At 69.6% G+C, this 56807-nt stretch carries 56 protein-coding genes and 2 pseudogenes (1 of these 58 running past the window's edge); 47 read left to right on the top strand and 11 right to left on the bottom strand.

Going from position 1 to position 56807, the window contains the following annotated elements:
• The 16 genes and pseudogenes from ABGB16_RS12460 to ABGB16_RS12385 all read left to right on the top strand — a co-directional run.
• Positions 1-21 carry the 3' portion of an ABC transporter permease subunit gene (locus ABGB16_RS12460; RefSeq protein ID WP_347668167.1) on the top strand. The gene continues 819 nt to the left of window position 1, outside the view, so the window shows 21 of its 840 coding nt (coding positions 820-840); its start codon lies off the left edge, out of view; the stop codon is at positions 19-21.
• A 38-nt stretch (positions 22-59) separates the two neighbouring features.
• Positions 60-851, top strand: a complete 792-nt coding sequence (locus tag ABGB16_RS12455) for an ABC transporter ATP-binding protein (protein ID WP_347668166.1) — start codon at positions 60-62, stop codon at positions 849-851.
• On the top strand, positions 848-1663 hold the full coding sequence (locus tag ABGB16_RS12450; RefSeq protein WP_347668165.1) for an ABC transporter permease: 816 nt from the start codon (positions 848-850) through the stop codon (positions 1661-1663). Before ABGB16_RS12455 ends, ABGB16_RS12450 begins: the two co-directional genes overlap by 4 nt.
• A 32-nt stretch (positions 1664-1695) precedes the next feature.
• Positions 1696-2859: an ABC transporter substrate-binding protein gene (locus ABGB16_RS12445; protein ID WP_347668164.1), complete on the top strand. Its 1164-nt coding sequence runs from the start codon at positions 1696-1698 to the stop codon at positions 2857-2859.
• 112 nt (positions 2860-2971) lie between these two features.
• Positions 2972-3763, top strand: coding sequence for an IclR family transcriptional regulator (locus ABGB16_RS12440; protein WP_347668163.1), 792 nt, complete (start codon positions 2972-2974; stop codon positions 3761-3763).
• A gap of 58 nt (positions 3764-3821) precedes the next feature.
• Complete coding sequence (locus ABGB16_RS12435; protein ID WP_347668162.1) at positions 3822-5306, top strand: NAD-dependent succinate-semialdehyde dehydrogenase; 1485 nt, start codon at positions 3822-3824, stop codon at positions 5304-5306.
• Entirely contained in the window at positions 5300-6148 is an 849-nt protein-coding gene (locus tag ABGB16_RS12430) for a nitrilase family protein (RefSeq protein WP_347668161.1), read from the top strand. Before ABGB16_RS12435 ends, ABGB16_RS12430 begins: the two co-directional genes overlap by 7 nt.
• Before the next feature lie 170 nt (positions 6149-6318).
• Positions 6319-6882, top strand: coding sequence for an amino acid synthesis family protein (locus ABGB16_RS12425; protein WP_347668160.1), 564 nt, complete (start codon positions 6319-6321; stop codon positions 6880-6882).
• 28 nt (positions 6883-6910) lie between these two features.
• Positions 6911-8266, top strand: a complete 1356-nt coding sequence (locus ABGB16_RS12420) for an aminotransferase class III-fold pyridoxal phosphate-dependent enzyme (protein ID WP_347668159.1) — start codon at positions 6911-6913, stop codon at positions 8264-8266.
• 45 nt (positions 8267-8311) lie between these two features.
• Positions 8312-9727 carry a dihydropyrimidinase gene (hydA, locus tag ABGB16_RS12415; RefSeq protein ID WP_347668158.1) on the top strand — a complete coding sequence of 472 codons (1416 nt, stop codon included), beginning with the start codon at positions 8312-8314 and terminating at the stop codon, positions 9725-9727.
• A 52-nt stretch (positions 9728-9779) separates the two neighbouring features.
• Positions 9780-10787 carry an LLM class flavin-dependent oxidoreductase gene (locus ABGB16_RS12410; RefSeq protein WP_347668157.1) on the top strand — a complete coding sequence of 336 codons (1008 nt, stop codon included), beginning with the start codon at positions 9780-9782 and terminating at the stop codon, positions 10785-10787.
• A gap of 4 nt (positions 10788-10791) precedes the next feature.
• Positions 10792-11487: an NADPH-dependent F420 reductase gene (npdG, locus tag ABGB16_RS12405; RefSeq protein ID WP_347668156.1), complete on the top strand. Its 696-nt coding sequence runs from the start codon at positions 10792-10794 to the stop codon at positions 11485-11487.
• Positions 11484-12314: a nitrilase-related carbon-nitrogen hydrolase gene (locus tag ABGB16_RS12400; protein ID WP_347668155.1), complete on the top strand. Its 831-nt coding sequence runs from the start codon at positions 11484-11486 to the stop codon at positions 12312-12314. Before npdG ends, ABGB16_RS12400 begins: the two co-directional genes overlap by 4 nt.
• A 142-nt stretch (positions 12315-12456) precedes the next feature.
• Entirely contained in the window at positions 12457-12606 is a 150-nt protein-coding gene (locus ABGB16_RS12395) for a hypothetical protein (RefSeq protein ID WP_347668154.1), read from the top strand.
• A 34-nt stretch (positions 12607-12640) separates the two neighbouring features.
• Positions 12641-13315, top strand: a pseudogene (locus tag ABGB16_RS12390) (EamA family transporter); the annotation flags it as partial.
• A gap of 135 nt (positions 13316-13450) precedes the next feature.
• The gene (locus ABGB16_RS12385; protein ID WP_347668153.1) at positions 13451-14368 is read left to right on the top strand and encodes an aldo/keto reductase; all 918 of its coding nucleotides are present in this window, start codon (positions 13451-13453) and stop codon (positions 14366-14368) included.
• Here ABGB16_RS12385 and ABGB16_RS12380 read toward each other — a convergent pair.
• Entirely contained in the window at positions 14348-15184 is an 837-nt protein-coding gene (locus tag ABGB16_RS12380) for a DeoR/GlpR family DNA-binding transcription regulator (protein WP_347668152.1), read from the bottom strand. The genes ABGB16_RS12385 and ABGB16_RS12380 overlap by 21 nt on opposite strands.
• Positions 15185-15480: 296 nt before the next feature.
• Here ABGB16_RS12380 and ABGB16_RS12375 point away from each other — a divergent pair, with 296 nt between their 5' ends.
• Genes ABGB16_RS12375 through ABGB16_RS12350 form a run of 6 tightly spaced genes read left to right on the top strand, consistent with a single transcriptional unit; the run spans position 15481 to position 21660 of the window.
• Positions 15481-16770, top strand: coding sequence for a sugar ABC transporter substrate-binding protein (locus ABGB16_RS12375; RefSeq protein ID WP_347668151.1), 1290 nt, complete (start codon positions 15481-15483; stop codon positions 16768-16770).
• A gap of 55 nt (positions 16771-16825) precedes the next feature.
• Positions 16826-17767 carry a sugar ABC transporter permease gene (locus ABGB16_RS12370; protein ID WP_347668150.1) on the top strand — a complete coding sequence of 314 codons (942 nt, stop codon included), beginning with the start codon at positions 16826-16828 and terminating at the stop codon, positions 17765-17767.
• A 5-nt stretch (positions 17768-17772) separates the two neighbouring features.
• Entirely contained in the window at positions 17773-18618 is an 846-nt protein-coding gene (locus ABGB16_RS12365) for a carbohydrate ABC transporter permease (RefSeq protein WP_347668149.1), read from the top strand.
• A gap of 33 nt (positions 18619-18651) precedes the next feature.
• A complete protein-coding gene (locus tag ABGB16_RS12360; RefSeq protein ID WP_347668148.1) occupies positions 18652-19515 on the top strand; it encodes a ketose-bisphosphate aldolase in 864 nt (287 codons plus the stop codon).
• Between the two features lies 1 nt (position 19516).
• Complete coding sequence (locus tag ABGB16_RS12355) at positions 19517-20713, top strand: ADP-dependent glucokinase/phosphofructokinase (RefSeq protein WP_347668147.1); 1197 nt, start codon at positions 19517-19519, stop codon at positions 20711-20713.
• Positions 20710-21660 (top strand): class I mannose-6-phosphate isomerase, encoded by a 951-nt coding sequence (locus tag ABGB16_RS12350; protein ID WP_347668146.1) that lies wholly within the window; start codon positions 20710-20712, stop codon positions 21658-21660. The genes ABGB16_RS12355 and ABGB16_RS12350 overlap by 4 nt, the downstream gene beginning before the upstream one ends.
• 117 nt (positions 21661-21777) lie before the next feature.
• Here the strand turns inward: ABGB16_RS12350 and ABGB16_RS12345 are convergent, their stop codons facing one another.
• On the bottom strand, positions 21778-22431 hold the full coding sequence (locus tag ABGB16_RS12345) for a TrkA family potassium uptake protein (RefSeq protein ID WP_347668145.1): 654 nt from the start codon (positions 22429-22431) through the stop codon (positions 21778-21780).
• A 182-nt stretch (positions 22432-22613) separates the two neighbouring features.
• Between ABGB16_RS12345 and ABGB16_RS12340 the strand changes: the two are divergent.
• From ABGB16_RS12340 to ABGB16_RS12325, 4 genes and pseudogenes are all read left to right on the top strand, one after another.
• A pseudogene (locus tag ABGB16_RS12340) lies at positions 22614-23522 on the top strand (cation:proton antiporter); the annotation flags it as partial.
• Positions 23523-23619: 97 nt separating this feature from the next.
• Complete coding sequence (locus ABGB16_RS12335; RefSeq protein WP_347668144.1) at positions 23620-24546, top strand: ABC transporter ATP-binding protein; 927 nt, start codon at positions 23620-23622, stop codon at positions 24544-24546.
• Positions 24524-25312, top strand: a complete 789-nt coding sequence (locus ABGB16_RS12330) for an ABC transporter permease subunit (protein WP_347668143.1) — start codon at positions 24524-24526, stop codon at positions 25310-25312. Before ABGB16_RS12335 ends, ABGB16_RS12330 begins: the two co-directional genes overlap by 23 nt.
• 22 nt (positions 25313-25334) lie before the next feature.
• On the top strand, positions 25335-26441 hold the full coding sequence (locus tag ABGB16_RS12325) for a helix-turn-helix domain-containing protein (protein ID WP_347668142.1): 1107 nt from the start codon (positions 25335-25337) through the stop codon (positions 26439-26441).
• A gap of 604 nt (positions 26442-27045) precedes the next feature.
• On the opposite strand, the gene ABGB16_RS12320 is transcribed toward ABGB16_RS12325, so the two are convergent.
• The 3 genes from ABGB16_RS12320 to ABGB16_RS12310 are packed head-to-tail and all read right to left on the bottom strand — an operon-like array spanning position 27046 to position 28724.
• On the bottom strand, positions 27046-27630 hold the full coding sequence (locus tag ABGB16_RS12320; RefSeq protein ID WP_347668141.1) for a DUF3618 domain-containing protein: 585 nt from the start codon (positions 27628-27630) through the stop codon (positions 27046-27048).
• A gap of 21 nt (positions 27631-27651) precedes the next feature.
• Positions 27652-28044, bottom strand: a complete 393-nt coding sequence (locus tag ABGB16_RS12315; protein WP_347668140.1) for a phage holin family protein — start codon at positions 28042-28044, stop codon at positions 27652-27654.
• Positions 28041-28724 carry a hypothetical protein gene (locus ABGB16_RS12310; protein ID WP_347668139.1) on the bottom strand — a complete coding sequence of 228 codons (684 nt, stop codon included), beginning with the start codon at positions 28722-28724 and terminating at the stop codon, positions 28041-28043. The genes ABGB16_RS12315 and ABGB16_RS12310 overlap by 4 nt, the downstream gene beginning before the upstream one ends.
• 341 nt (positions 28725-29065) lie before the next feature.
• On the opposite strand from ABGB16_RS12310, the gene ABGB16_RS12305 reads away from it, so the two are divergent.
• From ABGB16_RS12305 to ABGB16_RS12250, 12 genes are all read left to right on the top strand, one after another.
• Entirely contained in the window at positions 29066-29845 is a 780-nt protein-coding gene (locus ABGB16_RS12305; protein ID WP_347668138.1) for an ABC transporter substrate-binding protein, read from the top strand.
• Positions 29846-29855: 10 nt separating this feature from the next.
• Entirely contained in the window at positions 29856-31325 is a 1470-nt protein-coding gene (locus ABGB16_RS12300; protein ID WP_347668137.1) for an asparaginase domain-containing protein, read from the top strand.
• 15 nt (positions 31326-31340) lie between these two features.
• Complete coding sequence (locus ABGB16_RS12295) at positions 31341-31730, top strand: cupin domain-containing protein (RefSeq protein ID WP_145776959.1); 390 nt, start codon at positions 31341-31343, stop codon at positions 31728-31730.
• A complete protein-coding gene (locus ABGB16_RS12290; protein WP_347668136.1) occupies positions 31723-32661 on the top strand; it encodes an amino acid ABC transporter permease in 939 nt (312 codons plus the stop codon). Before ABGB16_RS12295 ends, ABGB16_RS12290 begins: the two co-directional genes overlap by 8 nt.
• Positions 32658-33428 (top strand): amino acid ABC transporter ATP-binding protein, encoded by a 771-nt coding sequence (locus ABGB16_RS12285; RefSeq protein WP_347668135.1) that lies wholly within the window; start codon positions 32658-32660, stop codon positions 33426-33428. Before ABGB16_RS12290 ends, ABGB16_RS12285 begins: the two co-directional genes overlap by 4 nt.
• Positions 33429-33493: 65 nt before the next feature.
• Positions 33494-35137: an NAD(P)/FAD-dependent oxidoreductase gene (locus tag ABGB16_RS12280; protein ID WP_347668134.1), complete on the top strand. Its 1644-nt coding sequence runs from the start codon at positions 33494-33496 to the stop codon at positions 35135-35137.
• Positions 35138-35141: 4 nt separating this feature from the next.
• Positions 35142-36248 carry an aminotransferase class I/II-fold pyridoxal phosphate-dependent enzyme gene (locus ABGB16_RS12275; RefSeq protein ID WP_347668133.1) on the top strand — a complete coding sequence of 369 codons (1107 nt, stop codon included), beginning with the start codon at positions 35142-35144 and terminating at the stop codon, positions 36246-36248.
• 23 nt (positions 36249-36271) lie between these two features.
• On the top strand, positions 36272-37420 hold the full coding sequence (locus tag ABGB16_RS12270; RefSeq protein ID WP_347668132.1) for a Xaa-Pro peptidase family protein: 1149 nt from the start codon (positions 36272-36274) through the stop codon (positions 37418-37420).
• Positions 37421-37461: 41 nt separating this feature from the next.
• Positions 37462-38148: a GntR family transcriptional regulator gene (locus ABGB16_RS12265; protein ID WP_347668131.1), complete on the top strand. Its 687-nt coding sequence runs from the start codon at positions 37462-37464 to the stop codon at positions 38146-38148.
• On the top strand, positions 38141-39592 hold the full coding sequence (locus tag ABGB16_RS12260) for an aldehyde dehydrogenase family protein (RefSeq protein ID WP_347668130.1): 1452 nt from the start codon (positions 38141-38143) through the stop codon (positions 39590-39592). The genes ABGB16_RS12265 and ABGB16_RS12260 overlap by 8 nt, the downstream gene beginning before the upstream one ends.
• Before the next feature lie 191 nt (positions 39593-39783).
• Positions 39784-40521, top strand: coding sequence for a metal-dependent hydrolase (locus ABGB16_RS12255; protein ID WP_347668205.1), 738 nt, complete (start codon positions 39784-39786; stop codon positions 40519-40521).
• 178 nt (positions 40522-40699) lie between these two features.
• Positions 40700-41041 carry a YciI family protein gene (locus tag ABGB16_RS12250; protein ID WP_347668129.1) on the top strand — a complete coding sequence of 114 codons (342 nt, stop codon included), beginning with the start codon at positions 40700-40702 and terminating at the stop codon, positions 41039-41041.
• 361 nt (positions 41042-41402) lie between these two features.
• On the opposite strand, the gene ABGB16_RS12245 is transcribed toward ABGB16_RS12250, so the two are convergent.
• Together ABGB16_RS12245 and ABGB16_RS12240 are read right to left on the bottom strand one after the other, a co-directional pair.
• A complete protein-coding gene (locus tag ABGB16_RS12245; protein WP_347668128.1) occupies positions 41403-41936 on the bottom strand; it encodes a hypothetical protein in 534 nt (177 codons plus the stop codon).
• A 43-nt stretch (positions 41937-41979) separates the two neighbouring features.
• Positions 41980-42555 carry a DM13 domain-containing protein gene (locus ABGB16_RS12240; RefSeq protein WP_347668127.1) on the bottom strand — a complete coding sequence of 192 codons (576 nt, stop codon included), beginning with the start codon at positions 42553-42555 and terminating at the stop codon, positions 41980-41982.
• Positions 42556-42668: 113 nt separating this feature from the next.
• On the opposite strand from ABGB16_RS12240, the gene ABGB16_RS12235 reads away from it, so the two are divergent.
• From ABGB16_RS12235 to ABGB16_RS12215, 5 genes are all read left to right on the top strand, one after another.
• On the top strand, positions 42669-43367 hold the full coding sequence (locus ABGB16_RS12235; protein ID WP_347668126.1) for a response regulator transcription factor: 699 nt from the start codon (positions 42669-42671) through the stop codon (positions 43365-43367).
• Positions 43364-44401 carry an ATP-binding protein gene (locus ABGB16_RS12230; protein ID WP_347668125.1) on the top strand — a complete coding sequence of 346 codons (1038 nt, stop codon included), beginning with the start codon at positions 43364-43366 and terminating at the stop codon, positions 44399-44401. The genes ABGB16_RS12235 and ABGB16_RS12230 overlap by 4 nt, the downstream gene beginning before the upstream one ends.
• Positions 44402-44517: 116 nt before the next feature.
• Positions 44518-45021, top strand: a complete 504-nt coding sequence (locus tag ABGB16_RS12225) for a thioesterase domain-containing protein (protein ID WP_347668124.1) — start codon at positions 44518-44520, stop codon at positions 45019-45021.
• Between the two features lie 197 nt (positions 45022-45218).
• On the top strand, positions 45219-45698 hold the full coding sequence (locus tag ABGB16_RS12220; RefSeq protein WP_347668123.1) for a DUF2809 domain-containing protein: 480 nt from the start codon (positions 45219-45221) through the stop codon (positions 45696-45698).
• The gene (locus ABGB16_RS12215) at positions 45634-46140 is read left to right on the top strand and encodes a hypothetical protein (RefSeq protein WP_347668122.1); all 507 of its coding nucleotides are present in this window, start codon (positions 45634-45636) and stop codon (positions 46138-46140) included. The genes ABGB16_RS12220 and ABGB16_RS12215 overlap by 65 nt, the downstream gene beginning before the upstream one ends.
• Before the next feature lie 175 nt (positions 46141-46315).
• On the opposite strand, the gene ABGB16_RS12210 is transcribed toward ABGB16_RS12215, so the two are convergent.
• The 4 genes from ABGB16_RS12210 to ABGB16_RS12195 form a co-directional block, all read right to left on the bottom strand.
• Positions 46316-47023 (bottom strand): GntR family transcriptional regulator, encoded by a 708-nt coding sequence (locus ABGB16_RS12210; RefSeq protein ID WP_347668121.1) that lies wholly within the window; start codon positions 47021-47023, stop codon positions 46316-46318.
• A gap of 102 nt (positions 47024-47125) precedes the next feature.
• Positions 47126-48820 carry a dihydroxy-acid dehydratase gene (locus ABGB16_RS12205; protein WP_347668120.1) on the bottom strand — a complete coding sequence of 565 codons (1695 nt, stop codon included), beginning with the start codon at positions 48818-48820 and terminating at the stop codon, positions 47126-47128.
• A gap of 54 nt (positions 48821-48874) precedes the next feature.
• Positions 48875-49738 carry a cyclase family protein gene (locus ABGB16_RS12200; RefSeq protein WP_347668119.1) on the bottom strand — a complete coding sequence of 288 codons (864 nt, stop codon included), beginning with the start codon at positions 49736-49738 and terminating at the stop codon, positions 48875-48877.
• 145 nt (positions 49739-49883) lie between these two features.
• A complete protein-coding gene (locus tag ABGB16_RS12195) occupies positions 49884-50735 on the bottom strand; it encodes a carbon-nitrogen hydrolase family protein (protein ID WP_347668118.1) in 852 nt (283 codons plus the stop codon).
• A 359-nt stretch (positions 50736-51094) separates the two neighbouring features.
• Here ABGB16_RS12195 and ABGB16_RS12190 point away from each other — a divergent pair, with 359 nt between their 5' ends.
• The 4 genes from ABGB16_RS12190 to ABGB16_RS12175 all read left to right on the top strand — a co-directional run bounded on the left by ABGB16_RS12190 (position 51095) and on the right by ABGB16_RS12175 (position 56672).
• Entirely contained in the window at positions 51095-51850 is a 756-nt protein-coding gene (locus ABGB16_RS12190; RefSeq protein ID WP_347668117.1) for an SDR family oxidoreductase, read from the top strand.
• Positions 51851-51983: 133 nt separating this feature from the next.
• Entirely contained in the window at positions 51984-52904 is a 921-nt protein-coding gene (locus ABGB16_RS12185) for an ABC transporter permease (RefSeq protein ID WP_347668116.1), read from the top strand.
• A gap of 61 nt (positions 52905-52965) precedes the next feature.
• Positions 52966-54126: a substrate-binding domain-containing protein gene (locus ABGB16_RS12180; RefSeq protein ID WP_347668115.1), complete on the top strand. Its 1161-nt coding sequence runs from the start codon at positions 52966-52968 to the stop codon at positions 54124-54126.
• A 62-nt stretch (positions 54127-54188) separates the two neighbouring features.
• Entirely contained in the window at positions 54189-56672 is a 2484-nt protein-coding gene (locus ABGB16_RS12175) for an ATP-binding cassette domain-containing protein (RefSeq protein ID WP_347668114.1), read from the top strand.
• Positions 56673-56807: the final 135 nt, after the last annotated feature.

Here is a 56807-nt window from a genome sequence, read left to right as displayed (position 1 = left end):
CGGCACCGGCACACCCCGTGAACATCCCTTCCGCCTCAACAACACCTGGAGAGATGCTGATGTCTGAGGCCGAGATCATTTCCGTGCGAGGAGTCACCAAGCAGTTCGCCGGCGGAAACCGTACGGTGACGGCACTTGAGGACATCGACCTGTCGATCCGCCGAGGCGAGTTCGTGTCCCTGCTGGGCCCGAGCGGCTGCGGCAAGAGCACCCTGCTGCGGATCCTGGCGGACCTGACCGAGCCGACCAGCGGCACGGTGTCGCTGAATGGCAAGACGCCGGCCGCGGCCCGGACGGACCGGGACTACGGAATGGTCTTCCAGCAGGCCGGCCTCTTCGAGTGGCGTACCGTGCAACGCAACATCGAGCTGCCGTTGCAGGTGGCCGGGGTGGACAAGCGGCGCCGGCGGGCCAAGGCCCACGAGATGCTGGATCTGGTCCGGCTCTCCGACTTCTCCCGGCACTTTCCCTGGCAGCTCTCCGGCGGCATGCAGCAGCGGGTGGCGATCGCCCGCGCGCTGTCAGCGGACCCGGAGATCCTGTTCATGGACGAGCCGCTGGGCGCGCTCGACGAGATGAACCGGGAGCGGTTGCAGGGCGAGTTGCTGCGGATCTGGTCGGACACCCGGACCACCGTCGTGTTCGTCACGCACAGCATCTCCGAGGCGGTGTTCCTGTCGTCGCGAATCGTCGTGATGTCCGCGCGTCCCGGACGCATCGCCGCCAGCATCGACGTGGACCTGCCGTACCCGCGGACGGCGGCGACCCGGACCACCGACGCGTTCTTCGCCAAGGTCACCGAGGTGCGTACGGCGCTGCACGGCGTCCCGGCCGAGCAGGCGACCCGATGAGCACGACCCAGCTCGCGCGGGGCACCTCGCCCGGCGTCGGAGCCCGGGCGGCGCGGTTTCTCCCGGTCGTCCTCACCGCGCTGGTGATCCTCGGCTCGTGGCAGTTGGTGGTGACCGTCTTCGACGTCCCGTCGTTCATCGTCCCGGCGCCGGCCGACATCTCCTCGGCGTTCCGGGCCGAGTTCGGCACGATCATGTCGGCGTCGGTGGTCACCGTGCAGGAGGTGCTCCTCGGCCTGATCCTCGGCGCGGTAGCGGGGGTCACGGTGGCGTTGGGGCTCAGCCGGTTCCCGGGTGTGTCCAGCCCGGTGCTGACCGCGGCCGTCGTCATCAACTGCGCCCCGATCGTGGCCCTCGCGCCGATCTTCAACAACTGGTTCGGGGTCACCAATCCGATGTCCAAGGCCGGCGTGGCCGCGGTGATGGTCTTCTTCCCGGTCCTGGTCAACACCACCAGGGGACTTCTCCAGGTCTCACCCCTCCACCTGGAGATCATGCAATCGCTCGCGGCGCAGCCACGACAGGTGGCGCTCATGCTGCGGTTGCCCAACGCGTTGCCGTACCTGTTCAACGCGCTCAAGCTCGGCAGCACGCTCGCCGTGATCGGCGTGATCGTGACCGAGTACTTCGGTGGACCGAGCAACGCTCTCGGGGTGTACATCGCCTATCAGGCGGCCCTGCCCCGCTTCGAGTTCGCCTGGGCGGGGATCGCTGTGGCCAGCGCGCTCGGCCTGCTGCTGTTCGGTGCCACGTCTCTGTTGGAACGCCTCCTGATGCCCTGGCACGAGTCCCTGCACGACGGCGACTCGTGAGCCACGGGCCACCACGATCTGTTGGAGTCAGAATGGCCCTGCAACTATGGCGGACCCCGCGGAACGGGCGCACCGCCACAATCGCCACCGCCCTCACCGCCGTCCTGCTCGCCGCCTCGGCCTGCGGCGGCATGTCCGACAATCCGAGCAAGCCCGCGGCCGAGGCCGCCAAGAACTGCGAGTCGACCACCAAGGTCCGGGTGGTGCTCCAGTGGGTTGCCCAGGCCCAGTTCGCCGGCTACTACGCAGCCAAGGAGAAGGGTTACTACGCCGCGGAGTGCCTCGACGTCACAATCCAGGAGGGCGGCGTCAACATCGTTCCCCAGCAGGTGCTCTCCGCCGGCAACGCTGAGTTCGCGGTCAGCCACGTCACCAAGACGATGGTGACCCGGGAACAGGGCGCGAATCTGGTGAACATCGGCCAGGTGTTCCAGCGTGGCGCCTACCTCCAGGTCGCCTGGGCCGACTCCGGCATCAAGGCGCTGACCGATCTGAAGGGCAAGAAGGTCGGCAGCTGGGGTTACGGCAACGAGCTTGTGCTGTTCGCGGCGATGAAGGACGCCGGTGTCGACCCGAAGGGTGACACGAAGATCATCCAGCAACCGTTCGACATGTCGCTGCTGCTCCGGCGGGAGATCGACGCCGCCCAGGCCAAGACCTACAACGAGTACGCCCAGTTGCTGGAGACCAAGAATCCGAAGACCGGCAAGCTCTACCAGCCGTCGGACTTCTCGGTGATCAGTCTCCAGGACGCCGGCTACACCAGCCTTGAGGACGGCATCTACGCCCGCGGTGACTGGCTGGGGGAGCAGGCCAACCAGGACACGGCGGTGAAGTTCCTCAAGGCGACCTACCGTGGCTGGGGCTACTGCCGGGACGACCTGGCCGGCTGCGTCGACATCGTGCTCGACAACGGCAGCGCGCTGGGGCAGGGGCACCAGACCTGGATGCTCAACGAGATCAACAAGCTGATCTGGCCCTCGTCCAACGGCGTGGGAATGATGGACCAGGCGGCCTGGGACCAGACGATCAAGATCGCGATGGGCGGTGGCGTCCTGAAGAAGGTGCCGGACAAGGACGCGTTCCGCACCGATCTGTCACAGCGCGCGAACGACGAACTCAAGGCCGACGGCTTCGACACCAGCGGGAAGTCCTACACGCCGCAGACCGTGACGATCACGGAAGGCGGGAAGTAGGCGTGCGGCGTGTGCCGGGCGGCGCCCGCCGTTCGGCACACGCCCGCAGCCAATGATGTCTGCCAAGATGTGGGCCGTATCCCACGGCCGATGGTGATTGATGGAGGTAGCGATGGCGCCCAGTGAGGCGGGGCTGGTGCGACGTACGATCTGGCTCCTGCGGGCCGTGGCGGCTCACCCCGAGGGCGTCGGGCTCAGTGAGGTGGCCCGGGAGGCGGGTATCCCCAAGGCCACCTGCTACCGGGTGCTCACCGTGCTGGAACGGGAGAGCTGGCTCACCCTCGATCCGGTGACCCGTCGCTACCGGGTGTCGCTCGGACTGCTCTCCATCGTGGGTGGCCTGCTCGACGGCGGTGGCGCCTACGGCCACATGCGGGAGGTGCTGCGGAACCTGGCCGAGGAGACCAGGGAGACCGCGGGCTTCGACGTGCTGCTGCCGCCGAAGGTGATGGTCGTCGCGCAGGCGCCGGGGCCGTCGCTGATCGGGCAGACGCTCAAGCCGGTGCCCCGTACCCAGCCCGTGTGGGCGACCTCTACCGGGAAGGTGCTGCTGGCGGCGCTGAGCCCGGACGCCGTACGGGCCGACTTCACCGAGGAGTTCGCCGAGCACGCCCCGCCGGAGGTGGGGGACCTGGAGTCCTTCATGGGCGCACTGGAGGCGGTGCGGAACCAGGGGTTCGCATTCGCGTACGACGAGTTGGAGGTCGGTGCCGCGTCGGTCGCCGCACCGGTGCGCCTGCGTGGAACCACCCCCTACGCGGTCTGGATCGGCGGGCCCACCTACCGGATCACCCGAGACCGCATCGACACCATGGCGGAGTCGGTGATCAAGGCCGCACGGCAGCTCACCGACCTGCTCAGTAACGCTGACATCGATATTCCGAGTGCCTTTGCCAGACGCTAGGGCACCCGCCGACCGCACCGGCTCGCCCAGGGCGACGCCTGCGGTGAAGGAGGAAACAATGGCCGTACCAGCCGAGGCGTTGGCGGCGGCGTTGACCGTGGTCGACAAGACCCCCAAGGGCCTGTACGTCGACGGCGAGTGGCGCGCGGGCCGGGACGGTGCCGTCCTGGCCGTGGAGGACCCGGCGACGGGAGCGACGATCGCCGAGGTGGCCGACGCCTCGGTCACCGACGGGCTGGACGCACTGGCCGCCGCCGCCCGTGCCCAGTCCGGCTGGGCCGCCACCCCGCCCCGGGAACGCGGGGAGGTGCTGCGCCGGGCGTTCGACCTGATTGTCGAGCGTCGGGACGACCTGGCCCGGATGATGACCCTGGAGATGGGCAAGGCGTTCGCCGAGTCCCAGGCCGAGGTCACCTATGCCGCGGAGTTTCTTCGCTGGTTCGGCGAGGAGGCGGTCCGGATCGACGGCGGCTACCTCACGGCACCGGCCGGGAACTCGCGGGTCGTCGTCCTGCGGCAGCCGGTCGGACCGTGTCTGCTGGTGACCCCGTGGAACTTCCCGATGGCGATGGGCACCCGCAAGATCGGTCCCGCCCTGGCGGCCGGCTGCACGGTCGTGGTCAAGCCGGCAAAGCAGACCCCGCTGTCGATGCTGGCGCTGGTCGAGATCCTGGAGCAGGCCGGTCTGCCGCGTGGCGTGGTCAACGTGCTCACCACCTCGCAGTCCGGCCGGGTCACCTCGGCACTGCTCGCCGACGACCGGTTGCGCAAGCTGTCGTTCACCGGCTCCACCCCGGTCGGCCGGACGCTGCTCGCCCAGTCCGCCGAGCGGGTGCTGCGCACGTCGATGGAGCTGGGCGGGAACGCGCCGTTCATCGTGTTCGACGACGCCGACCTCGACCTGGCGGTCGAGGGGGCCGTACAGGCGAAGATGCGCAACGTCGGTGAGGCGTGCACCGCCGCGAACCGGTTCTACGTGCAGCGTTCGGTCGTGCACCGCTTCGTCGAGGCGCTGGCCGAGCGGCTGGGTGGGCTGCGCGTCGGGCACGGGCTCGACCCGTCGACCGACGTGGGGCCGCTCATCGACCGGGCCGCGGTGGCGTCGGTCGCCGAGTTGGTCGCGGATGCGACGCAGCTGGGGGCGGCGGTCGTCACCGGCGGCGGGCCGATCGCCGGGCAGGGTCACTTCTTCGCGCCGACCGTCCTGTCCGCCGTGCCGGACGGCGCCCGGTGCGTCCGGGAGGAGATCTTCGGCCCGGTCGCCCCGGTCGTGGTCTTCGACGACGAGGACGAGGCGGTCGGCAGGGCCAACGCCTCGGAGTACGGCCTCGCCGCCTATGTCTTCACCGAGAACCTCGGCCGTGGCCTGCGGGTGACCGAGCGGCTGGAGAGCGGGATGGTGGGGCTCAACCAGGGCATCATCTCCAACCCGGCGGCGCCGTTCGGCGGTGTCAAGCAGTCCGGTCTCGGGCGCGAGGGCGGGACGGTCGGCATCGACGAGTACCTGAACATCAAGTACGCGGCGCTGCGGGCGTCATGGTGACCAGGTTCCTGCTCGCCGGAGTCCAACTGCAGCCGGTCTTCGGCGACATCCCGGCGAACGTCACCAGGACGTCGTACTGGATCCGGGAGGCGGCGGGCCGCGGCGCCCGACTCGTGGTGCTGCCCGAGGCGGCCTCGGCGGGATACGTCTTCGCCGACCGGGCGGAGGCCGCGCACCATGCCCAGCCGGTGCCGGACGGTCCTACGGTCGCCGCGTGGGCACGGCTCGCCGCCGAGCTGGACGTGTGGATCGTGGGTGGGGTGACCGAGCGGGACGGGGACCGGGTCTTCAACGCGGCGGTGCTGCTCGGCCCCACCGGTCATGTCGGAACCTTCCGCAAGGCGCACCTGTGGAATGACGAGAAGGAGATCTACGACCGTAACGGGGACGGTTTCCCGGTCTTCGACACGCCGTTGGGGCGGATCGGGATCGGGATCTGCTACGACGCGTGGTTCCCCGAGACGTTCCGCAGCGCGGCGTTGCAGGGCGCCGACCTGGTGGTGTTGCCGTCGAACTGGGTGCCGGTGCCCGGGCAGCCCGAGGCCGCCCCGGCGATGGCGAACCTCATGTGCATGACCGGGGCGCACTCCAACCAGTGCTACGTCGCCGGGGTCAGCCGAATCGGAGTCGAGCGTGGGCAGGCTTTCGTCGGCCGGTCCGTCCTCGTCGGACCCGACGGTTGGCCGCTCGCCGGCCCGGCGAGCCCGGACCGCGAGGAACTCGTGCTGGCGGAGGTGGACCTGATCGGCTCGCGTGCCCAACGGCTGCGCAACCCGTTCAACCAGCCGCTGGCCGACCGGCGGACCGACCTCTACGTGATGGACGGGCCGGCCGGGGGCTGAGCCGCTACCCGTCCGGGTGGCGGGCCTGCGTCCTATGTGACCTGCGGTGGTCGGGCGACGCGCCGGCACCCCGAGTACCGGGATCTGTCCTCGAAGGCTATTGACTCGCTCTTCCCGCAAAGTCAAGATATGAACCGATGGTTCATCCAATGAACCGCTAAGGAGTGATCGTGAGCATCCGGGTTCGCAAGCTGATCCGTCACCTCGAAGAGACGCGGCTGGAGAACGGCAGGCCGGTGCAGCCGGTGCACCGGGTCGCCTTCGCCGGCGTGGTCATCGAGAATCCCTACCCCAGCGAATACGTCCAGGACCTGGTCACCCTGGCCGACGAGATCGGCGAGGAAATCGGCAACCTGGTCGGCCCCGCCTGCGTGGAACTGCTCGGCGAGGAGGTCGAGGCGTTCGGCAAGGCGGCGCTCGTCGGTATCGACGGCGAGGTCGAGCACGGCTCGGCGCTGATCCACAACCTCCGCTTCGGCAACGCCTTCCGCAACCCGGCCGGCGGCACCGAACTGCTGCCCGCCGCCGAGAAGGTCGGCCTGCCCGGCAGCCCCATCGACATCCCGCTCAAGCACAAGCTGGACGCCAAGACCCGCTCGCACCACCAGACGGTGACCCTCCAGGTGGCCGACGTGCCCCGACCCCGGGAGATCTTCGTGGTCTGCGCTGCGTCGAACGCCGGACGCCCGCTGGCCCGGCTCGCCGCCTTCGGCGCCGAGCTGAAGAACAACTGACCCGGCCGGACGGGACGGAGACCAGCCGATGACGATCACCGACACCGACACCTGGACCAGCCAGCGGCTCCGGGAAATCGACAAGGAGTACGTGATCCACTCCTGGTCGGTGCAGGGCACGCTCGACCCCATCCCGGTGGCCGGCGGATCCGGTTCGTGGTTCTGGGACTACGACGGCCGCCGGTACCTCGACTTCCAGTCGCAACTGGTCAACCTGAACCTGGGTCACCAGCACCCCCGACTGGTCGAGGCGATCCGCGCCCAGGCCGAGCAACTCTGCTACATCGGGCCCGGCTTCGCCGAGCGTTCCCGAGCGGAGTTGGCCGAGCTGATGGCCGGGGTCACCCCCGGTGACCTGAAGATGAGCTTCTTCACCACCGGTGGGGCGGCGGCCAACGAGAACGCCGTCCGGCTGGCCCGGCACGTCACCGGCCGGCAGAAGATCGTCGCCCGCTACCGCTCGTACCACGGCGCCACGGCGGGTGCGATGTCGCTGACCGGCGACCCGCGCCGGTGGGCGGCGGAACCGGGGATGACCGGCGTGGTGCGCATGCTCGACCCCTACACCTACCGGTGCCCGGCGGGGCACCCCGACCCGTGCCCGGTCTGCTCCGGCGGCCCGCACCTGGAGGAGATCCTCCAGTACGAGAACCCGGAGACGGTCGCCGCGGTGATCGTCGAGCCGGTCACCGGCACGAACGGTCTGCTCTACCCGCCGGACGGGTACCTGCGGTCGCTGCGGGAGGTCTGCGACAGGCACGGCATCCTGCTCATCTTCGACGAGGTGATGGCGGGCTTCGGCCGTACCGGTGAGTGGTTCGCCTGCGACCACTGGGACGTCGTGCCCGACATCCTCACCACCGCCAAGGGGCTGAACTCCGGCTACGTCCCCCTGGGGGCCATGACGGTCTCTGCCCGGATCTCCGACTGGCTGCGGGATCACATGTTCTGGGGCGGTCTGACCTACGCCGGGCACCCGCTCGCCTGCGCCTCCGGCGTGGCCTCCCTGCGGATCATGCAGGACGAGGGCGTGGTGGACAACGCGCGCGCCATGGGGGAGCGGCTCGGGGCCGGCCTGGCGAAGCTGGCCGAGAGCCACCCGAGCATCGGCGACATCCGTGGCCGGGGGCTGTTCTACGGCGTGGAGTTGGTGCGCAACCGCGACACCCGGGAGCCGCTCGTCCCGTTCAACGCCAAGGGCCCGGCGGCGGCCCCGGTCAGCCGGCTGCTCAAGGCCGCGATGCAGCAGGGCGTCTACCTGACCGCCAACTTCAACGTGCTGCGGCTGACCCCGCCACTGGTCATCAACGCCGAGGAGATCGATCTCGCGCTCGGCGTCCTCGACGAGGTCCTGTCCCTCGCCGACGAGCACTACCAGGGCTGACCAACGGCACGACGGGCGGGAACCCGCCAGGGAGGAGAGATACGGATGCCAACGACGTTGATCACCAACGGCACGGTCGTCAACGCCGACGCCGCGGTCCGCGCCGACGTGCTGGTGCGGGACGGCCGGATCGTCGCCCTCGGCGCCGGGCCGGACTGGGCCGCCGACCACGTCGTCGACGCGACCGGGAAGCTGGTCATGCCCGGTGGCATTGACGCGCACACACACCTGGAGTACCCGGTCGACGGGTTCAGCACCCACACCGCCGACGACTTCCACACCGGGACCGTCGCGGCCGCGTACGGCGGCACGACCACCGTCCTCGACTTCGTCAAGAAGGAGCCGGACCGGTCGCTGTACGACACCTATCTGCGGCGGCGGGATGCGGCGGCGACCAAGGCCGTGATCGACGTGGGCCTGCACGCCATCGTGCCGCCCCGCGCAGCCCAGCCGGACGTCCTCGACGACCTGCGCCGGCTGGTCGCCGAGGGCGCCACCAGCTGGAAGTTCTTCATGGCCTACCCGGGCCAGATGGTCGAGGACAACGAGTTGCTCGACGGCTTCGAGTTGGCGCGCGAACTCGGCGTACTGCCGATGGTGCACGCCGAGAACGGACACATGGTCGCCCGGGAGGTCCGGCGCCTGGTGGACAGCGGCCGGACCGCCGAGAGCTTCCACCTGCGGGCACACGGGCACGAGTCCGAGGCCGAGGCGGTGCATCGGGCCGTCGTGCTCGCCGACACCGTCGGCACACCGCTGTACGTGGTGCACGTCTCCAGTGCGGCGGCGGCCGACGAGATCAGCCGGGCCCGGGCGGCCGGGTCGCGGGTGTGGGGCGAGACCTGCCCCCAGTACCTGGTCGTGGCCTACGAGGACTACGCGGGCCTCGGGGAACGGGCCGCCGCGTATGTCTGCTCCCCGCCGATCCGGGAACGCAGCAACCAGGACGGCCTGTGGCGGATGCTCGCCACCGGCGCCCTGTCCACCGTCGCCACCGACCACGCCGGCTTCTGCCTGCACCAGCCCGACGACCTGCCCCCGCAGAAGATGCGCAGCCCCGGCTACTTCCCCAAGGTGCCCAACGGTGTCCCGGGCATCGAGGACCGGCTGATGGTCCTCTGGCAGGCCGGGGTGGTCGGCGGGCTGATCGATCCGTGCCGCTTCGTGGACCTGGTCGCCACCCGGCCGGCCAAACTGTTCGGCCTCTTCCCACACAAGGGCATCGTCGCCGTCGGGGCGGACGCCGACCTGGTGGTCTGGGACCCGGCGGCCGACCACGTGATCACGGCGGCGGGTTCGCACCTGCGCACCGACTACAACATCTACGAGGGCATGCGGGTGACCGGCAAGCCGGTACACGTGTTCACCCGGGGTGAGCACCTGGTCGACGCGGCCGGCCTCCGGCACGCCACCCCCGGCCGGGGAACCTTCCTGACCCGCGCCGCGCCGCGCCTCTCCTGACTCCTACCGACTCCCATCCCTCCACCACGTACCGAGCGGAGCTGACGCCGAGATGAAACTTCCCCTGGGTATCCACGTCGGAGAGCGACTCAGCCTGGAACAGACCTACTGGCAGGCCGAGTTCGCCGACCAGAACGGGTTCGAGTCCGTGTGGGTCGCCGAGGGGCGACTCGCCCGCGACGGCATCGTCCCGGCGGCGATCATCGCGAGCAGGACGAGGAACGTGAAGATCGGCACCGGTGTCGTCAACAACAAGAGCCGCAACGCGGCCCTGATGGCGGTCACCTTCAAGACCCTGGACGAGGTGGCGCCGGGCCGGGCGATTCTGGGCATCGGCGCCTGGTGGGAGCCCCTGGCGACGAAGGTCGGCCAGCCGCTGGCCAAGCCGATCAAGTCGATGCGCGAGTACATCACCGTCCTGCAGGCGTTCTTCCGCAACGAGGTCGTCTCCTTCGACGGCGAGTTCGTGCAGATGAAGGACGTGCGCTTCGACAGCATGTACCGCGAGAACAAGCCGGTCGACATCCCGATCTACATCGGCGCGGTCGGCCCCCGCATGCTCGAACTCGCCGGCGAGATCAGCGACGGCGTGCACATGGACTTCCTGCTTCCCCCGTCGTACCTGGTCGGCGCCCGTGCGGCGATCGAGCGCGGGGTGGCCAGGCGGACCGACGGCCGCGACGGCATCGACCTGACCCAGATCGTGGCGTGCAGCGTCAACGACGACGACCCGCAGGAGGCCATCGACGCGTGCAAGGCATTCCTCACCCTCTATCTCTGTCAGCAGCCGCACATCGCCGAGCACTGCGGGGTGGAGCGCGAACTCGTCGACCGGTTGCAGGAGATCGCCGGCTGGCCCGCCACGCCGGAGGACATCAAGCGGGCGATGCAGTTGGTCCCCAACAGCCTGGTGCAGAACGTCACCGCCTGCGGCTCCACCGACGACGCCTTCCAGAAGCTGCAGTCGTACCACGAGGCCGGGCTGCGCTGCCCGATCATCTCCACCCTGGGTGACAAGGAGCAGACCCTCACCCGGCTCGCCCAGGCCGCGAAGGGGTGACCCGATGACGGACAACCTTTCCACCCGCATCGCCGTGGTCGGTGGCACCGGCCCGCAGGGCCGGGGGCTGGGCTACCGCCTGGCGCGCGCCGGACACGAGGTCGTACTCGGGTCACGTGACGCCCAGCGGGCGATCACCGCTGCCGAGGAGCTGTCCGCGCAGGCCGGCGGTGCCCGGATCACCGGTGCGACGAACCTGGCGGCTGCGGAGAGCGCCGGCATCGTGCTGCTCGCCGTGCCGTACGACGGACACGCCCAACTGGTGACCAGCCTGGCGCAGGCGTTGGCCGGCAAACTAGTCATCAGCTGCGTCAATCCGCTGAGCTTCGACCGGTTCGGGCCGTACGGTCGCACCGTCTCGGCCGGAAGCGCTGCCGAGGAGGCCGCCGAAATCGTCCCCTCGGCCACCGTGGTCGGGGCATTCCATCACCTGGCCGCCCCCCTCCTGCTCGATCCGGAGGCGGACCTGAGCCACGAGGACGTCCTGGTCTGCGGTGACGCCACCGCCGCCAAGGAGCGGGTGATGGCCCTCGCCGCCGACGTGACGGGCGGTCGCGCCCTCGACGCCGGCCGGCTGCGGCTGGCCCGACAACTGGAACCCCTGACCGCGGTCCTGATCAGCGTGAACAAGCGGTACAGAACACGTTCCGGGGTGGCTCTCACCGGCCTGGCCCCGGCTGTCGGAAAGGTCCCCGCGTGAAACTCGCCGCCCTGCAACTTCGTGCTACCGACGACCGGGACGAGACGATCGGGCGTGCCGCCGACCTGATCGACGACGCTGCCGCCCAGGGCGCCCGGATCCTGCTGCTGCCGGAGTTGTTCGCGGTGCCCTTCGTCCAGCCGGAGCCCGACCTCGACTACTTCCGGTACGCCGAGGGACTTGACGGCCCGTCCAATCGGATGGCGGCCGAGCGGTCGAAGCGGTACCGGATGACCGTCGTCTCGTCGATCTTCGAGGCGGGGCAGATGCCGGGGGTGTACCACAACACCGCCTGCACCTACGTCGACGGTGAACTCAGGTCGGTGTACCGCAAGTCGCACCTGCCGTTCTCCAACGGCTTCCCCGAGAAGTTCTACTTCCGTCCGGGTGGCACGGAGCCGGAGGTGGTCCAGACCGGTGAGACCGGAGTCGGCACCATCATCTGCTACGAGCGGCACTTCCCCGAGCTGAGCCGTATCGTCGCCCTGCGCGGCGGATCGGTGCTCTGCGTTCCCGTCGCCTCGGCGAGCGCCCCGATGCGTGAGGTGTTCCAGCTGGAGTTGCGCGCCCACGCCGTGTTCAACGGGCTCTTCGTGATCTGCGCCAACCGGGTCGGCACGGAGGGGGTGAAAGACTACTTCGGGCTCAGCGCGATCTACGGCCCCAACGGCGACGTGCTCGCCCAGGCCGCCGACGACCGCGACGACGTGGCGGTGGTCGAGGTGGACCTGAGCCTGGTCGACCTCTCCCGCCGCCGACGCCCCTTCCTCCGCGACCGGCGACCCGAGCTGTACGGGCGGCTGACCGGGATGGAACCCGACGCATGACGGACGGCTCGTGGGTGGTGGTCGTACCGGCGAAGCCCTTCGCAGCTGCCAAGACCAGGTGCACGGGCCTCGACGTCTCCGAACCTTCCTCGGCCCCGGCTCCCGATGCCGGTTCCTCGCCGACGGCTACCACGACCTCCCGGTGACCGCGCCTGGGCTGCGGCAGGACGTGGACACCGTCTCCCACCTGCTCGCGCTCGGGCTCGACCGCCTGGGCGGGGCGACCCGCTCGTGGTCCGGGTCACCGGCGTCGACCGCCAGCCGGCCGAACCGGTTCGCCGCCGAGTACTGATCAACGCGACGCCGGCACCCCGCTCTCCCGGCAGCTTCCGGCGCTGAGCGTGGTCCTGGCCGAACACGTCGTCCTCGTGCTTCTGACGTCGCCCTGGGTGATCCCGGCCGTACGCTCGCTCGCCCGTTGCTCCCTGCGGGCAAAGCTGGCCGTGCTGGTGATCGGGGCCGGCTCTTCGGCGCTGGCCACGACGCTGTTCACCGCCGCGTTCCGGCTCGGCGACCCGATCACCCCGCAGGTGTTGCAGAAGCTGCAACCGGCACTGGCGATTGTTCTGGCCGCCGCGCTGCTGGGCGAACGGGTGAGCCGGCGCTTCCCCCTCTTCGCGGTGCCTGCGGTCGTCGGTGCCTGGCTGTTGGCCTTCCCCGACCCGCTGGGAGTGCAACCCCGCAGCCTGGCCGCGGCCGGACTGGCCACCGGCGCCGCGGCGCTCTGGGCGGCCGGCACCGTCCTCGGCCGGATGGCCAGCGCCGAACTGTCCTTCCTGCACGTCACCACACTTCGGTTCAGCGTCGGACTGGTCACCCTCGCCACCTTCGCCGCGGCGACCCGCACACCGGTCGTGGTTCCCGTGGAGTTGGCCCCCCGGCTCGTGCTACTCGCGGCGGTACCGGGCCTGCTCGCGCTGCACGAGAACCGCAGTTCCCACCCGGCGGTAAGGCAGCGGGCCGAGGACCCTGCCTTGGCGCCCGCCTACGTCGGGACGTAGCGGGCCTCGGCGCAGGCCCGGCGGGGGACGATGGCGGCATGCCCGGCTGGGGGCTCTGACCTGCTGACCCCCTGATATACAGGTAACGAATCAGGTGCCGAGGGGCGAGTTCCGGCCAGGGCGTTGGATGGGATCATGGAAATCGTCGATCGCCTGGCGGGGGCCTCCCGGATCGGGCTGGGGCTGGCGGCCGTCGGCCGTCCGGCCTACATCAATCTCGGGCGCGCTGCCGACCTGCCGGCCGAACGGACCGTCGAGACGATGCGCGCCCGCGCTCGGGATCTCCTCGATCGGGCGTACGCGGCCGGCATCAGGTATTTCGACGTCGCCCGCTCTTACGGCCGGGCCGAGGAGTTCCTGGCCCAGTGGCTGCACGCCCGGCCGGACGTCGGCGACGTGGTCGTCGGCAGCAAGTGGGGATACACCTACACGGCCGGGTGGCGGATCGATGCCGAGGCGCACGAGGTCAAGGACCACGGCGTCGCCACCTTCGACCGGCAGCTCGGCGAGACCCGGGCCCTGCTCGGCGGCCGCCTCGACCTCTACCAGATCCACTCGCTCACCCCGGACAGCCCCGCCCTGCGCGACGTGGCCCTGCACCGCCGGCTCGCCGGCCTCGCCGCGCAGGGCCCGGTGATCGGGTTGTCGACCAGCGGCCCCGCGCAGGCCGAGGCGATCCGGGCCGCGCTCGACGTGCAGGTCGATGGACGGCCCTTGTTCCGCAGCGTGCAGGCCACCTGGAATCTCCTGGAGCCCAGTGTCGGCCCGGCGCTCGCCGAGGCGCATGACGCGGGGTGCCTGGTCATCGTGAAGGAGGCGCTTGCCAACGGCCGTCTCGCCGTGGGTGAGCGCGCACCCGGCGATGCCGCCGCGCTCGCGGCGGTGCTGCATCAGCCCTGGGCGTCCATCGTGTTGTCCGGTGCCGCGACCGGCGATCAGCTGGCCTCGAACCTGCGGGCGGAGGGGCTCACCGTCGACCCGGCCCGGTGGAAGGACCTGGCAATGCCCGCCACCCGTTACTGGCAGGAGCGGTCACGCCTGCCGTGGAGCTAGGGCCCTGGCCGTGGGGGTGAGCACCTCCACGCCGCTCGCCTTGAGGGCGTCCCGCAGGTCGGCTGGCGGCGCGGTGTCGGTGATCAGGTAGTCGGCGGCGCCGAGCTCCGACACCTGGGCGAACAGGCGGCGGCCGAACTTGGAGGAGTCGGCGAGGATCGCCACGCGGGCCGCACGGGAGATCATCTCCTGCATCATCGCGGCCTCGGCGAGGTTGCTCGTCGTGTAGCCGGCGTCGGCGGCGACCGCGCCGACGCCGATCAGCGCCAGATCGCAGCTGATGTCCAGCTCGGCGCCGGTGTTGGCGCGGAAGCTGACCGGGCCGATCGTGGCGAGGGTGAGCGCGCGCACCGCGCCCCCGAAGATGTAGATGTCGCGGATGGCCGTGGGCGGGAGGGCGCCCGGCACCAGTAGATTGTTCGTCGCCACCGTGAGGTCGCGGTGCTGGCCGAGGTTGCGGGCGAGCGCGAGGGTGGTCGTCCCGCCGTTGATCATGATGGTCGAGCCGTCCTGGACAAGCGCCGCGGCCAGCGCCGCGATCTTCTCCTTCTCCTGCTCCTGCACGGTGAGCCGCTGGTCGACGGCGCGGTCGGTGCGGAAGACCGTGGACAGGCTGACCGCTCCGCCGTACGTGCGCACGAGGATGCCGTCGGCGGCCAGCTGATCGAGGTCGCGTCGCACGGTGTCGATGGATACACCGAAGCGTTCGGCCAACTCACCCACCGTGACCTGGCCGGTGTCGGTGACGTACGCGGCCAGCTGAGCCTTGCGTCCGGCGGGCAGGTGGCGCTGCCGCTCGTCCCTGCCAATGCTCACTGTTTCCCCCTTGTCAGTGCGGCAGTATGCCACAAATCCGTGTCCACTGCGTGCATTGCCGCATGGAGCCGCGAAGAGTCGCAAGGGCCGGCGCGGCCGACCCGGAGTCGGTGGCGGCCGGGCCACCTACAGCTCGGAGGGTGACGGCGGGGTGCCGCGGCCTGCTTCATGGCACGACAGTATGCCGTACTCCGCAGCTTTCTGCTGTTCTTCTCTTGTCTACGCCTTTAACACGCTGCTAACGTGACGCCAACATGGCAGAGGGCGGAAAGATCTCGATATAGAAGGAGCTCGTCATGGCGGTTCGTGCAACCCGGCTGAAGCGAGTGATAGGGGCGGTGACAGCGGCCGCGATGGTCGCGTTCGTGGCGGCGTGCGGCTCGGGCGGCTCCGGCGACACCGCCTCGGACGGCAGCGTGACGCTGGAGTTCGCCCAGTGGTGGGGAGCCGAGCTCCCGGCCGGGGAGTTCGACAAGATCATTAATGACTTCACGGCGCAGAACCCGAACATCAAGATCAAGCTGCTGAGCGCGCCGTACGCGTCGACCAAGCAGCAGCTGATCACCGGCGCCGCGTCGAAGACCCTGCCCGACGTGGTGGGCCTCGACGGCGCCTGGGTCAACGACTTCGCCAAGCAGGGCGCGATCACCGACCTGTCCACCCTGATGGCCGACGCGAACTACGACGCCAGCCAGCTGGCCAGCCAGGTGCAGGTCAAGGGCAAGACCTACATGATCCCGGTGGTCAACTTCGTCTACCCGCTCTTCGTCAACAAGGACCTGCTCACCAAGGCCGGCGTCGCCGAGGTGCCCACCACGCGCACCCAGTTCCTCGACGCGGCCAAGAAGATCAGCGCGACCGGCGGTGACGTCAAGGGCTGGGCCCTCCCGCTCGACACCGCCGTCCCCAACGGCATCCAGAACGACGTCATGTCCTGGCTGTGGGCGTCCGGCGGCAGCATGCTGGCCGACGGCAAGCCCAACCTGACCAGCGCGCCGGTCAAGAGCACGGTCGAGTACGTGAAGAGCCTGAACGACGCGGGCGTCATCGCCCCCGGCTCGCTCACCATGAAAGAGCAGGACAAGGTCGAGAAGTTCACCAACGGCCAGGTCGGGATGATGATCGACTCGCTCGCGCACATCAACCTGATCAAGAAGAACAAGCCGGACCTGAAGTTCGAGGTGGCGGCCCTGCCGGCCGAGGACGGCTACACCGGCAAGCGCGGCATCCCGTACGCGTCGTGGGGCATCGGTGTCTCCAACTCCACCAAGCACAAGGCCGAGGCGTTCAAGTTCGTGTCCTACCTGCTCGGTCAGGAGACCAACGCGAAGCTGAGCACCATCGCGAACGGCTTCCCGGGCAACAAGAACGCCCAGCCCGACTTCAGCAACAGTGACCCGCTGTTCAAGACCGCCTTCGACATCTACCAGCAGGGCTACCCGGCCAACGAGTTCGTCGGCCTGCCCAAGTCCGAGGACCTGATGCGCAGCTTCGACGAGCAGCTCCAGCTCGTGCTGACCGGCAAGACGAGTGTCGACGAGGCCCTCGCCAAGTCGCAGGAGTCCTGGTCCTCGGTGATCGAGTAGCCCGTCCGGGCGCCGTGCCGGTCCGCCGGCGCGGCGCCCGATCAAGGAGACAGCGATGACATCCATGACGGCGCCGAAAGCCGCGGCGCCCACCGAGGAACAGGTCACCCCCGGCCCGGCGCGCTCCGTCCTGGCCAGGCGCCTGATCCCGTACGGTTATCTGTCCCCCACGGTGCTCCTGATCGCGGTCCTGATGGTGGTCCCCATCGTCATGGTGATCAGCTACTCGTTCCGGGACAACGTGATCGTCCAGGAGAACTCGGTGTTCGCCGGGTTCGCCAACTACACCAAGGTGCTCAGCGACCCGGACTTCCTGGCCGCGCTGAAGAACACTGCCATCTTCATCTCGGTCAGCGCCGTGGCCCACCTGGTCCTCGGCCTGGCCTTCGCGCTGATGCTCAACACCCAGTTGCTGAGCGGGGTCACCAAGGCCATCTTCCGGATCGTCTACATCCTGCCCTGGCTGTTCACGATCGCGGTGATCGCCGTCATCTGGCGGCTGCTGCTCGACCCGTCCGGCGTGGTCAACTACGTGCTGCACACGCTGGGTCTCATCGAGGAGGGCGTGAACTGGCTCGGTGACCCGGGCAAGGCGCTCTGGGCGGTCACCTTCGTCAACGTCTGGTCCGGCTACCCGTTCTTCATGATCAGCCTGCTCGCCGCGCTGCAGGGCATTCCCAACGATCTGTACGAAGCGGCCGCCGTGGACGGGACGAACTGGTTCCAGCGGTTCCTGCACGTGACGCTGCCTCAGCTGCGGCCGGTGATCATCAGCATGGCGGTGCTCGACCTGATCTGGACGTCCCAGCAGTTCGCACTGATCTGGATGACGACCGGCGGCGGGCCGCTGAACGCCACCGAGATGCTCAGCACCTACACCTACAAGCAAGCCTTCAGCGAGTACGAGTTCGCGACCGCGTCCGCCGCCGCCGTGATCGTGCTGCTGCTGACGATGGTCCTGGCCTTCTTCTACGTACGTCAGCAGAGGGAGCGGTGAAACCCATGGCCACCACCGTCAAGACCCGGCACACCCTCGCCAAGGCCGGCGTCATCACCGGACTCGTCATCGGCGGGCTGTTCGCTGGCCTGCCGGTGCTGTGGATGCTGTCCACCTCGTTCAAGAGCAACGGGGAGGTCTTCCAGAACCCGCCCGAACTGATCACCAAGGGCTTCTCGTTCGACGCCTACCGGGAGATCCTGGGCAACGGCGCCCAGCTGCGGTTCTTCCTCAACAGCTACGTCGTCGCCTTCGCGGTGACCGTCCTGACGCTGCTGGTGGCCGTCCTGGCCGGGTTCGCGTTCAGCCGCTTCACGTTTCCGTTCCAGAAGACCATCAACGCCGTGATCGTCAGCGTCCAGGCGGTGCCACCGATCACGCTCGTCATCCCGTACTTCGGGCTCGTCGTCGCGCTCGGCCTGTACAACACCTATCCCGGCCTGATCCTCACGCACATGGTGTTCACCCTCCCGTACGCGATCATCATGATCACCGCGTACCTGAACACGCTGCCGCGAGAGCTGGACGAGTCCGTCAAGGTCGACGGCGGCACAAGCTGGACCACGCTGTGGCGGATCCTGGTGCCGATCTCGGTGCCCGGTCTGATCGCGGTCGGGGTCTACACGTTCATGATCTCGTGGAACGAGTACCTGTTCGCGCTCACGCTGACCCGTACCGACGACATGCGCACCGTGCCGATCGGCATCCAGCTGCTCATGGGCCAGCACTCGTACGAGTGGAACCAGATGATGGCGATGAGCATCCTCGGGTCCGCTCCGGTCCTCGTCCTCTTCCTCCTGTTCCAGCGACGGTTCATCGGCGGGCTCACCGCCGGCGCCGTCAAGGCCTGACACACCCAGCAACGCAGAAGGAGAAACACACAAATGCTGACGACCGGCAAGGCGATCCTGGACGTCGCCAACGAACACAGCTTCGCCGTGCCCGCCTTCAACATCAGCGACTGGGCGATGTTCAAGGGGATCGTGGAGATCGGCGAGGAGACGAACGCCCCCCTGATCGTCGGGATCCACCCGGACGAGGTCCGGCACATCGGCCGCGAGATGATCACCGCCATCGCCGAGCGGTCGCACAACTCGAGCGTCCCGATCGCGATCCACTGGGACCACGGCGCCACCTACGAGCAGATCCTGCAGGCGATCCAGTACGGCTTCACGTCCGTGATGATCGACGGCTCGCTGAAGCCGTTCGAGGAGAACATGGCGATCACCAAGAAGGTGACCGACTCCGCGCACGTTCTCGGCGTGTCGGTGGAGGGCGAGCTCGGCACGATCGGCGGGAACGACAGCTACGCCGAGGCGGGCGCCGCCGAGATCATCTACACCGACCCCGACGACGCGGTCACGTTCGTCGAGCAGACCGGCGTGGACAGCCTCGCCGTCGCGATCGGCACGTTCCACGGCCTCTACCCGGCCCACCTCAAGCCGGAGCTGAAGCTCGATCTACTCAAGGAGATCAAGAGCCGGGTGCAGATCCCGCTGGTGCTGCACGGCGGCTCCGGCAACCCGGACGACGAGATCCGCGAGGCGGCGCGGATCGGCATCAACAAGATCAACATCTCCACGGACATCAAGGTCGCCTACCACGACAAGATGCGCGAGGTGCTGGGCAGCGACCCGAAGGTGCGTGAGCCGAACGCCATCCAGCCCGCCTGCATCGAGGCCATGAAGGTGGTCGCCGCCCAGAAGATCGAGCTGTTCGGCGCCGCCGGCAAGGGCTCGCTCTACTGACATGGCCGACGCGTCCCGGGTACTCCTGGGCCTCGGCGGTTGCGTCGACCACGAGTTGAAGCTGACCGCCGGCGTCCTGGAACAGCTTGTCGCCGAGTACGGCATCGGCGCCGCGGAACTGACGTCGCCGGCCGCCGTGACCAGTGAGCGGGACCTTGTGGTGTCGATCCTGGGGTACGTGGCCCGGGGCGGAGGCGGCGAGCACTTCGTCGCCTCCGCCCCGGCGCTGTCGACCTTCGCGAACCGGTTCCCCTACCGGCAGACCCTGGGCGGCACCTCGGTGCGGGCCGGGATCCTGATGAGCCGGCTCGGCGTGCCGTCGACGCTGCACCTGGTCAGCGTCAACGACACCTTCCGCCGGCTGCTGCCGACGGACAGCGAGTACATCAACAGCGGTGTCGGGGACACCTTCTATCCACACCTGATCGTTCAGTACGACAAGGGCCTGCGGGTCCGGGCCGGCGACATCGACATCACCGCGCCGTTCCCGAACCGCCTGATCTACGTCAACGACCCGGCGAACGGCGCCATGCTGCTCGCCGACGATCTCAGCGACCGGTTGGGCAGGGCGGACGTCTTTCTGATCTCCGGGTTCAACGCCATGCGCGACGAGGCGGAGCTCGACGAGCGGCTCGCCGCGCTGAAGCAGCACATGCGGCAGCTGCCGTACGGGGCGGTGACCTACTTCGAGGACGCGGCGTACCACGAGCCCGCCTTCAGCCGCCGGGTCCGGGACGCGCTGCTCGACGAGATCAGCGTGTACGGGCTGAACGAGGACGAGCTGCAGTCGCACCTCGGGCGCCCGGTCGACCTGCTCTCGGCCGAGGATGTCGCGGACGTGCTCACGGCGGTGCACGCGCTCATCCCGGCGCCGACGTTGGTGCTGCACACGAAGTACTGGGCCGTGGCGCTCGGCGCAGGCGAATACGCCGACGCCCTCGACACCGGCACCGTCATGGCGGCCACCCGCTACTGCCACGGCGACGACTTCACCGACGAGGACGTCGAGCGCCTGCGCCGGCTGCCGCGGCGGCCCGAGTCCGTTGCCTTCGCGGCGGCGCTGCGCTCGCGCCTGGGTGAGACTGTCGATTGTGTCCCCGGCTTCGCGCTCGACGTCCGGGACCCCACCACCGTCGGGCTCGGCGACACGTTCGTCGGCGGTTTCCTCGCCGAGCTAGCCCTGAAGGGACAGCGATGACCGTCGAAACACTGCCCGCCAACCAGCCCGAGACGTTCTATCGCGGCGCCGGCCGGATCGCCCAGTTCCGCAACGTGCCGGCGCTGCCCGACCGTCCCGAGGACTGGGTGGGCTCGGTGACCAGCCGGTTCGGGCTCGCCCCGTCCGGGCTGTCCACCCTGGCCGACAGCCGCGTGCTGGCCGAGGCGATCGCCGCGGACCCGCGCTGGTGGCTCGGCCCGGAACGCGCCGACACCGGCGTGCTGGTGAAGCTGCTCGACGCCGGCCAGCGGCTGCCGTTGCACGTGCACCCGGACCGCCGCTTCGCCACCGCGCACCTCGCCTCGCCGTACGGCAAGACCGAGGCTTGGGTGATCGTCTCCGCGCGGCCTGACGCATACGTCCATCTGGGCTTTGCCCGTGACGTGGAGGCCGCCGAACTGGCCGGCTGGGTGGACGGCCAGCGGACTGAGGCGATGCTCGCGGCCACCAACAGGATCCCGGTCGCGGCGGGCGACGCGATCCTCTGCCCGGCCGGCCTGCCGCACGCGATCGGCGACGGCATCCTGCTGGTCGAGGTCCAGGAGCCGACCGACTTCTCGGTGCTGCTGGAGTACGAAGGCTTCGGCCTCGCCGACGGCCACCTGGGCCTCGGCTACGACCTGGCCCTGCAGTGCGTCGACCGCAGCGCCTGGACGCCATCGCGGCTCGACGAACTCCGCGGCACTCCGGCGCGACTGCTGCCCGAGGCCGCGGACGAGTTCTTCGCCGCCCGCCGCCTGTACGGCGGCGACCGTCTGGAATGTGGCTGCAGCGTGCTGGTCGTGGTGGCCGGATCGGGCAGGCTGATCGGCGAGAAGGACGACCTGCCGCTCCGGCGGGGGGACACGCTGCTGGTCCCGTACGCCGCCGGTCCGCTCCTCCTGGACGGCCAGGTCGAGGTGATCCGCCTCTCGGCGTCCGCCTGACCGCTGCTTCCGGTGGTCTTCTACGCCGTCGCGGTGTTTCTGGGCCTCCTCGCCGGTTTGACCGCCATGGCGGTGTTCTTCTTCGCGGGCCAGGCAGGGGCCGGCGAAGAGGGCGTTTCACCCGCTGGCGGCGAAGCGTTCCACGTTGTCGATCGGTCCGACGATGAGGATCAGGTCGCCGTAGGCGAGCACCGTGTCCGGGGTGGCATGGGTGAACTCGGGGGGACGGCCCAGCGGTGGGGCCTGTGGTTTGACCGCCACGACCGTGACGCCCCACCGGGTGCGCAGCCGGCAGTCGCGCAGCGGCACGCCGACGACATCGCGCGGTGGGGTGGTCTTGACGACGGCGAAGTCGGCGTCGACCTCGACGTAGTCGAGGATCCGGCCGGAGAGCAGGTGGGCCACCCGTTCGCCCATGTCGTGTTCCGGGGCGACGACCTTGTGCGCGCCGACTCGGGTGAGGATGCGCCGGTGCTGGTCGCTGACCGCCTTGGCCCAGATGTCGGGGATGCCGAGTTCGGCCAGCAGGCTGGTGGTGAGGATGCTGGCCTGGATGTCCGTGCCGATTGCCACGACAGCGTGCAGGAACTCTTCCACCCCGAGTTGTCGCAGCGCCTCGATGTCGGTGGAGTCGGCCCTGACCACGTGCGGCAGGCGGCCGGACATCGCCTGCACCACCTTCTGCCGGTGGTCGATGCCGAGCACCTCGGTGCCGCGGCCGACCAGTTCCAGGGCCAGGGCGCCGCCGAAGCGGCCCAGGCCGATGACCACCACAGAATCCGCCTGCCCCGGTCCTGCCGCCGGCGTCCTCTGTCGCGCCTGTCGTGCCCGCATCACGCCTGGATCCTGCCACGACCCGACCAGCGTGATCACCTGCGACGGCCCCGCACGACGCCGGACGCGGCCCGAGCGAGGGACCGATATGATCGGCGGGCTCCATGGCGCGCCGGGAAGTCTGGTCGGCACCGCTGGTCGGCAACGACAAGGTGCCGGCGCGGCTGCGGCACCTGCTCAACGTCGAGTCCGGTGTCAACGACGGCCTGGCGCTGCCGTTCGTGGTGGTGCTCCTCGCCGTCGCCGCCGGCTCGGACGACCTGCACCTGGGGGAGCTGGCCACCGAACTGGCCGTCGGGCTGGCGATCGGCGTCCTCGTGCCGCTGGCCGCGATAGCGCTGGAGCGCACCCGGTTCTTCGCCGCGTCGGCGGCGTACGCGCCGCTGAACGGGGTTGCGATCGGGCTGCTGGTGCTGGCGTTGGGCAAGGCGACGCACGGCAACCTGTTCCTGGCCGCGTTCGCCGCCGGCATCACCGTGGCGACCTTCGGGCCGCGGGAGCGGGCCGCGTTCGAGCACTTCGGGGAGAACGTCGCCGAGTTGCTGAAGCTCGCCGCGCTGCTGGTCTTCGGGGCACTGATCTCGGTGGAGTTCCTCGGCGAGATCTCCTGGGCCGGTTGGGTGTTCGCGGTGCTGGCGATCGTGGTCGCCCGTCCGATCGCGTTGTGGATCTCGTTCCTGCGCTCCGGGCTGAGCCTGCGGGAGCAGGCCGCGGCCATGTGGTTCGGGCCGAAGGGCTTCGCCTCCGTCGTCTACGGGCTACTGGTGCTCGAGTCCGGCATCGGCGCCGCATCCGAGGTCTTCCACCTGGTTGCGTTGACCATCGTCATCTCGATCCTGGCGCACTCCTCGACCGACGTCGTGGTCGCCCGGGCGTTCGACGAAACCCGGGACATCCCGAGCTGGCACGGCGTGCTGCGCCGCGTGGGCCGGGCAACGCTGCCACGACTCCGCGCCGGACGCCGCGCCCCAGCGGGTGGATCCGGAGCCGACGACGGTGCGGGGCAGCGCCAGGCGAACACGAAGTAGCGCAGCATGGTTGCCGGGTGTCGGCAGGACTTGTTGCCCGATTTCGGCCGGGTGCCGCCCTGGATGGCGTACGGGCGTGAGCGCCACGATGTGAGGCATGACGAGCGACATCGCCGTGCTGGCCGAGGACCTGACGAAGTTCTACGGCCAACGCCGCGGCATCGAGGGTCTCAACCTGGAGGTCCACACCGGGGAGGTGATGGGCTTCCTCGGGCCCAACGGTGCCGGGAAGACCACCACCATTCGGCTGCTGCTGGACTTTCTGCGGCCGAGCTCCGGCCGCGCGACCGTGCTCGGGCTCGATCCGCGCCGGGACAAGGCCGCCCTGCACCGGCAGATCGGCTACCTACCCGGCGAACTGGCGTTTCCCGGCCGGGAGAAGGCCGAGGACCTGCTGCGGTTCTTCGGCGACGCCCGTGGCGGCGTGGCCTGGTCACAGGTGGTCGACCTGGCCGAGCGGCTCGACCTGGACCTGTCCCGCCCGGTACGCGCCATGAGCAAGGGCAACAAGCAGAAGGTCGGCCTGGTGCAGGCGTTCATGCATCGACCGGCCCTGCTGATCCTGGACGAGCCCACCAGCGGCCTGGACCCGCTCATGCAGCAGGAGTTCCTGGCCATGGTCCGCGACGCCCGGGATGCCGGCCAGACCGTGTTCATGTCCAGTCACGTCCTCGCCGAGGTGCAGCACACCGCCGACCGGGTCGCCATCATTCGCGACGGCAGGCTGGCCGCGGTCGAGCGCGTGGAGTCCCTCGGCAAGCGGGCCGTCCGGTCGGTGGAGATCCACTTCGACGATCCCGTGGATCCGGCGGAGTTCACCGTGCTGCCCGGGGTCAGTGACGTGGTGGTGTCCGGGCCGGTCCTCAGGTGCACGGTGGATGGCCGCTTGGACCCGCTGATCAAGGCGGCGGCTCGACACGAAGTCGTGGACATGCTGTCGGCCGAACCCGACCTGGAAGAGACGTTCCTCTCGTTCTACTACCACTCGGAAGGAGCTGGCGATGCTTCCCGCGCTGGTGCGTAAGACGTGGCGCGACGACCGCGGCGCGCTGATCGGTTGGGCCACCGGCGTCGCCCTCTTCACCGTCATCTACACCTCCTTCTACAGTCGGTTCCAGGGCGCGGCGGAGCTGAAGCAGGACACCCTGCCCCAGGGAATGCTGGACTTCCTCGGCATCGCCGACATGCTCTCGCCGGCCGGCTACCTGCAGGCGACGATCTTCAGCCTGGTCGGGCCGCTGCTGGTCCTCATGTGCGCGGTCACGTTGACCGCCCGGACGATCGCCCGGCCGGAGGAGGACGGGGGCATGGAACTGCTGCTGGCCAACCCGCTGTCGCGTACCGCCTTCGCCGGGCAGCGCCTCGCGGCCACGGGCTGCGCCGTCACCGTGGTCGCGGCCGTCCCGGTGATCCTCCTGATGATCATCGTTCCCCGAGTGGGCATGGACATCCCCCTGTCCAACGTCGCGGCAGCCGGCGTCGGCCTGATCGCCCTGGTCTGGTGCTTCACCGGTATCGCCTTCCTCGCCGGCGCGGCCAGCGGAAAGCGCGGCACGGTTCTGGCGATCACCGGTGTGCTCGCCGTCGCGACCTACATGGCCAACGCCATCGGCGGCATGTCCGACGGCTGGCGGTGGATGCGCTGGTTCTCGCCGTTCCACTACTTCATCGGCACTGATCCGTTGCACACCGGCTGGCACCCGGCGCAACTGCTCACCCTCGTGGCTGTCGGTGCCGTCACCACGGCCGTCGGGGTGTTCCTGTTCGATCGCCGCGACGTCGGTGTCTGAAGCAGACCGTGGTGGCCGCCAAGTGTCGTGGGGCGGCCACCACGACGCCCGGAAGGAACAGCCCAGCAGCGATCACACCTGGCTGGCCCGAAGCTGCGAAGACCTCCTGCGCGCCCCGGCCGGCGACAAGCGTGGCGACGCCGCCGCGCGGCTGGGCGCCCGCGCCGCCGACGAGGACCTGCAACCACACGACCTCGTCGACGGCGTGTTCGCGGCTGCCGGCGTCTGCTGGAACATGTCGCCCCTCGAATCCGCCGACACTCCGACCACCGTCCACACCCGCGCCGTGACGCTCTTGGACACCGCGCACTCGGTGTTGGTGGCCGCCCTCGACGGCTACCTCCACCAGAGCCGAGCCGAACTGGTTCGACACAACACCGAACGCGCCGCATTCGTCAACGACCTGCTCACCGGCCGAGCCGAGCCCGGCAGCATGGCCGAACGCGCCCACCGCTACGGCATCCGCCTGTCGGCCACCCACACCGTCCTGGTCGCACGCGCGCCCCGCCTCACCGCCGACCTCATCCACCGCGTCGACGCGGCGCTCGCCGCCCGGTTCGGCGAGGGGAACACCCTCACCACCCTGCGCGACGGTGACCTCGTGTGCATCAGCGCCGGGGGGCTACGAGGCATCGGGGCCGAACTGGCGCACCTGCTTCTCACCGAACTCGGCGCCGAAGGCTGGCAGGTGGCCGTCGGCCGCCCCCACCCCGGCGTACACGGCCTGGCCACCTCGCTCGACGAGGCCCGCAACGCCCTCGACCATGCCGCCAAACTCGGCTTCACCGCACCCGTCCTCAACGCCGCCGATCTGCTGGTCTTCCCCGTCCTACTGCGCGACCGCGACGCCATCACCGACCTGGTCACCACCGTCCTCGGCCCGCTCACCGCCGCCCGTGGTGGCGCCCAGCCCTACCTGGACACCCTCACCGTGCTCTTCGACAACCAGGGCAACCACACCGCCACCGCCCGCCAGATGCACCTGTCCGTACGCGCCGTCACCTACCGCCTCGACCGCATCCACCACCTGACCGGTTACCACCCCAACGAACCCACCCAACGCTTCACCCTCCATGCCGCCGTGCTCGGCGCCCGACTGCTCGGCTGGCCCGACGGAGCAGGAGGGTAGGTCCGGCGCAAGGGCTACCCCTGGGCCGCTCGCACCTGACGTGCGCCCGGCGCGGCTCCCCGGCGGTGGCCGGGTGGGGCGCGTGCACGGTGGGCGACGGGGTCGTACGGCGGGCTCTCGTCGGCGCCGTCCCACGGGCAAAGAGGCACGAACGAGGTACAGCCGTCCCCAACGCCGCTCTTCGTCCCTGCCCGGCTTGCACGATGGGGTGTGCCCAGTTGAGATGCAAGGAGAGGGCGGGCGACATGAGACGTGGGGGAAACAAAAAACGGCGGCTGCTGCAGGCGGCGGCGATGGTCCTGACAGCGGCGGCGGCCGGGGCGGCCGTTGTGCGTGCCAGCCGCATCCGAGGCGACGCCACGACGGGCAATCTGCCCGCTCCGGGCAGCGATGCCTTCAGCGCCGGCGGCATGACAGCGCCATCGTCCGACACCACGGACAGGAGTGATCGCATTGTCGCTCCGGCAGCAGCCGTCCGCTGATGTGAGGCACGCCTGACGCTGAGGCCCTGCCGGGCGCGGCTAGGGAAAGGGGGTACGGCGTCTGGTCGCCGTACCCCCGCTCGGCTCGCAAGGCTCTGCGGGCCGGCCCCGCCGCGTCCGGCTCAGCCCTGCCGAAGTTCACCCGCGGCCCCGTGCGCCTGCCCCCGTACCTGCTGAGCAGCCGACCTGGCCTGCCCCTGGACGGCGGAAGCCCCGTGTACGGCGGTGGATCCCACCGACTGGGCTGCGTGCTTCGCGGGCTCGCGCAGGTTGTCCCGCACCTGGTGGCCGACCTCGCTGGCCTGCTCGCGCAGTTCGCCGGAGTGTTGACGGGCCTTTTCCCTGGCCTGGCCGGCCCACTGCCGCTCGGGACGGCTGGGCGGGATCAGCGCGGAGACCAGCAGTCCGGCGCCGAAGGCGATCAGGCCGGCCGCCAGTGGGTTGCCTTGAGCCTGCTGCCCGAGTTCCCGCGCCTGGGTGCGCATCGACCCCGAGGGGGACGACATCTCCCGGCCAGCACCGTGCCCGTCCATGGATGGCCCCATCACCTTCTCCTTGACCCGGGCGAGCGCCCCACGGGCCTGGCCGACGCGGTCGCCGGCGATCCGCCGTGGGTTGACCTTGTCGGTCAGCGCGTCGACGTCGCTGACCAGCTCGCTGCGGGTCTGCTCGATCTGCTGTCGGATCCGGTCCGGATCGGTCGACATGTCTGCTCCCTTCCGGCTCACTCACCGGCCGCGCAGGGCGTCCGGTATCTGCCGTGCGGTCTGTTGCGTCCGGGGCAGCACCGCGCGAAGTTGCCGCAGCTTCGTCCGCCCGATCGCGAGGAGGACGGCGGCGACGATCGCCCACACCGCCGCCACGATGAGTGCCGCCCAGCTCTGGTCCATCACGTTGGACAGACCCCACCAGGCCGCGTACGACACGAACAGCACGGTCAGGAAACCGGCCAGAGCGGCACCGGCGAACATACCGCCGGCCTTGCCGGCCTGGCTCGCCTCCTCGCGCAGTTCCGTCTTGGCCAGCTCGATCTCCTGGCGGACCAGCGTCGACAGGTTACGGGTCACGTCACCCAGCAGTTCACCGACCGACTGGGTGCGTTCCTTCTCCGGGGCGCTCACGGTGCCACCCCACCCGGGATGTCCGCCTCCCGCTGGCCGGCCGGCGACACGTTCTGCGCCCGCGTCACCCCGGTGTAGGGGCCTTCGCCCGTGTATGGGGCCGCGGTCGCCCCCTCGGGTACCTGCTGGCCGGTCGGCCGCGGTTGGCCCGGCTGCGCGGTCTGGCCCATCTGTTCGCTGGGCCGCTTCCCGTTCCCGGACGTCAGGTTTCGGGTGAGCCTGCCGACCAGCAGTCCGGCCACCGCCGCACCGGCGAGAAACATCCCCGGGTGCTGGCGGGCGTACCCGCGCACGTCGTCGATCACCTCGCCGGGTTCACGCGCGTCGAGCCACCCGGCGGTCCGGTCCGCGGCCGTCGCCGCCCGTCGGACAGCCTCACCGGCCAGGCCGCTGTCCCCGCCACGATCGGCCATGGAACCGAGCTCACGGCCGAGACCGCGCAACCCCTCAGCGGCCCGATGCTGCTGTGTCCGCGCCTGGTCGTGCAGTTGCGAGGTGGCCTCGCTGGTCAGGTGCCGCGCCTCCTGCCGTGCCTGCGCGGCCACCTGCCGGCCCTGCTCGGCGGCGGCATGACCGACCTGGCCACCCGCCTGCGCCGCCTGCTGACCCATCTGTGATGCCGCCCGGCGGGCCTGCTCCGTGGTGCCGCCCGGCGGTCTGTTCTGGTTGATCGCCGTCATCGCGAGCTCCTCTCCTCGGCTCCCGGCCACGATGCAGCCCGGAACACCACCCGCGTACCCCCGGCGCCTCACCACATTCATGCACCGGTGGCCGCGCCAGGGCCAGATCCCGTTGCCTGGAGGGGACGTAGGCCCAGGTGAGGTCCCGGATCACGGGCGAATCAACCTCTTGCCGGGGAGAGATATATCGCATAGCGTACGCCGCATCTGGGATATCTGGAGGCGCCATGACTCTCTCCGTTCTCAAACCCTCACGCGTTGCCGTCCCCGTCGCCCTCGTCCTTCTCATGACCGTGGGCGCCTGCGGAGGCGACGGCCCTGACAAGGACGTCGCCTCGGGGGTGACGGCCGACGACAGCCTGCACGCTCTCGTGCCCGCCGAGATCGCCGCACGCGGCACGATCGAGGTGGCGGGCTCGGCCGACTTCCCGCCCGACAACTTCCTCGACACCAACGAGAAGGACGTGATCGGTTACAACGCCGAGATGCTCGACGCGGTCGCCGCGAAGCTCGGCTTGAAAATCAACTTCACCCGCACCAAGTTCACGGGAGTGATCACCGGCATCGAGGCTGGACGCTTCGACGCAGGCATCAGCTTCCTCGACACCAAGGAGCGCCAGAAGGCTGTCGACATCCTCGACGCCTATCGCGTCTCCCAGTCCTTCATCACCCGCAGCGACTACCAGGGCGACCCGATCCCATGCGGGAAACGCGTCGGCGTCGGGGCAGGTAGCGCCGAGGCACTGATCATCGACGACCTCTCCGAGAAGAAGTGCGTGGCGGCGGGGAAGCCCGCGATCGAGTCCGCCACCTACCCGAGCAACCCACAGGCGGTCGTCGCGCTGACCAGCCAGCGGGTCGACGTGGTCTTCGCCTCGACGGCGCCGGCCGCCTACGCGGTCAAGCAGGCCGGAAGCGCGCTGAAGCTGTTCGGGGACCCGCTCATGGCCGGTGGTTACACCGGAATTGCGATCTCCAAGGCCGAGCCGAAGCTGCGCGACGCGATGAAGGCCGCGCTCCAGCAGCTGATGGACGACGGTACGTACCTGAAGATCCTCGAGAAGTGGAACGTCCAGGGCATCGCTTCCGACAAGGCCCTCATCAATGCCGGCACCGACTGAGGGCCCACCCGTGAGCAGCCAACCCGACGCGGAGTCCCGTCCACTGATCGCGGTTGTCGCCGGCCCGACGGCGACCATCCTCAACACGCCGCCCATGGGCGCGGATCCCGCCGCGCTGGTGCCGCAGCGCGTGGCCGACGACGTCGTCATCGGCGTCGTCGATCGCAGCGGCCACCCGATCGACGAGCTGAACAACGATGCGACACCCCCGGTACAGCGGAAGGTGGTACTTGCCCGGGGGCAGTTGGTGGCGCTTCCGTTGCCCGAGGGCGCGGGTCCGGCGGGGCAGAGCTTCTTCCCGTCCGCAGAGCGCCTGTACGAAGAGCTCGACACCCTGTGGGTCGACGAGACGGGACGCGCCGGGGTGCTCGGCCGGCTGGCCCGGTACCGGCACTTCCGCGCCGCCCCGCCGGCCGGGTACGTGTCCGGCGAAGCCCCCGAGGTCCTCGGAGTCGACTACTTCCCGTACGGCGCATGGGAGAGCCGCGCCGAGCCGACCATCGCCACCCTCGTGACCATCACCAACACGGTCCAGAAGATCACCGCCGAGGAGGGCGTCGCCGGGGTGCAGTGGCTCGAGGGCAGCCCGGTGATCGAGGAGACGCTGTACTGGCTGGCGCTGCTCGTAGACACCGACAAGCCCATCGTCGGTCAGGTCGCCCAGCGTCTGCATCGCTCCGTCGGGTCGGACGGCGCCCAGAACCTCGTCGACGGCGCGCGGTACATCGCGTCGAGAGCGTGGGATCTGGACGGCCGCGGCGACGCCGTCGGCCCGGTCCTGGTGGCCGACGGCGTTGTCCGCACCGCCCGGGGAGCGTACAAGGTGGCTGGACGCCCGGGTGGCTACGCCGGCGGCGGCCCGGTGGCCACCTGCGCCACCCAGTGGCCCATCCGGCTGGAGTACCTGCCGCTGCGGCGGCACACCCGAACCTCCGCCGTGCGGATCTCCGCGCTCCCGCGCGAGGTTCCGGCCCTGGATGGCGCCGGCCGCACCCGGCTGGTCCAGGTCACCGACAGCAGCGGCCGGCTCGCCCCCGAGGTGCTTCCGGTCGTCACCATCGTCGTGTACGGCAGGTACGGCCTGGCGGGCACCTGCGGCTGTGCGGACCTCGGCGTCGCCGACGCCGTGTCACACCACGTCGAGCGCCACGGTCTGGCCGGCTTCGTGCTGGAGGGCATCGCGCCCAACGGCTGGGCCAGCCGCGAGGTGGAATCCTCGCTGTCGGTCGCCGCGTACTCGGGACTTCCCGTCGTCTGGTGCGGCCGCGGCCGCCCGGAGGACCCGGTGGGCAGAGCCCCGGTGCCGTTCGTCGCGGGTAGCAACCTCAGCGCCACGAAGGCCCGGATGCTCCTGCTCGCCTGCCTGCTCAGGTTCGGTGCCGCACCGGTGGCCAAGGACCCGCGCCAGCCGACCGACGCCGAGAGGCACGCCACCAACGAATACGTCCGATCCCTGCAAGAAATCTTCGACACCCACTGAACGGAGGCAGAGACGATGAAGCCGAGGCATTTCGACCCGGTTCAGGCTGAGCTGGCCGACGAGCCGGACCGCTTCGCCGGCGCCGTCTCCCGGACGGACCTGTACCGCAACGGCGAGGAGGTCGGCACCGACCTCACCGGCGTCTACTTCGCGCCCGGGGCGCGTACCCTGCCGCACACCCACAGCGTCGACCAGGTGCTCTACGCCGTCAGCGGCCGGGGCGCGGTGTCCATCGAGGGCGAGGTGCACGAGCTCCGGCCCGGCGACTGGGTGGTGATCCCGGCCCACGCACATCACTGGCACGGCTCCGTCAGTGACGAGGAGAGCTTCACCCAGATCGCCCTGAAGGCGGGCGGGACGACCCGGTGGCTCCCGGCCGACGACGAGTGGAGCCAACATGGATAGCGCCACAGCCGAGCCGCGCGAACTCACCCGGGAGGCGCCGGAAGCGTTGCACGTGGTGAAGCAGCGGCACCCCTGGCGCTGGGTTTCGGTCGCGGTCGCCCTGGTGCTCGCGGCGCAGATGGTGGTCTCGATGGTCACCAACGACGCCTACCGGTGGGACGTCTTCGCCGAGTACCTGTTCAGCGAGGCGATCCTCAGCGGCCTGCTGCTGACGCTGGAGGTCACCGTCCTGGCGATGAGCCTGGGAATCGTGCTCGGGATCGTCATCGCCCTCTGCCGGATGTCCCAGAACCCGATTCTCTCCCGCTTCGCCTGGTTCTACACGTGGATCTTCCGGGGCACACCGACCCTGGTGCAGCTCATCTTCTTCTACAACCTCAGCGCACTGTACCCGCGGCTGACGCTGGCCATCCCGTTCGGTCCCGAACTGCACAGCTGGCCGACCAACGCGGTGATCTCGGCGATGGTCGCCGGGGTCCTGGGGCTCGGCCTCAACGAGGCCGCCTACATGTCCGAGATCGTTCGGGGCGGTCTGCTCTCGATCGACCGCGGGCAGACCGAGGCCGCCAAGGGCCTGGGGATGACCCCGTGGCACACGTTCCGTCGCATCGTCCTGCCCCAGGCCATCCGGGTCATCATCCCGCCGACCTTCAACAACATCATCGGGATGCTGAAGTACTCGTCACTGGTCAGCGTGCTGTCCCTGGGCGACCTGCTGTACGTCTCGGAGCAGATCTTCTCCCGGAACTTCCAGCCGATCCCGCTGCTGCTCGTCGCCTCGGCGTGGTACCTCGTCTGCACCTCGATCCTCATGGTGGCGCAGATCTACATCGAACGGATCTTCGGTAGGGGCGTCGCACGCCCGGGGGCGACGCGCATCGGCCCTGTTCGGGCCGGGGGGCGCATGGTGCGGAAGGTGGTGCGCGGATGACACCGCTCGTCACGATCAGGGGAGTGCGCAAGTCGTACGGCAGCACCGAGGTGCTCAAGTCGGTGGACCTCGACGTCTCCAGGGGCGAGGTGGTCTGCCTGATCGGAAGGTCAGGGTCCGGCAAGACGACGCTGCTGCGGTGCGTCAACCATCTGGAGACGGTCGACTCGGGCGTCATCAAGGTCGACGGTGAGTACGTCGGCTACCGGGAGTCGAACGGCGCGCTGGTGGAGCTTCCCGAGCGCCGGGTCGCCGTGAACCGGCGGCACATCGGCATCGTGTTCCAACAGTTCAACCTCTTCCCACACATGACGGTGCTGGAGAACGTCGTCGAGGGGCCCACGCGGGTGATCGGACGCAAGCGCGCCGACGCCGTCGCCCTCGCCGTCGAGCTCCTCGAGCGGGTCGGCATGGCGGAGAAGGCCGGCTCCTACCCGCGGCAGCTCTCCGGCGGGCAGCAGCAGCGCGTGGCGATCGCCCGGGCGCTGGCCATGCGCCCGAAGCTGATCCTCTTCGACGAACCGACGTCGGCCCTCGATCCCGAGCTGGTCGGAGAGGTGCTCGACGTCATGCGGGATCTGGCCGCGGACGGCATGACCATGATCGTGGTAACCCACGAGCTGCGGTTCGCCGAGGAGGTGGCGAGCCGGATCGTGTTCATGCAGGACGGGCGCATCGTCGAGTCGGGGTCGCCGAGCCGGCTGCTCCGCGATCCGCAGACCGATGGCCTCAAGGCGTTCCTGTCCAGGACCGGCTTCTCGAACTAGCCGAGGATCGTCTCGCGGTCGGGTCACGTCGCCCGCCTGCGATATATCGAATATGGAGTATCGGGATGAAGCCGAGAAGCACCCACTACGACGCCGTGATCGTCGGCGGCGGCCACAACGGCCTTGTCGCCAGTTTCTATCTGGCCGCTGCCGGTCGCCGGGTACTCGTCGTCGAGCAGCGGGCGCAGGCCGGGGGCCTCTGCGCGCCGCTGGAGTTCTTCCCCGGCTACCGGGGCACGATCACGAACACCCCGAGCGCCCTCGAACCGCGGATCTTCGGGGACATGCAGCTGGAGCACTTCGGGGTCACCTTCGACCGGCCCGACCCGACCATGGTGTTCCCGCTCGCCGACGGACGGTCGTTCAAGGGCTGGCGGGACCGGAAGCGGACCGAGGCCGACCTGCGCCTGCTGGCGCCGAACGACGCCGAGGCCTACTTCGAGATCATCGACTTCTTCAACAACTTCGCGCGCAAGCTCAACGTGTCGGTGTTCGACGATCCGCCCAGCCTCGCGGAGCTGGCCGCGGCCATGCGTACGCCGGACGACGAGGCGGCGTTCGCCGAGGTGTTCTTCGGCAACATCCAGGACTTCCTCGACAGGCGGCTGTCCAGCCCCCACCTCAAGGCGCTGCTGGCGAGTCTGTCGATGAGCGCCGGGAACGTCGCGCCCTCCACCCCGGGATCACCGATCGGCCTCCTGCGCCGCCCGCTGTCCCTGGTGAGCGGACACGCGACGGCTGACGACCCGCGGCGCCACATGGTCCGGGGCTCGACCGGCCTACCCCGCGGTGGGATGGGTTCGATCGCCGAAGCCATGCGCGCCGCCGCCGAGGCGCGGGGCGTCGAGATCTGCCTCGAGACCCGGGTCGAACGCATCGTGACGGTGGGAGGGCGGGCCACCGGCGTGGTGCTCTCGTCCGGGGACGAGGTGACGGCCGAGACCGTGCTGTCCAACCTCAATCCCAAGACCACGCTCCTGAACCTGTTGGACGACCCGGCGCTCGTCCCCGACGAACTCGCCGAGCGGTTGCGCGGCCTCAAGATGGCGGGGGGAGCGTTCAAACTCGTCCTGGCCCTCGACGGGCTGCCCATCCATCGCTCGGCCACCTCCGACACCGAGGCGCGACAGTTGGCGGCCTGCCAGTACCGCTACTCGCCGACCGTCGAGTACCTCGAGGAGGCCCACGACGACTACAAGTACGGCCACCCGTCGAGACGTCCCAAGCTGCTGGGGCTGACGCCCTCGGTCGTCGACCCCAGCGTCGCCCCGCCGGGGCGGCACCTGATGAGCGTCAACGTCTGGTACGCGCCGTACCGCCTCGCGTCCGGGGCCTGGGACGCCGAGACGAAGGCCAAGTTCGCGGCCACCTGCATCGACACCATCGAGGAATTCATCGTGAACATCAAGGACATCATCGTCGACCAGGTGACCTTCAGTCCGGTCGATTTCGAGCGGGAGTACGGGCTGGTCGAGGGCCACCAGCTGCACGGCGACATGACGCCGCTGGGCATGTTCGGCAACCGCCCCACCCCCGGTCTCGCCCGGTACCGCACACCGGTGCGGGGCCTCTACCTGTGCGGCTCGGGCGTCTGGCCCGGCGGAACGGTGACGGGCATCCCCGGCTACAACGCGGCCGCCCGGGTCCTCCGTGACACGTCCGGGTCGCAGGACGAAGCCTCGACGCCCGACGTCCCCTCCGCCGGATAGCCCGATGGACACCATCGACCTCGCCACCGGCGTGCCGGACATCGGCTCTCCGCCGTCGGCCGCGGCCGCGGCCACCGAAGCGATCAACCGTGGCGACACCAGGTACGTCGGCTCGGCGGGCATCGCGCCCCTCAGGGAGGCCGTCAGCCGGTCCCTCCTCGAGGAGCGCGGCCTGTCCTACGAGCCCTCGCAGATCATGGTGACCGCCGGAGCGAAGCTGAGCGTCTTCTGCGTACTCAGCGCACTGGTCGAACCTGGCAGCACCGTCGTGCTGCCGGTCCCGCACTACGGGGGCTACCGGGGCCAGATCGAGCGGCTGGGCGGGCGGATCGTCGGGCTCAGGACGACACCGGACACGGGCTACAAGCTCACCAGGGCGCAGCTGCGCGACGCCCTCGACGACGACACGAGGGTCGTACTGCTCAACTCGCCGGCCAATCCCAGCGGCGCGGTCTACAGCGCCGACGAGCTCGCCGGTCTCGCCGACGCCGTGGTCAACCACAGCTCCGCGATCATCGTGAGCGACGAGATCTACGCCCGCTTCGTGTACGACGGGCGGTCCGCGCCCAGCCTCGGTTCCCTGGGGTCCGAGGTCCTGGCCCGGACGGTCACGATCGACGGCGTCTCCAAGGCCTACGGCATGACCGGTTGGCGGGTGGGCTACGCCGCCGGGCCGAGAGCCGTCATCGACGTCGCCCGACGCGTGCACGCCGGCCTGTGCAACTGCGCTCCCTCGATCAGCCAGTGGGCGGCGTGGGGCGCGCTCACCGGTGCGGCACAAGATCATCACGACCCGTGGCGACACCAGGAGCTGCGCGACCTGTCGCACGCCGTCGTGGACCGATGGCGTGGCATCCGGACGGTGCAGCCGTCCGGCGCCATCTACCAACTGATCGAGCTCGTCCCCGAGGAGCTCGGCCTCGCGAACGGCGCGGAGGCGTCCTTCTTCGAGGCGTGGGCCTCCCGAGCGCGCGTCTCGGTCGCACACGACAACCGATTCGGCGCCCCGGTGTTCGGTCGACTCACCTTCTCGGTGCCGCGGCCCGAGCTGGAGGAGGGCCTGAGCAGATTGTCGGCTGCCCTGGTGCAACTCGCCGATATCAACCAGTAGTCAGCTAGGAGAGGAACAGCTCGATGAACCGATACTTCACCGACGACGAGTACGCGTCGCGGCTGGCGGCCGTGCGCGCGGACCTGGCCGCGCGGAACATGGACGCGCTTCTCGTCACCGGACCCGAGAACATCACCTATCTCACCGGATACACGACGCCCGGCTATCACATCTTCCAGTGCGTGATCCTGCCGGCCGAGGGCGACATCACGTTCGTGGTCCGCAACACCGAACGCGTCAACGTGCCCGACCTGCCGTGGGTGGCCGAACCTGTTCCGATCGGGGTCGACGCCCTTTCCGACCCCATCCCGGTCCTGCTGTCGTCGATCAGGCGAGGAGGGCTCGCGAAGAAGCGGCTCGGCGTGGACCGGCGGAGCCTGTTCCTGCCTCCGCTGTACTACGACCAGTTGCGCGAGGAGATCGACCTGGTCGACGCATCCGGCCTCGTGGAACGGCACCGCGCCCGCAAGTCGACCGCGGAGATCGCGCTGATCCGGCGGGCCACCGAGCTCGCCGAAGAATCCATCCTCGCCGGGCTGGACAGTCTTCGTACGGCCAGGACCGACAGCGACGTCGCGGCCACCGTACTCGCCAGCCTCGCGCGCGGCGGAAGCGAGTACACCGGGTCGCCGGCCTACATCGTTCCGGGGGTGAGCTCCCTCGTGACCCACTCGACGCACGCCCAGCGGCCGGTGGGCGACCAGGAGCCGCTGCGCCTGGAGGTGTGCGCCTCGAAGGGCAGGTATCACGGAGTCCTGACCCGGACCGTGACGCGCGCGAAGCCGACGTCACAGCTCACGGACATGGTCGCGCTGTCGGTGGCCGCCGGAGAGGCGATGCGGGCCGCGGCCCGGCCGGGAGTGCCGATCGGGGACGTGGACAGGGCCGGCCGGTCCCTCGTGGAGGCCGAGGTTCCGGCCGCGTACTGGCCGAACCGCGGCGGCTACAGCATGGGCATCGCCTACCCGCCGGGCCTCGGCGAAGGCGACGTCCTCGACATTCGCGCAGGCGATCCGCGCCCCGTCGAGGTCGGCATGGTTTTCCACCTTCTGCCGACACTTCGGGTTCCGGGCCTGGGAGCCGTCGGCTGCACCGACATCCTCGCGGTGGAAGAGAATGAGACGAGATTCCTGAGCACGTTGCCTCGGGCTGTCCTCTCCGCAACGGAGTGATATATGAGATATTGGTGGAACTACTCGAATGGGGAGGGGCAGTGAGCGGCGACGATTCCTCGCTGAAGATCACACCGCTGGCGCGACACCAGAATCTGACAGCTCGTACGGCGGCGCTGCTCAGAGAGGCCATTGTCGACGGCACGCTCGCCCCCGGCATGTACCTCACCATCCCGCGCATCGCAAAACTCTGCGGGGTGAGCGCCACTCCGGTCCGCGAGGCACTCATCCATCTGACCGAGGCGGGCCTGGTCTCGATCCATCCCCAGGGCATCCGGATCGCGACGCCGTCGAAGCCGGCGTTGGCCGAGGCTTTCGAGGTACGCGAGTGCATCGAGGGGATGACCGCGAGGTTGGCGGCGTTGCGACGATCCGACGAACAGTCGGAGATCATCGTCAAGCTCGCGAGCCGCAGCCTCGAAGCGGCCGACCGCGGAGAGGCCAAGGAGTTCAGGACTCTCGACGCGCAGTTCCACCTCGCCATCGTCGACGCCGCCCGCTCGGGCCACCTCCAGCGATACGCCCGCAACGCGCTCGACCTGGCGCAGACCCTGCGCAACATCAGGCCCGCGCGGCAGGGCTTCAAAGCGGCCGCCGCGCACCTGCACGTCACGATCGCGGAGGCGATCGCCAACCAGGACCCCGAGGGCGCCGAGGGCGCGATGCGCAAGCACGTGCACGAAGTCCTCGAACACATCCTCGAAGAGAACGACCCGGGCGGTGAGTAGCATCCAGAACCTCGCCACGAACAGGTCGGTGATCGCCGGCCGCATCAACGGGCGCCCGGTCGGCGGCGGCAGTCGACCACTGCACGGCCCGACCGGGGACCTGGTCGCGCACCTCTCGCTCTCCGACGTCCCCGACGTCGACGCGGCGGTCCGAGCCGCCGTCGACGCGCAGCAGGCATGGCGACGTACCCCTCCGCCGCGGCGCGGCGAGATCCTCACCCGCGCCGCGGCGATCCTCGCCGAGCGCCGCACCGAATTCGCAGCGGCCATCACGCGTGAGGAGGGCAAGACCCTCCGGGAGGCGGGCGTGGAGGTCGATCGCGCCGTCGACTATCTCTCGTTCTTCGGGGCCGAAGGCTGGCGACTCGCCGGCCACGAGTTCGCCAACCTCGAACCGAACCTGCGAATCACGTCGCGGCGGGAGCCGCTCGGGGTGGTCGGCCTGATCACCCCGTGGAACTTCCCCCTGGCAATCCCCGCCTGGAAGCTCGGGCCGGCGCTGGTGGCGGGCAACTCCGTCGTGCTCAAACCCGCCCTCGAAGCGCCCGGGCCGAGCGTGCTCCTCGCCGAGCTCCTCGAATCAGCCGGACTGCCTCCGGGCGTACTCAACGTCCTGATCGGCGGGGGCGCCACGGTCGGCGCCGCCGTCGTCGCCCACCCGGGCATCCAGGCCGTCAGCTTCACCGGGTCCACGGAGATCGGCCGGCAGATCGCCGCGGTCGCGGGACAGCGCATGGCCCGCGTCCAACTGGAGCTGGGCGGATCGAACGCCACCGTCGTCCTGGACGACGCGGAGCCGGACGTCGCCGCCGAGCTGATCGCCCGGAGCGCATTCGGGCTGACCGGGCAGGCCTGCACCGCCACCAGCCGGGTCTACTGCACCCCGGGCATCGCGCCAGCACTGGTCGAGTCGCTGGCCGCCCGGGCCCGGGCGGTGCGGATCGGAGCCGGCACGGACCCGGCAACAGACATCGGCCCGCTCGTCAACCCGGCCGCCCACGCCCGGGTGGCGAAGATCGTCGAGACGGCCGTACGGGAAGGCGCGGTCCTGCACACGCCCAGGGAGGCTCCCCCGCCGTTCTTCGAACCCACGGTCCTCACCAACCTCGCGCCCGGCGCGCAGATCTTCGAGACGGAGGTGTTCGGCCCCGTTGTCGCGGTCGTCGAGGTCTCCTCGCTTGCCGAGGCCATCGCCTGCGTCAACGCCAGCCGGTACGGGCTCGTCGCCAGCATCCTGACCGACTCGCTGGCCGCGGCACAGACCTTCACCGACGAGGTCCGGGCAGGCACCGTCAAGGTGAACGAGGCGACAACCGGAAACCAGCCCAACGTGCCGTTCGGCGGCCTGAAGGATTCCTCCAACGCGGCGTTCAAGGAACAGGGATCGGCCGCCCTGGACTTCTACACCGTGTCCAAGTCGGTCTACCTCCGCTGGGCGAGCTGAGCGCCGCGCCCGCCGTGCGAGCGGGCCGAACCCGGGGGCGGGTCGACGCCCAACGCGAGAACCGGCGGCGGGACCGGCGAGGCCGGCCGGTCCTGCCGCCGGTTCTCGCGGCCCGCACACAGATGCCGTACTCCTCTGCGATTATTCCTTCGCGTTCTGTGTCCTACGTGGAGGGTGGTGGCGCGGCGGTGATGGGGCGTTCTCACGCGTTGTCCGGGGCGGTGGTGTGGCTTGGCGGTTGCGCGTTGGCGGCGAGCCTGGGGGCGCGGCCGGCGGTGGGAACGGTGGTGGTCGGCGCGGCGGTCACCGCTGGTGGGGCGCTGCTGCCGGACGTCGACCATCCGGGGTCGGTCATCGCCCGGTCGCTGGGTCCGGTGACCCGACTGATCGCCCGCGGCACGGCGGCGGGAGCGGCGGCGCTGCGGGCGGCTTCCTGTGCCTGCTGTACGGGCCGGGGCGGGCACCGGGCGGTCACGCACACGCTGGTGTTCGCGGTGGCCGCCGGCCTGGTGGTGTCGCTGCTGTGCTGGGTGGGCGGAGACGTCGCCGCGGCGGTCGTCGCGGGGCTGGCCGCGGCGCTGGCGATGCGTGGGGCGGTGCGCAGGCGCACCCGCGGGACGTGGGGGGCGGCGCTGACCGGCCTGGTGGTCGGGTTGATGGCCGCCGCGCTGCCCGGCCCGGGCGGCGGATGGTGGTGGGTTGGCCTGCCGCTGGGGCTGGGCTGTTTGGTGCACTCCCTCGGCGACGCGCTGACCTTCAGCCGGGTGCCGCTGTTGTGGCCGATCCGGATCCGGGGCTGTCGGTGGGCGGCGGTGGGTATGTGGGCGCCGCTGCGGTTCCGCACCGGGTCGGCGGCCGAGCTGCTGCTGGTCGTGCCCGTCCTGATACTGCTGGGCGTGATCAGCGCGTGGACCCTGGTCACCCCGTAGCCCCCACCGCCTCACCCCGTTACGCGGCGGGTGGGCGGCAGGCATCTCACGGACTCCTTTCGAGGCGATCATCGCCGCGATCCAGGTGTCCGAAGAGGCGGGTCAGGCTCATGCGCGGCGGCGCCGGCGTCGGCGAGGATGGGTGCGATCCGTGAAGCGCGAAGAAGGAGTCGACACGATGACGAAGTACCTGATCTCGTTCCCGAGTGGCGCCATGGTCGTTCCCGACGAGGATCTGCAGGCGGTTTCGGACGCGTCGCACGCTGTGGTGCAGGAGGCGAAGGACGCCGGCGTCTGGGTGTTCGGCGGTGGCATCGACGAAAGCGTTCCGCCGGTCATGGTGGACGGGGACGGGACCGTGACCGAGGGCACGTACCCGCAGACGCGGCAGCTCGAAGGCGGCTACGCGGTACTGGAGCTGCCGTCCCGCGAGGCGGCACTGGAGTGGGCCGCGAAGATCGCGGTCGCGTGCCGATGCGCGCAGGAGGTCCGCGCGTTCCAGTACGATCCCGCCAGCTGACGGGCCTCGACCTCGCTGGGAGTCGCATCAGGCCTCGGCCAGATCCCCTCCTCGCCCCAGCGCCGTCCATGTTCCGCAGACGACCTGGGGATGCCGCTGGGTTTGTTCAGACGCTTCACCGCCGCGGGCCCGGGACAAGCCGGAGCCCCGGCATCTTGTGGACGCCGGGGCTCCGGGCGCGGTGCGTCAGGCCCGGGATTCCTGACTCGGTCGACGAGGTGGTCCTGGTTTCCGGGCAGGCGCAGTTGGGCTTGTCGACACCTTCCACACCCCAGTCAGGGCCAGGACGACCGCCAGTGCCAAAGCCTGCTTCCGGCCGCTGACCTGCGAATTCAATGATCGTTCAGGGCGTCCGCGAGGTTCAGCCGCGGCTGGCGTACAGGTACACGGTGACCGCGTCGGGTGCGTCGAGGCCGAACAGGACCGACCGGCGCGTGCCGTCGGCGGTGGGTTGCTCCTCGACGATGCCTGAGACGGTCTTGGCGGTTTCGGGGTCCCACAGGTTGCCGCCGCCGACGTTGTGTTTCGCGTCGACCGCCCGGAACCCCGGTGTGGGAGCCGCTGTGAACTCTGCCTCGGCGATGAAGGCGTCGAGCGCGGTACGGGGTATGCGGAACTTCGCCGAGAGCAGGGTTTCCAGGCCGTTGCTGTAGGCGGCGGACAACAGCACGGTTCCGGGAGGCAGGGTCACGTGGGCGACGGCTTCCACCTGAGCGGCGCTGGCGACCTGCGGCCCGGACTGCACTGGGAGCGGATCTGGTTCGTCGTTGCCGAAGGCCAGCCCGGCCACACCGCACGCGACCAGCGACAGCACCAAGCTGATGCACGCAAGTACGAAGACGCTGCTGCTGCGCCGATTGCGGGTCGTCCGGGCAGCGGTCTCGATCATGGTCAACACAATATGGTGCGCAGGAAGGCGATGACCAGATCGTCGCCGCTCAGGCGTCTGTGGCGGCGAGCGGTGCGGCGCCGAAGGACACCGCGAACCGTTTGCACCAGATCGACACGCTGCGCAGCCCGTCCAGGTCCACTGACGCCGGGATGTCGTACGCCTGGTCGCCGAGGTTACCCTTGAGCCGGCCCAGTTCGAGCCAGCGGCCGTCGTCGAACACGCGCCAGCCCGCGCGGCCGGGCAGCACCTCCCGATCGGTGAGCCAGACCCGCAGGTCGGGGCCGTCGGACGTGTCCAGTCCGCGCAGGAGCAGCTGACGACGGCCGTCGGCGAGGCGGATCAACTGCGCCAGGCCGGTCGTGTCGTGCTCCTGGGTGATGAAGTCACCTTCGGCGAGGATCATGTCCGCGGGCTCCGTCGAGCCGGTGGGCTGCGGCGTCGTCGCGCCGGTGGGTTGGGGCTCCGTCGAGCCGGTCGGCTGCGACTCCGCCACCGTGGGCAGCGCCTCGCGTACCTCGCGGTCCGTCGCCAGCCGCCACGGCTGGAACAGGTACAGACCGACCCCGACTCCCGCGACGACCACGACGGCGAGAACGGACAACAGCCAACGTCTTCTGAGCATGTCGATGACGGTAAGCCCACCCGGCGCGGGAAGGTCTTTCCGTTTGCTTACGGCCGTCCCGCCGTCCGGTCGCGGGCGTCCGCAGCGGGCCGTCGATGGGTAGCGTTGCGCCCATGGGGCATCACGTGCTCGTCGTCGACGACGATCGAACGGTGAGCGATGTCGTCCGGCGTTACCTCGAGCAGGACGGCTGCCGGGTCCGGCTGTCCTTCGACGGGGCCGACGCGCTCGCCGCCGTCGCGGCCGAGCGACCCGACCTGGTCGTCCTCGACCTGATGATGCCGGGTCTCGACGGCATCGAGGTGTGTAGGCGGCTGCGTGCCCGGATGCCGGACCTGCCTGTGGTCATGCTGACCGCGCTCGGTGACGAGGCCGATCGGGTCGCGGGGCTCGAGGTCGGCGCGGACGACTACGTGACGAAGCCGTTCTCCCCGCGGGAGTTGGTGCTGCGTATCCGGTCCGTGCTGAGGCGCGCGGCACCGCGCGACGCGGGGGGCCCGGTGGTGCTGCGCGACGGCGACCTGACGGCGGACACTGAACGGCGGGTCGCCCGGCTCGGCGACGATCACCTGGCGCTGACCCTGCGGGAGTTCGACCTGCTCGCGTTCCTGCTGCGGAACCCCGGGCGGGCCTGGTCACGCGCCGAACTGCTGGACCGCGTGTGGGGCTGGCGGTTCGGCGACCAGTCCACCGTGACCGTCCATGTCAGGCGGCTGCGGGAGAAGATAGAGCAACGCCCCGCGGAGCCGCGGCGCATCGTCACCGTGTGGGGTGTCGGCTACCGGTACGAGCGACAGGGGCCGGACCGGTGAAGGATCTTCTGATCATCGGTCTCTACGCGTCGATCGCCGGAGGGGCCGTCGGTGCGCTCGGCGTCGGCGCGCTGCGTCTGATGCGCCACCGGTCGATCCTCGCCCATGTGGCGGTGCTGCTGGCCGTCACGGTCGTATCGGTGGCCGTGGGCGTCACGGCGGTCGCAGAGGCCATGTTCCTGTCCGCACACGACCTGCAGACCGTGCTCGTCACGGTTGCGGCGTCCGCGGCGGTCACCCTGGCCGTCGGGGTGGCGTTCGCGCGGCGGCTGGCGCAGGCGGCGGTGTGGGCCGACCAGGCCCGACAGCGGGAACGGCAGCTGGAGGCCGGCCGGCGCGAGTTGGTCGCCTGGGTCTCCCACGATCTGCGCACCCCGCTCGCGGGCCTGCGGGCGATGGCGGAAGCGCTCGAGGACAAGGTGGTCGACGATCCGGCGACGGTGGCCGAGTACCACCACCGGATTCGGGTCGAGACGGATCGGATGACCCGCCTGGTCGACGACCTGTTCGAGCTGTCGCGGATCAACGCCGGTGCGCTGCGGCCCGTGCTGTCCCCGGTGCCCCTCGGCGACATCGTCTCGGACGCGATCGCCGCCACCGCGCCGCTGGCCGCCGACCGGCGGGTGCGGGTACTCGCCCCGGAGACCGGCTGGCCGACCGTCCGGGCGGCCGAGGCTGAACTCGCCCGCGTCGTCACGAACCTGCTCGTCAACTCCGTGCGGTACACGCCGCCGGACGGCACGGTGCGGATCGACGCCGGCCGTGACGAGAAAGACGTGTGGCTTGCTGTTTCCGACACCTGCGGCGGGATTCCCGAGGCGGACCTGCCCCGGCTGTTCGACGTGGCGTTCCGCGGGGAACGGGCCCGCACCCCCGCGCCGGCCGGCGCCGACCGTGGCGGGCCTACCGGCGGCGGTCTGGGCCTGGCGATCGTGCGTGGTCTGGTCGAGGCGCACGGCGGGCGAGTGCACGTGCACAACGTCGCCAAAGGGTGCCGCTTCGTCGTCCGCCTCCCGGCGGCCCCGACGAGCTGACCACCCGCCTGTCCCACCCACGGTCCGGGACGATCCCACGAGCCCACGCCCAAGGAACCCGCCCCCCGGCCGGCGGTCGGGCGGCTCCGCTCCTCGGTTGACCTATGCTCGCGGTCATGGCCCTGGTGAGTGCGGACGGCGCGAGTCGCTGGTTCGGGTCGGCGGCCCAGTCCGCCGGCGACGCGCAGGTCTTCGTCTTCCCGCATGCCGGCGGCATCGCCGCGTCGTTCCTGGAGTGGGAGGCGATGGCCGAGCCGGAGCTGACGTTGCAGGTCGCGCTGATGCCGGCCCGGGGGACCCGGCTGCACGAGCCGCCCGTCGACGACGTCACGGAGCTGGTGGATCAGCTGACGACGGCGGTCGTCGAGCGGGCGTCGGGGCCGTTCCTGCTGTTCGGGCACAGCCTGGGCGCGCTGGTGGCGTTCGAGGTGACCCGGGAGCTGCGCCGCCGGGGCGCGCCCGATCCGCTGGCGCTGCTGGTCAGCGGGGCCGAGGCGCCGCAGACCCGGCTGATCAGGCAGCGCTGCCACGAACTCGACGACACCGGCCTGATCGAGGCGTTGCGCGACTTCGGGGCCACCCCGGCCGGCCTGCTGGCGGACCGGGAGATGCCGGAGTAGCCGTCGATCGTGCGCGCGAGGACCGGTCACGTTGCGTCCGCGAGCAGGAGGTCTTGCCACGATGCTGGCGGTCGAGGCAGAGCCGCCGCGATCTGGCACGACAACAGGACAGCAGCGCCCGCCACCCGATCACTGAGCGCCTACGATCGTCGACACCGGCCGGACGATTCGGAACTGCTTGTCATACGATGCCGGGAGTGTCGACAGGCCATCTTCGGATTCGACTGCTGATGCTCGCCGCGGGGGTCGGCTTTCTGGCTGTCGCGCTGACGATTCGCGCGGTGACCGCTGGCACGCTGAACAGCACAGGACGCCTGGAGCAGTACTCCGGGACTGCGCTTTACGCATCGATGTCGTACGTCGGTGTGCTGTTCCTGTGGCCGCGCCGCTCGCCGCTGGCGACCGCCGGGATCGCATGGGCGTGGTGCTGGGCGATGGAATGCTTCCAGCTCACCGGTATCCCGGGCGAACTGTCCACCCGGAGCCTGCTGGCCCGACTGGTACTCGGCGTGCAGTTCGACCGCACCGATCTTCTGTGGTATCCAGCCGGCATCGTCCCGCTCGTTCTGTTGCACTGGCTGGTACGGCGATCAGCGCGACAGGTACCTTCCGGTGCGCCGGAAGCTCGGGTCAGTCGCGGAGGCGTTCGAGCCCGTCGAGGAGCAGGTCGAGGGTGAACTCGAACTCGACCTGGCTGTGTCGCACCAGCCAAGTGTGATGCTCTCGACGCTGTGGGCCTCGGTGGTGACCATGACCGTCAGGTGGGGCAGGGCGTCGGCCATCGCTGCCAGGTCTGCCTCCGCCGTGTCGACCTGCGTGCTTCCACCGGCCGACGCCGGGCTGAAGATCTCCTGGACGAACCCGAGCGGCATGCTGCCGAACGCGTGCAGCGCCCGGTGTGCGAGGCGGTACGAGAACCCGGCGCCGACGAGGGTGCCGACCAGCGCGTTCATCCGATACCTCGCGCCGGACGCACAGGTCGTCGCTGACGCCCTCGTCTATCCCGCAACGATCGGCGAGTTCTGGATGATCGGCTTTCTGCTGATCCGCGGTGTACGCCACCGCGCACTGGACCACACGCCGCCGAACACGCGCACGCCGGCATCGGCCGCAACGTGACTGCCGCCCAGGCTGGGCCGTGCCCGCCCGCACCACCATGCGTCGCGGCGGTCGGGTTCGACCGAAACGTCCTCGTCGAGATCGGGTACGCGGGAGGTTCCACGTACCTGTCGTGATGATGTGCCCCGAGTTCACGCCAGCCCAGGCGCGGGATGGATCGGGCGTGGACCGCGGACTAGGGGGCCATCCTCAGCGGTTTGACGGGTGGCTGGTAGTTCTCGACCGCCGCCGGGTCGTCGGTCGACTGCTGCACCAGCATCTGCAACGTACCGATCAGATGGTCCTGGACCGCGTCGCTGGCGCCAGCCGGATTGCGGGCCATGATATTGGTATAGATCTTTTCGTGGACGGCCAGGATGTCCGCGAGGGTGCGGGTCTTCGTCGTCGACAGGCCCAGCGCGTGCATCTGGGAGCGAGTGTTCGCCACGACCTGGACGACCCGTTCGTTGCCCGCCGCCCGAACGATCGCCTCGTGGAACACCAGGTCGTGCCTTTGAAAGAGCCCTTCGTCGCCCGCGTCACACGCCTTCCGCATACCGTCGAACGCCTTCTTGAGGGCGGCGCGATCGCGATCGCTCATCTCAGTCGCCGCCCGATAGGCCGACGGTGCCTCGAGCAGCAGCCGTAGCGAGTAGATCTCCTCGATGTCCTTGACCGAGAGTTCGAGGATTCGTACGCCACGACTGCGCTCGAACCTGACCATGCCGTTGGCCGCGAACTGCAACAGCGCCTCGCGTACCGGTGTGCGCGACACCCCCAGTTGACTCGCGATCTCCACCACGGAGTACAACGAACCAGGTGCCAGTTCCCCGGAGATGATCGCAGCCCGGATCTGCTCGAAGACCCGTTCGGTCAGTGAGGCGTCCTCGGACAGTGGCTTCACGCCCGCCCACCCTTTCCGCCGGCACGGCGTGCAACAGCCTTGCGGCCCGTTGTCCGCAGGTATGTCGCCGGTCCCATCGTTCCCCGCTTTCTCGCCCGGAGCCTACAAGAATGAAAGGTCAGCGCCCTGGCTAGGGGGCAGGACCGTTGTCGCGTAGAGCCGTCGCCAGCCACGTTCCGGCAGCGGAGGGGGAGTGAAACCGGCCAGGCGCCGCTGGACCTCCGCCTCGTCCACCAGAAGGTCGAGTCGTCGTGCTGGAATGTCGAGTCGGATGAGGTCGCCGTTTCGGACGGCGGCGAGCGGTCCGCCGGCGGCGGCCTCGGGGTCGCAGTGCAGGACAACCGTCCCGTACGAGGTGCCGCTCATCCTCGCGTCGGAGATCCTGACCATGTCGCGTACTCCGTTGCGCGCCAGTTTGGCCGGGATCGGCAGTGCCCCGGCCTCCGGCATTCCAGCGGCGATCGGTCCGGCGAAGCGCAGCACGAGAATGTGGTCGGGAGTGATGTCGAGGTCGGGGTCGTCGAGGATCGAGGCGATGTCCTGGTCGGCGTTGACGACGAAGGCCGGACCGGTGTGCTGCATCAGGGACGGGCTCGCCGCCGAGGTTTTGATCACTGCGCCGTTCGGGGCGAGTGATCCGGTCAGTACCGCCAGAGCGCCGGGCGGCCCGAGGGGGTCGTCGAGCGGTCGGATGACGTGCTGCCAGTCGGCACGGGGGTTGGTCTCGGTGAGCAGGTCGGCCAGGGAATGTCCGCTGACCCCGACCGTCGACGTCTCCAGGTGTGGTTCCAGCTCTTTGAGCAGGGCGGGGAGCCCACCGGAGCGGTGGAAGTCCTCCATGTAGTTCGCACCCGACGGCTTGCAGTCGACCAGCAGCGGTACCTTGGCGCCGATGGTGTCGAAGTCGGCGAGGGACAGGTCCACCCCGGCCCGGCGGGCCACGGCGATCATGTGTACCAGGACGTTGGTGGAGCCGCCGAGCGCGGCGAGAACCTTTACGGCGTTCTCGAACGCGTCCCTGGTGAGGACCTGTCGCGGCGCGGGTGTCCCCTGGCGGGCCAGTTCGACGGCGCGTCGTCCGGTGGCGACCCCGTGACGAAGCCGCTCGCCGGTCGACGCCCCCGGGCTGGCTCCACCGGGCAGCATCATGCCGAGCGTTTCCGCCATGCAGGCCATCGTGGAGGCCGTGCCCATGACGGCACAGGTGCCAGCTGTCGTGACCAGCTCGCTTCGCGCCTCGGTCACGTCCGCGGACGTCAGGTTTCCCGCCCGGTGCTCTCCCCACATCCGGCGGCAGTCGGTGCAGGCGCCCATCCGCTGCCCGCGCCAGCTGCCCGTCATCATCGGTCCGACCACTTCGAGCATGACCGGCTTGTCCGACGACGCGGCGGCCATGAGCTGGGCCGGGACGGTCTTGTCGCAGCCGCCGAGCAGTACGGCGGCGTCCATCGGCAGAGCGCGGATCATCTCCTCGGTGTCCATCGCCATCAGGTTCCGGAACAGCATGGAGGTGGGGGACGTGAGGATCTCGCCGAGGGAGATGGTGGGGAAGTCCATCGGGAGACCGCCGGCCTCGAGGATCCCCCGCCGTACGGCCGCCAGCAGGGCCGGCATGTCCCGGTGGCAGGTGTTGTAGTCGGAGGTGGTCACCGCGATCCCGACCACGGGCCGGTCGAGGTCGATGTCGTCGTACCCGCGGGAAGCCAGGAACGCTCGCCGCAGGAACCGACTGAAACCGTCGTCTCCGTAGGCGGTCCGGCTGCGGTCGACCGCAGAGGTGAACTCTTCGTTGGGCATGACAAGGTCGCCTTACTTGAAATGATGACGGGGGAATCCAGCTGATCGTGTTGTTCAGCGGATCAGTGGCAGGGCAAGGGGGCGCATCGGCGCGCCGGTGGCGCCGCGGATTTTCAGGCAGGCGCCGACGAAGGCGAACTCGTAGATGGACTCCGCGGCGAGGTGCTCACAGTCGACGATCTCCATGATGGGCACACCGGCCTCACCGAGCAGGTAGGTGTGGACCACCTGCCAGTTCTCCGGGTCGTTGGCTGGCATCTGTTCGAGAGCGGAGTTGTCGCCGCCGATCACTGCTGCCCCGGCGAGGGCGAGGAACCGCGCGCCGTCGAGGTTCAGCCCAGGGCTGTTGTCGATGTAGCGTCGTGGATCGGGCCACTGGGTCATTCGCCCGGTACGAACCAGTGCGATGTCCCCGGGCATGAAGGTGGTCCGCTGTCGTTTCAGTGCGTTACGTAGGTCATCGGCGCCAATACCGTAGTTGTCCGGCAGCATGTCGACACCGTGCAGCGCGGCCACGTCGAAGAGCACGCCGCGACCGATGATCGGGGGGATCCTGTCGGCTCCGCATCTGGTCCAGTGCCGGGAACTCAGGTGCTGCGCGGCGGAGAATCCGTTCCAGATCTCGCCGTTGTAGCCGAAGTGGTTGAGCGTGTCGATATGCGTCCCGGTGTGGGTGTACATCGACACGGCGTCGCCGGAGTAGGAGATCAGTTCGTTCTGGGCCTGGCCGACGCCGGTCAGGTCGTCGAGAACCGTGCCGGCGGGGGTGTGGGTCATCCACTGCTGGAAGGGCGGGTCACCGGCCTTGATCCAGGAGGGCATGCCCACGAACATGTCCACCGACAGGTCGATCGCGGCGCCGCCGTCGGCACGCCGCATGACCTCGCGGGCGGATTCGGCCGACAACAGGTTGAGCATCCCGATCTCGTCGTCGGCGCCGAAGGGACTCCTGGTCACCTTCCGGAACTCGGCGGCGTAGGCCGCGATCTTCTGCCGGGTCGCCTCGGTGATGAATCCAGGTCCGCACACGGCCGCCCTCCTTCTCTGGTGTCTTCGTCTGGCTTCAGTCGAGGTCCGCGTCCCGCTCGGCCCGGACCGGGCGGGTGATCTCGGTGTACCGGTCCGGTCTGCGTCCGGCGAAGATCTCAAGTTCGTACTCGCCGGGGACGATCACCAGCTTCTTGTTACGGGCCTGGGCGAGCTCCACCTCGGCGCCGAAAAGTCCTTCGTCCGTGCCGGCGTCGATCAGAACCTTTCCGGCCGGCGAGACCACCTGACTCCGGCCGTGGAAGGGAGTGCCGTTCTCCTCGTCGGCGCGGTCGGCGACGGCGAGGTAGACGAGGTTCTCCAGGGCCCGGACCCGGGTGACGTGGTCGGAGAGCATATCCGCGTTCCGCGGCCAGTTGGTCGGCGCCGCGATGATGTCCGCGCCTTGCAGGGCGAGCACCCGAGCCGCCTCGGGGAAGCGCAGGTCGAAGCAGATCATCGTGCCGATCTTTCCGGCCGGAGTCTCCACCACGGGCGGGGTGTCGCCGCGACCGGGCGTCACGAACCGGTCGGCGCCGAGGTACGGCAGGTGCTGCTTGCGGTAGATCCCGAGCACCCCGTGCGGGCCCAGCGTCACCGCCGAGTTGTACAGCAGGGTGCCGTCGGTTTCGAGGAAGCCGACCACGGCGATGGTCGATGCTTCCCGGCATGCCTGGACGAGGTGCCCGATCCGGGGATCGCCGATGCCGATGGCGGCACGCCGGGCCTCCTCCGGCGAGTCGAACATGTATCCGCTGAGTGTGCACTCCGGGAACACCACCAGGTGGTCGCCCTCCGCGCCGGCGCGTCTGATGGTTGCGGCCGTACGTTCGACGTTCGCATCCGGGTTTCCCCTAGCTGATGGCAGTTGGGCGACCGCGACCCTCACCGTTTCCTTCGTCCCGGACATTTCCAGCACTCACCGCCTCTGCTCCGACCGCCGTCACCGGCACGCTGCATGCAGCATGCCAATCGCGGAAGTCGCCCGTCAAGCCCTTGACATGCTGCATGCAGCATGTCAGCCTCATCCCCAGCTTAGAGCTGTTCCCGCAGCTCACCCTCATAATCGGCGGTACAGCCCGTGTGTCAACGCAGCGATGTGTTGGCCATTGGACAACGGGTCGGAGATCTCCACGCAGGCGGTGGATGCATCCGAGGGGGACCCCGACGGCATCCGGCGCCTCGGGCCCCGCCGACCGGCCGGGCCGTCCGGCAACCCGCTGACCCTACGAGCCAAAGGAACTGATCATGGGGAACGCCGTCATGATCACCGGCGCGAGCGGTGGCATCGGTGCCGCCGTGGCACGTGCCGTCGCCGCCGCGGGCGGCGCCGTTCTGCTGGTCGACCACCGAGCGGAGGCGATCGAACGGCTGGCGGCGCAGCTGCGCTCCGAGGGGCGGCAGGCGTTGGCCCACGTAGCCGACGTCACCGAGGAGGACGCGGTCCACGACACCGTCGGCGCGGCGCTCGACACCTGGGGCAGGATCGACGGCCTGGTCAACTGTGCCGCCACGATGATCTCCACGCCGCTCACCGAGACCACGCTCGCGGATTGGACGCGGGTGCTCACCGTGAACGCGACCGGCACCTTCCTCACCTGCAAACACGTCGTCCGAGCCATGGTCGGTCAAGGGCTGGGCGGCTCCATCGTCAACCTCTCGTCGATCTCGGGGAGAGTCGGCCTGCCCAATCAGCCGGCGTACTGCGCCTCAAAGGGGGCGGTGCTCCAACTGACCCGCCAGATCGCCGCCGACTACGCCGGCCACAACATCCGCTGCAACGTCGTGAGCCCAGGCTCGGTCCGTACGGACCAGCTGCGGACGTACCTTGCGGCACAACCCGATCCGATCGCTGCCGAACGGCAGCTCGTCGACTCCCATCCGCTGCACCGGATCGCGGACGTCTCCGAGGTCGCCGAAGTGATCGTGTTCCTGCTCGACTCCAGGTCGAGCTTCATCACCGGTGCCGACATTCCGGTCGATGGCGGCTACACCGCCGTATGACCACCCGCGCCCTGGTCTGACAGAAAGGACATGCGGGATGTCCCTCGACGTAAGTGAACCTGAACAGCAATCCAGGCAGATCCCTGCGTCACGGGTACGGCTGCCCCGGGGACCGTTCACGCCGGTGTGGGTGATGACCGCCCTGCTCTTCGCGGCCAGCCCGCTGATCGCGCCGGGCAGCCTCTCCGGTTCCGCGCTGAACTCGATGTTTCCCTTCGCGGCGGTCCTGGCGGTCGCCGCGCTCGGGCAGGCCTTCGTCGTCAGTCAGGGCGGCATCGACCTCTCGGTGCCCGGCGCCATGGCCCTGGCCGCGGTGTTCGCCACCAAGGTGCCGGAGCTCGCCGGCATCCCGGTCCCGGTCGCGGCCGCCCTCGGGCTCCTCGTGGGCGCGGCCGGTGGACTCGTCACCGGCATCGCCGTGGTGCGGTTCGGGATCGCGGCGTTCGTGGTGACCCTGGCCATGAACGCGATCCTCATCGGCGTGGTCCTGCAGGTGTCCGGAGGATTCCCCGGTTCGGCGGATGCGAGTCTCAGCGGCTTCGCGACCGGCTCGGTGTGGGCGGTGCCAAACCTCCTGATCATCGCGGTGGTACTGGTCGCGGCCACCCAGTGGCTGCGCCGCCGGTCGGTGCTGGGTCGCCGGTTCATGGCAGCGGGTGCCAACTCCGCAGCCGCGCGACTGCTGGGTATCCGGACAGGGGCGTACCAGGTCTCCGCCTATGCCGCAGCCGGGGCTCTGTACGCCGCGGCCGGGCTGCTTCTCGCGGGTTACCTGCGTACGCCCGACATCCTGCTCGGCAACACCTACCAGCTCTCGTCCATCGCCGCCGTGGTCCTCGGCGGGAGCGTACTGACCGGCGGCATGAGCAACGCCCTGGCCACCGGCGTCGCCGCGCTGTTCCTGACCCAGCTCAACCAGGTCGTCCTGGCCGCCGGTGCCACCACGTCGATCCAGTTGCTCGTCCAGGCGGTCGTACTCGCGGTGGCCGTCGTCCTGCGTCGACTTCCACTGACCGGGGTCCTACGCCGGCTCGGCGTGCCCAGGGCCCGGTGAACCCTTCCACCCCAGATAGCCCCGTTTCTTCCCCCCCCATAGCCCCCGAACTGGAGGAACAGTGATCGACAAACAACGCCGCGCGCCGGCGGCCGGAGCGGTGGTGATCACGGCGATGCTCGCCGTCACCGGCTGCGCCGCCAAGAAGAACGACTCGCCGAACGCCGCGAACGTCGAGGCCGTCTACAGCGACCAGACCCGGGTCGGCGAGGTCAACCAGCTGAAGTCGATCCAGGAGTTCTGCGGCAGCAAGCCGTTGAAGGTTGCGCTGGCCGACGGGACGGGTGACAACGCCTGGCGCAAGACGGCGCGGGCGGAGTTCGAGGATGAGGCACGCAAGTGTTCGAACCTCACCGTCATGCCGTACTCCGACGCTCAGAACAACCCGCAGAAGGCGATCAGCGACATCAAGGCCCTCGTCGCCCAGGGCGCCGATGCCATCGTCGTCTTCCCCGACGCCGGGGAGGCGCTGCTGCCCACCCTGCGGGAGGCTTTCAAAGCCGGTGTCGCCATCGTCCCGTGGACCGCCAACCCGGGCGGTACCCCCGGCAAGGACTACACCACCTTCGTCGGCCACAACACCATCAACGACGGTCATACCTGGGCGCGGTGGACCTGCGAGCACCTGGGCGACGCCGGCGGAAACGTGCTGTTCCTCGGCGGTACGCCTGGCAACACCCAGAGCACCACCGAGATCAAGGGTGTGGAGGAGGAGTTCGCCGCCAACCCCGCCTGCCGGAATGCCAAGTTGCTGAACGAGCCGGGCAAGCCGATCGACACGAACTGGAACCCTGCGCAGACCCAGCGGGTCGTCGCCGGCCTCCTGACCAAATACCCGAAGATCGACGCGATCATCTCGGACTCCGGTGACGGGTCCCTCGGCGGCCTCCGTGCCTTTGAGGCGGCCAACCGGAAGCTGCCCCTCTGGACGGCCAACGACCTCAACGGCTTCGCCTGCGAGTGGAAGAAGCGTAGTGCGCAACAGCCGGACTACAACATCGTGACTGTCTCCAGCCGGACCTGGATCGTCCGACTCGCCCTGCGCAAGGCGGTCGCGGCGAAGCAGGGGATCACCGACGACGAGCCCGAAATCATCAACATCCCGATCTACGAGGACAGCTTCGACAAGGCCAAGCAGCCCAAGTGCGACCCGGCCCTGCCCAGCAACGCCATCCTCTCCGCGGAGCTTGGCCCCGAACAGCTCAAGAGCATCTACAACTGACCCATGCTTGGCCGTTGGCCGGCACGCCGGCCAACGGCCAAGCATCCGAAGGGACACCAACCATGGCTGGATCCAACGCCCGCCTCGTGATGCGTGGTGTGACAAAACGCTTCCCTGGCGTCCTTGCCCTCGACCGGGTCGACTTCGAGGTCCACGCAGGCGAGATCCACGCGCTCGTCGGTGGCAACGGCGCGGGGAAATCCACCCTGATGGCGATCGCATCCGGAGCGCTCAAGCCGGACACCGGCAGCGTCGAGATCGGCGGGCGGCCGATAGCCGAAGTCTCGCCGACCGCCGCGCGTAGGCAGGGCTTGGCGATCGCCTTCCAGCATCCAGCGCTGCTGGCCGACCTGACGGTGACCGAGAACCTCATGCTGTCGGTCCCGGAGACGAAGCGGCCCAGGTTCGCGGAGGCCACCCGGTGGGCGAGGGACAAGCTGGCGGCGATGGGAATGCCGATCGACCCCACCTCGTCGGTCCGCACCCTGACTCTCGCCGAGAAACAGGCGGTCGAGATCTGCGGCGCGCTCGCCTGCGACCCGGAGGTCGTCATCTTCGACGAACCCACCGAACCGTTCATGGCCGCCGAGACCAACCGACTGTTCGATGGCATCCGTGGGCTTGCGGCCCGTGGTGTCGCGGTCGTGTACATCAGCCACCGGCTGCCCGACGTGTTCGCGCTGGCCGACCGCATCACCGTGCTGCGGGACGGCCAGATCCGCGGCACATTCAACCGGTCCGACGTCAGCGAGCAGGAAATCATCACCCGAGTCGCCGGACGCGAGGTCACGGCGCTGTTCCCCGACCGCGCCGACCAGCTGGGTGAACCCGTACTCCGGGTACGGGACCTGACGTCCGACCGGTTCGCCGGTGTGAGCGTGGACGTGGCGCGGCACGAGATCGTGGGCCTGGCCGGCGTCGAGGGCAATGGCCAACGGGAGTTCATCAGGGCCCTCGGCGGCGCGACGCGCAGCAGCGGCCAGGTAACGGTGGGCGATCGCCCGGTCGACGTGTCGAGCCCACGCCGTGCCCGCGCGTCGGGCATCGTGCTCATGCCCCAGGAACGCCACATCGAAGGGGTGGCCACCATCCACTCCGTCCGGGAGAACCTGGCCGTCGCCGCGACCCACCGGACGTCCCGCGCCGGTGTCATCGCCCCGCAGTCCGAGGAGCGGATCGTCCGACGGGAGATCGCAGACCTGGGCGTGCGGCTCGCCTCGCCTGACGTGGCGGTCGAGACGCTGTCCGGCGGTAACCAGCAGAAGGTGGTCCTGGGCCGGTCGCTGCTCTCCGACCCCAAGGTCCTGCTCTGCGACGAGCCCACCCAGGGCATCGACGTAGGTGTCCGCTCCGACATCTACCACCGGCTCCGGCAGACCGCCGCCGAGGGAGTACCCGTCGTGGTGCTCAGCTCGGACAACGTGGAACTCGCCGGTCTGTGCGACCGGGTCCTGGTCTTCCGCGCCGGCCGGGTCGTGGCCGAGCTCGTCGGTGACGACATATCCGACGACGCCATCACGGCGGCGTCGCTGACCGGTACGGTCACGAAACACGTGGAGCAGGCCACGTCCGGCCGGGCCCGGGGGAGCCGGTGGCGCCGGTTTCTCAGCAGCGAGCAGGGGCCGAGCGTCTTTCTCCTCGCGGCCGTGCTCGCCCTCGGGCTCGTCGGCGCCACGCAGAACGAACGGTTTCTCTCCAGCTTCAACATCGGCAGCATGCTGGAGCTGCTCGCGCCCCTCCTTTTCCTGTCCGCCGGGCAGTTGATCGTGATGTTGACCGGCGGGATCGACCTCTCCGTCGGTCCGCTCAGCGGCGCCCTCGTCGTGGTGGCGTCGTTCTACGTCAGCGACGACTATGCGGTCGTCTGGTGGATTCTGGGGGTCGGACTGATGACCCTGCTCGCCGTCGCCGTCGGCGGGGCGAACGGAATACTCGTCCGGTTCGCGGCGGCCGCCCCCGTGGTGGCGACGCTGGTGACGTACATGGCGCTGCAGGGGCTGTCCCTGGTCATGCGCGACGTACCCGGCGGCTCGATCGCCGACTCGGTTACCGCGCTGCTGAAAGCAGGGATCGGCCCGGTCCCCTGGCCGGTGCTCGCGGGCGTGGTACTCCTGCTCGGCCTTGAACTCGCGTCGCGGCGGACCATGCCGGGCCTGTACCTGCGGGGCGCCGGTTCGAACGAGCACGCCGCACACAAGCTGGGCATCCCGGTGGGCCGCGTCCAGGTACTGGCCTACGTCGCCAGTTCGGTATGCACACTGTTCGGCGCGTTCCTGCTCGCGGCCCAGATCGGGGTCGGCGACCCGACCGCCGGGACGTCCTACACGCTCGCCAGCATCACCGCGGTCGTACTCGGCGGCGCCTCCATTTTCGGCGGGCGCGGCAGCTTCATCGGTGTTCTCTGCGGAGTCCTGCTGCTTCAGGTGACACAGAACGTCGCCGTATTCGCCGGCCTCTCCCAGGCGTGGCAGTACTGGCTCCCCGGCCTGATGGCGCTCGCGGCGACCGGGCTGTTCGCCCAGGCTCAGCGCCGGAGTCGCGCCTAGGCCGTGTTTCGTCGATCTTGGGTGAGGTCGCGTAGCCAGATCTTCATCGTGGCGATGTCGACGGTGGCCTGGTACATGTAGTCGCGCTTGTCGTACCTGGTCGCGACCGCCCGGAACTGCTTGAGCTTGTTGAAC

The organism is Micromonospora sp. B11E3, assembly GCF_039871625.1.
In the GTDB taxonomy this organism is placed as follows: domain Bacteria; phylum Actinomycetota; class Actinomycetes; order Mycobacteriales; family Micromonosporaceae; genus Micromonospora.
Note: the sequence above shows the minus strand (reverse complement) of the source record. Positions and strands in the feature narration are given on the sequence as shown.

Bases quoted from the DNA above. Each gene is read 5' to 3' on its own strand.
- ABGB16_RS12280 (WP_347668134.1), top strand. From the start codon at position 33,494: ATGAAGCCGAGAAGCACCCACTACGACGCCGTGATCGTCGGCGGCGGC.
- ABGB16_RS12420 (WP_347668159.1), top strand. From the start codon at position 6,911: ATGACGATCACCGACACCGACACCTGGACCAGCCAGCGGCTCCGGGAA.
- ABGB16_RS12255 (WP_347668205.1), top strand. From the start codon at position 39,784: ATGGGGCGTTCTCACGCGTTGTCCGGGGCGGTGGTGTGGCTTGGCGGT.
- ABGB16_RS12200 (WP_347668119.1), bottom strand. From the start codon at position 49,738: ATGCTCAACCTGTTGTCGGCCGAATCCGCCCGCGAGGTCATGCGGCGT.
- ABGB16_RS12270 (WP_347668132.1), top strand. From the start codon at position 36,272: ATGAACCGATACTTCACCGACGACGAGTACGCGTCGCGGCTGGCGGCC.
- ABGB16_RS12235 (WP_347668126.1), top strand. From the start codon at position 42,669: ATGGGGCATCACGTGCTCGTCGTCGACGACGATCGAACGGTGAGCGAT.
- ABGB16_RS12225 (WP_347668124.1), top strand. From the start codon at position 44,518: ATGGCCCTGGTGAGTGCGGACGGCGCGAGTCGCTGGTTCGGGTCGGCG.
- ABGB16_RS12350 (WP_347668146.1), top strand. From the start codon at position 20,710: ATGACCGTCGAAACACTGCCCGCCAACCAGCCCGAGACGTTCTATCGC.
- ABGB16_RS12360 (WP_347668148.1), top strand. From the start codon at position 18,652: ATGCTGACGACCGGCAAGGCGATCCTGGACGTCGCCAACGAACACAGC.
- ABGB16_RS12290 (WP_347668136.1), top strand. From the start codon at position 31,723: ATGGATAGCGCCACAGCCGAGCCGCGCGAACTCACCCGGGAGGCGCCG.
- ABGB16_RS12320 (WP_347668141.1), bottom strand. From the start codon at position 27,630: ATGTCGACCGATCCGGACCGGATCCGACAGCAGATCGAGCAGACCCGC.
- ABGB16_RS12430 (WP_347668161.1), top strand. From the start codon at position 5,300: ATGGTGACCAGGTTCCTGCTCGCCGGAGTCCAACTGCAGCCGGTCTTC.
- ABGB16_RS12275 (WP_347668133.1), top strand. From the start codon at position 35,142: ATGGACACCATCGACCTCGCCACCGGCGTGCCGGACATCGGCTCTCCG.
- ABGB16_RS12355 (WP_347668147.1), top strand. From the start codon at position 19,517: ATGGCCGACGCGTCCCGGGTACTCCTGGGCCTCGGCGGTTGCGTCGAC.
- ABGB16_RS12240 (WP_347668127.1), bottom strand. From the start codon at position 42,555: ATGCTCAGAAGACGTTGGCTGTTGTCCGTTCTCGCCGTCGTGGTCGTC.
- ABGB16_RS12190 (WP_347668117.1), top strand. From the start codon at position 51,095: ATGGGGAACGCCGTCATGATCACCGGCGCGAGCGGTGGCATCGGTGCC.
- ABGB16_RS12440 (WP_347668163.1), top strand. From the start codon at position 2,972: ATGGCGCCCAGTGAGGCGGGGCTGGTGCGACGTACGATCTGGCTCCTG.
- ABGB16_RS12175 (WP_347668114.1), top strand. From the start codon at position 54,189: ATGGCTGGATCCAACGCCCGCCTCGTGATGCGTGGTGTGACAAAACGC.
- ABGB16_RS12410 (WP_347668157.1), top strand. From the start codon at position 9,780: ATGAAACTTCCCCTGGGTATCCACGTCGGAGAGCGACTCAGCCTGGAA.
- ABGB16_RS12250 (WP_347668129.1), top strand. From the start codon at position 40,700: ATGACGAAGTACCTGATCTCGTTCCCGAGTGGCGCCATGGTCGTTCCC.
- ABGB16_RS12370 (WP_347668150.1), top strand. From the start codon at position 16,826: ATGACATCCATGACGGCGCCGAAAGCCGCGGCGCCCACCGAGGAACAG.
- ABGB16_RS12375 (WP_347668151.1), top strand. From the start codon at position 15,481: ATGGCGGTTCGTGCAACCCGGCTGAAGCGAGTGATAGGGGCGGTGACA.
- ABGB16_RS12310 (WP_347668139.1), bottom strand. From the start codon at position 28,724: ATGACGGCGATCAACCAGAACAGACCGCCGGGCGGCACCACGGAGCAG.
- hydA (WP_347668158.1), top strand. From the start codon at position 8,312: ATGCCAACGACGTTGATCACCAACGGCACGGTCGTCAACGCCGACGCC.
- ABGB16_RS12295 (WP_145776959.1), top strand. From the start codon at position 31,341: ATGAAGCCGAGGCATTTCGACCCGGTTCAGGCTGAGCTGGCCGACGAG.
- ABGB16_RS12450 (WP_347668165.1), top strand. From the start codon at position 848: ATGAGCACGACCCAGCTCGCGCGGGGCACCTCGCCCGGCGTCGGAGCC.
- ABGB16_RS12205 (WP_347668120.1), bottom strand. From the start codon at position 48,820: ATGCCCAACGAAGAGTTCACCTCTGCGGTCGACCGCAGCCGGACCGCC.
- npdG (WP_347668156.1), top strand. From the start codon at position 10,792: ATGACGGACAACCTTTCCACCCGCATCGCCGTGGTCGGTGGCACCGGC.
- ABGB16_RS12445 (WP_347668164.1), top strand. From the start codon at position 1,696: ATGGCCCTGCAACTATGGCGGACCCCGCGGAACGGGCGCACCGCCACA.
- ABGB16_RS12435 (WP_347668162.1), top strand. From the start codon at position 3,822: ATGGCCGTACCAGCCGAGGCGTTGGCGGCGGCGTTGACCGTGGTCGAC.
- ABGB16_RS12285 (WP_347668135.1), top strand. From the start codon at position 32,658: ATGACACCGCTCGTCACGATCAGGGGAGTGCGCAAGTCGTACGGCAGC.
- ABGB16_RS12335 (WP_347668144.1), top strand. From the start codon at position 23,620: ATGACGAGCGACATCGCCGTGCTGGCCGAGGACCTGACGAAGTTCTAC.
- ABGB16_RS12330 (WP_347668143.1), top strand. From the start codon at position 24,524: ATGCTTCCCGCGCTGGTGCGTAAGACGTGGCGCGACGACCGCGGCGCG.
- ABGB16_RS12365 (WP_347668149.1), top strand. From the start codon at position 17,773: ATGGCCACCACCGTCAAGACCCGGCACACCCTCGCCAAGGCCGGCGTC.
- ABGB16_RS12455 (WP_347668166.1), top strand. From the start codon at position 60: ATGTCTGAGGCCGAGATCATTTCCGTGCGAGGAGTCACCAAGCAGTTC.
- ABGB16_RS12385 (WP_347668153.1), top strand. From the start codon at position 13,451: ATGGAAATCGTCGATCGCCTGGCGGGGGCCTCCCGGATCGGGCTGGGG.
- ABGB16_RS12185 (WP_347668116.1), top strand. From the start codon at position 51,984: ATGACCGCCCTGCTCTTCGCGGCCAGCCCGCTGATCGCGCCGGGCAGC.